A 56,290-nucleotide genomic window follows, 5' to 3' on the forward strand; every position below is an offset into this window, starting at 1 on the left:
GTTTTAGGACATGGGTTTCTTACTAGAGAGGGTCAAAAAATGGGGAAAAGTTTAGGAAATGTTCTGGACCCTGACCTATTACTTTCTAAATATGGAAATGATCCTGTAAGGTGGTACCTAATCAAAGACATATCACTAGGTAATGATGGAGATTTCCAAGATAAAAGATTTGTTGACATTATCAATAATGACTTAGCTAATACAATTGGCAACTTACTAAATAGGACATCATCTATGTCTAGAAAATGGTTTGATAATAAGGTGCCAAATATTGAAAAGATATCAAGTGAAAATAAATTAGAGAATTTTGCCAAAATTGCAGTTGAAAGCTATCTTCATAAATTTGAAATTTACAAATTAGATTTAGCAGCCAATGAAGTTCTTAGCCTTGCGATTAATACAAATTTATATTTGAATGATAATGAACCATGGATGTTAATAAAAGAAAAACATAATTTAACTACCGTTCAAGAAATTATTTATAACGTGTTAGAAAGTACACGAATTATAGGATTATTATTATTGCCATTATTGCCGGGATTGTCATCAAAAATAGACGAACAACTTGGCTCTATATACAAAAAAGGTATTCCTTGGGAACAACAATTAAGATGGGGATTATTAATTAGTAATTCAAGTCTTCCTAAACCAACACCAATAATAAATAAGCTCGAATATGAATAGAATATATAGATTATTAATAATTTTCGTACCATTTTTTATTTTTGGATGCAAACTTAATGAAATTAAAGAATATAAAGTAATACAAAAAATAGATAATTTAGATATGAATATTTTCTCTAAGAGTGGAGAAAAATTATATTCAATTAGTAGTACAAACTCAATTTATAACAATAATGAATTAAAGTTTGAATTAAAAAAACCAACCATTAACATTTTTAAAGGTGATGAACCCAAATATATTATTAATTCAGATGAATCTACATTATCAGAGAACAATAATCTCCTTAAATTAAAAGGTAATGTGAAATTAAAAACACTTAAGCAAAATGAGGATTTTTTATATGCTGATAATTTTATTTGGAATATTGAAGAGGCTAATTATCTATTAGAGGGGAATATAAGATTTGAAAATAAAAATATCATATTAAATTCAGAAAAAGCCAGGTTGAGTTCAAATAACATAATAGAATTTTTTAATCCCGTAAAATATGTAATTAAGGACGATAATAATGAGAATAGATATGAAATAAATTCAGAAAATGCATATTATAACCTCAAAACAGAATCCGTAAGTTTTAAAGCAAAAGATAAAAGAGTTCGTTCAATAATTTATTTTTAAATATTATTTTTTTGAAAAATATTACTTATTTTTTTCGACCAGTTCTTTAACCATTTTTCATCAGACTTTGTAAAACATTTAGCACTCCAGCCACCTATCAATATAAAAGACTTATTATCTATAGGTACAACCAAAATAGATGGAATTTCGGCACAAAAATTATAAAATTCATCTCTTCCGGGATAAAATTTAGTGTTTGCCAACGATATTAATTTCATATCTTTTACGGATCTAAGACAAGTTTCCCCAGGTTTAAACTCATTACTTGAAGTAATTCCTCTTCTCAGGATATTGACTCCATCATTGTGGATTAATATTGATGCTGCTGCTGTAGAAGTTAATATCGCTTCAGAACCCCATGCAAGTTCATCAATAACTTCATCCGGCATGTTTCTATCAAAGAGAAACTTATTTTCTCCTTTTAAATCAGCTTTCTCGCCAGCTAAAGGTTCGAATTGTTTAAATAAGAAACCTATCAAAATAATAATTAATGAAGCTATTGCAGCTATTACTTGTGCTCTCTCAAGCTCAGGAGTAATTATTTCTATTGAAAAGAAATTTACTATCTGGAAAATAAAAAGTATTGTACCTATTAATATTAAAGATTTCCCATTGAATCCCATATATTAAATACGTTATTTCTATCTAAATTATGCAATTATTATATTGTTTAGTACGTTTAAAAATACTCAAACATATGGTTTTTAATATATAATTAACCAAAACCTTATAAAATGAACCTAAACATTAATAAATATCTTTTTTCTTTCATCATTACTTCTTTAATATTTACTCTTATTCCCTCTACTACGTACGCATTAGAATCTAATACTATATATAAATTTTTTGGTGTTACTCAACAAAAGACCATTATCAATTACGAAAAAAGTCAGCCTTCATCTATTGATAATCCCGTAGTTGATCCAAATTTTAACACTATGAGATCAAAAGATACGGATAGTTCAACCGCTATTTATATTGTTATTGGTTTATTAATAGCTGCAACAATTATTCCGTTAGCAACATGGTGGTATTTCTCTAAATAATAGAGAATTTATGAATGCAAATGATTTAAGCAATAGTGATTATTCCTCTCATATTATTTTTATTACAGGAGGTACAAAGAGTGGCAAAAGTGAATTCGCAGAGTATTTAGCAAAGAAGGTAAAGAAATTATCATATGTAGCCTTATCTGAAAACAATGTTGATGATAAAGAATGGCAAGATAAAATTAATTTACACCGAAAAAGAAGACCAAAAGATTGGAAATTAATAGAAACGACAGATCTACTAAATACATTAAGAATTGAAGAGGGTCCATTATTAATAGATTCGATTGGCGGATTTGTAATGGAAAGTATAGAAAGAGAACACAAAGAATGGTTAACAAAGATGCATTCACTAATAGTTCATTTAAAGAAAAGAAAAAGCATAACATTTATAGTTGGTGAGCAAGTTGGTTGGAGTTTGGTCTCAGAATATAAAATTGGTAATACTTATATTGAAAGAATAGGCGAGCTGCAAAAGAAAATTACAAAATTATCGAATGATAACTGGCTTGCAATAAACGGTAGAGCAATCAAAATAGATGATATAAGTTTAGAAATACCTACTTAAATTGGAAATCGCGCTTTTTGAACCTAGAATCCCCCAGAATACTGGTAATATTGCTAGAACATGTGCTGCATTTAATACCCCTTTAAATCTTATAGAGCCCTTAGGTTTTAAATTAGAAGACAAATATTTAAAAAGAGCAGGATTAGATTATTGGCCTTTAGTTACTTTTAATAAATATCTTAATTTTAATAAATTTTTGGAGTCAAAATTAAAAAAAAGAATAATATCTTTTAGTAAAAAAAATGGGATGTATTTGAAGGACTTTAAATTCCAGGAAGATGATGTTTTATTGTTTGGAAGAGAAGATTCTGGATTGCCAGATTGCATTATTGATAAAAGCGATTTTTTAATATCAATATTTATGCCAAATTTACAAACTGGAAACAATGATCAAAAAGGTGTTAGAAGTCTAAATCTTTCGGTAGCATGCGGAATTGCTATATATGAGGCTCACAAACAAATAAATTTTCAAAATGGTAATTAAGTACAACCAATGCCTTACAATATTTCCATGTCTCGGTAGCTCAGCTGGTTAGAGCGGCGGATTCATAGCCCGCAGGTCGCGTGTTCAAGTCACGCTCGAGACATTTTCAATACTTTTCGATTGAGGAACTTTAGTGAAATTTTTAACTGACTAAAACTAGTACAGAAAATAATGTTTAATTCACTCAGCACAGTCTTAGATGAAAAGAAATCTAAAGCAAAATATCCAGAAGCTAGGGTAATAGTTCTTGATGATAGTTTTAATACTTTTCAACATGTCGCAAATTGTCTTCTGACCATAATTCCAGGTATGAGTGAAAAAATTGCATGGGAACTATGCATCAAAGTTGACAAAACAGGATCAGCGGAAGTATGGAGAGGTAATCTTGAACAGGCAGAGCTATATCATGAACAACTCTTAAGCAAAGGATTAACTATGGCTCCGATTGAGAAAACATAAAATAATTAAGATTGATAGAAGATTTTTGGCTTATAAATGCGAACCGTTCAAGGGTTAAAAGATTTTCAAAAAATAAGCAAAATAAAGATAGATTTTTTGAATATATGTTTATTGATTCTGGAAGAATTATTGGTGTTTTAGGAAAAGAACCACCTCTTATGACAACAAGAGAAGAACTTAAAGTTGATAAAGCTAGAGATGAATGGAAAAAGTTTATCGCTCAAGGTTGGAGGAGAACCAAACCAGTTTGGGAAGACTCTTTATAACAAATATTATTGCTAGGATCTGCTATGTAAATTATAAGATTAAGCCTGTAGTTGACAGGTAAATTAAATGGCTTCAAAAGTAGCAAAGCCATTCGTTGTGTCTTCATTTATTTCACTTACTGCAATTTAGATTTAGAGTTTTTATATTCCAATTTTAAATCAAAAGTATATTTACATATTTATTGTATAAAAATTTTTTTATTGCTATTTTTTTAAAGCGGGCTAAAGATCTTTTCTCCACGAGGATTTAGTCCGCTGAATTTTAAAGATTCAATTTATTTTTTGATACCTCTTTGTTAAGCTGATTAGAAATATTTTCAAAAATACTTATAATTTCTTAATTTCTAATTTTCATTAAAAAGCAACCTCACATGAATCTTATAAGTGTGACACTATTCATTCAAAATATTGTTATTTTGGTTCATGACTCTCTTAAAATACTTAAACTCAATAAATTCATGCATCATTTTAATATTATCAATTAATACCTTTTTATTAACTGCATAATCGTCTCCATTACCTGGAGATTTATTATTTTTAGAGAATGTTTCTTGTTCAAAGGAAGAATTTATAAAATTATTTTTATCAATGCTACCAGAAACAAAAGACTCATTTAATACTCCTCTAGACCTTAATGCTTCTTCGACCAATATCCCTGTGACCTTTGACTGACTAAATTCATTAGCTGTACACAATTTCTCAATTATTTCATGAACTTCTTCACTTGGCAAAAAACCAATTCTTTTCCTCGGGGAGGGCATAATTATAAAAAAAAATTAGTGTCACACTTGCATATTATAAGTGTTGCACTATATTTGATTTAAGTCAACTAATTCTTGTTATGCATATTTTAATATTTCCTGCAGGATTTATTCTCTGGTATTTAGCCTATGAAGCAAAACCTATCTTTAATGATGAAGTCACACTTCATTGGGAAGAAAAAAATACAAATAAAAGAAATAAACTTCTAAATATAATCAATGAAAGCTTTTAAAAGTACTTTCAATAGATTTTGACCATTCCTTATGCTTATAATCTAGATCTGAGATTAACTGTTTTTGATAAGTAAATTTGAGTTGATTTTCGTTGAGAGATTTTTTTGTGATAATCATCTCTTTAGAAAAAAAATCAGGAGTATTAGAGCAACTAATTTTTTTTTTGACTTCCATATAAGTAATTCACCTTTTTTTTTTATATGACTCAAAAGGTTTTAGTCTTTATATTTTTATATTCTTTTTATATTTACTTAATATTTATTCGTAGCATGTTTGTAAAAATTATTAGTTTATTAAATAATAAAGGTTATATTTAAAAAAATATATGCTTTATTATGAATCTTAAGGAGAGAGGGATTACGGTTGGAGATTTACTAATATTATTAATAATAATCATTGCCTCTACAATATTAATTAAATCATTTAATAAGGATAAGAAAACAACACTTAATTATAGTAATCAAGAAAAAGTTTCACATAAGAAAAATTATTATCAAAAATTTATTTGAATAACATACATAAATTATTTATAAAATTATTAATTAGTTCATCTATCTCTTATTTAAATTTCAAGAATTCATAATTATCAAAAAATAAGTTTATGTATTTTAAATTTAATAAAATGATTTAGAACTTTCCCATTTTAAATTATCCTTTAAATCATTGATATCATTTGATATTGAAACCAAATTCACCATTTGTAGAATTTGAGATTTATTTAGTCTTTTAATAGTAATAAGTTTATTAAGCATTTCTAAAACAGATTTATCATTAATGTTCATTTTTTTATAAAAAAAACTATGATCCTTTATCTCATATACCTTATCTTATAATTTTAAAAATACTCTTAAAATTGCATTATATATTTAATACTAAATATAAAAAATTTTTATAAAATCATCAAATAAAAAAGCTCTTACTATTAATTAAAAATAACAAGCTCACTTTCTTATAAATTGGTTTATTGTAAGGAAGAAGAAAAAAAAAAAAATGAAAAACTCTAAGAAAGAATACCTTAATAGAGATGAAGTTAATGAGATGATTGAATCAGCTATTAGGAGACACAATAGAAGATCTACAATAATATCAAGTGTACTTGGCTGGATTCTAATAGGGGGTTACTCATTTGGACTTTTTCAAGCAGTACAAAATGTCTAATTAATCTTTTCTATTAATCTTCACTTGCTAGATGATAAATTTATATAAGTCAATCTATTATTATGAGGGAATATATTGAGGCAAATCTTATAGTAATAAGAAAGTATATAAAAAAAAGAAAAAAATCTACTTCAAAATTAAATAATGCTTCAATAATGGAAGAATTTAAAGAATGGAGCAAAGATCCATTACCTGAAAAAGAATCAATATGGACTTTACCTGACTTAACGAGTAATGAAAGACTTAAAAATTTTTGTCGATCAATTAAAAAGGAAATTAGATGAGTTTTTAACCGCCTAGTTGTATATGATTTACCTTTAGGTAAAAATAACCCGCAAATCCTACAATATTCAATATAATAACGAAAATCCAAGCTCCAATTGGCTGATTTGAATCAAATTTTTTTATCTTAACTTTATCCTTTAGTCTTTCAATATATTTAGCCATAAAAAAAATATTAAAAAGAATAATACTCATTATAAAGACTTGAGTTTACAGGAATCTTAAATTAAATAAAATTTCTTTTAATTCGAATTTTTGTTGTCAAGCCTGTTAATGGGGTATTTAATTAATTCCTTTTTGAGATTTTTTAAAAGTTTATTATGATTCAAAATTGTAAATTTCTTACTAAAGGAATAATGCCATTTCATAGAATTAAAAAAAAACTTGCTAATTCATTATTAATAAAATTATAATATTTAATACGGTCATTCAGACCATAAATATTTTAAATAAGGACAAATTTTTCATGAGCTTAAGAGTTGGCCAAGAAGCACCAGACTTTAGTGCTACAGCAGTATATGATCAAGAGTTTAAGGAGATTACACTTTCAGGTCTAAGAGGTAAATGGGTTGTTTTATTCTTTTACCCACTAGATTTTACATTTGTATGTCCCACTGAAATCACTGCATTTAGTGATAGATATCAAGATTTTTCAGCACTTAATACTGAAATACTTGGGGTATCAGTTGATAGCAAACACTGTCATTTGGCTTGGATACAAACTCCAAGAAATGAAGGTGGAATAGGTGATATTAACTATCCATTAGTTTCTGACCTAAAAAGAGAAATTTGCCAGGCCTACAATGTCCTTAATGATGATGGGGAGGCAGATAGAGGATTATTTCTTATTAATCCTGATGGAGTAGTTATGCATACGACTGTTAATAAGGCTCCTGTAGGCAGAAATGTTGATGAAACACTAAGGATTCTTCAAGGTTATCAATACGTTGCGGCAAACCCTGATGAAGTATGTCCTGCAAACTGGACACCAGGGGAAAAGACAATGTTAGAGGACCCCAAAGGTAGTAAGGAATATTTTTCTGCGCTATAGAAGGATTAGAAACTTTTAAGTAAGTATTGAATAGTAAATAATTATAAAAACATAAAAAATAAATATATTCAAAATGGGGATCATATCCCCTTTTTGAGGTTTGCATATAATCCAATCGCTTAAATTAGTTTTATATGATAAGAAAGACCACGTAAAAAATGAAATTTCTATACATAATAAGAATAAAAGATTTATTAAATTAAAGTTATTTAAACCAAAATATCTATAGATATGAAAATAATCATCAACATTAATATTTTTAATTTGTAAATGCCAAAGATAAAAAGATATCAAAATAAAATTTACCAATATTAATTTTTTTAATAAAAGCCTACATTTCCTAAAAATTAATAAAAAAGAAATTAAAAATATGAAAAAACTAAACTGATAAACATCTGGTTTTGGTAAATTAATTCCTTCAAGAAATAAATTAAATATAAGATCAAAATTTATATATATATATTCAGCTATAAAGTATGAGAGAAATATCAAATTTATTGCTACTAAGAATAATAATCTTTTGCCTTTAATGATATTTTTACTATAAATTTTATTCTTATTAAATTTATAGTATGTATAATTTTTTAAAGAGTTTAAACATACCAAAGATGGGCATATTATGCCGCTCAAATAATAAAGAATTGAATAAAAGGAAATATCACTAATATTAAATAAATACAAATTAAACCATTGTTTTTGTACAAATGGAAGAATTAGCAAGACTAAGATTGTAATTAATAACTCTGATGTATTGTTTTTAATTATCAAGAAAATATTATATTTTTTATTTAATTTAAAACAATTAAATCAAACTTTCAACAATTTAGAAGTTGTTAATTTAAAAACTTTTTTATCTATAGTTTCTTGATTTAAAAGTATATCAACTAATTTATCAAGTAAGAGTCTATTTTTTTTCAATATTTTTATTGAATTATTTAATGAGATTTTAGAAATCTTTATGATTTCATTATCTATTCTAGAACTAGTATATTCAGCCATGAGAGGCTTTCTTCTAAATAATCCATCTCCCAAAAAAATTTCATTATTATCAGAATCCATTGAAATTGGACCAATAATTGAAAAACCATATTTTGTGACCATTTCCCTTACGATATTCGTCGCATAAGATATATCGTTTATAGAGCATTGTGTAATTTCACTTTCACCAAAAACTATTGTTTCTGCAGCTCTTCCAGCTAGAGCAATTTCAATTTTTGAAAATAATAATTTTTTTGAAATCAAGCCACTAGAAACTACATCTTCGTCAGGACATATTTTTGTATATCCGCCTAAAGATCCAGATCTAGGTAAAATTGTAATTTTATCAACTGATTCAATTCCATTTCTCACAGCAGATACAATAGCCCTGCCTACTTCGTTATAAGCAATAATTTTCTTCATGTTTGGAGAAGTTATTAATGAACTTCTTAGGCCAATAGTAATTTTATCAAGAGCATTTTCTATATGAAGATCACTAATCAATTTAGATTCATCTCTTGCACAGTGAATAGCACTCTCATTCATCAAATTTGCAAGATCAGCCCCTGAAAATCCAACTGTTCTAGAAGCCCAATATCCTAAATCAACTCCGCTTGAAAGTGGTTTTGAAAGTGAATGTACTGAAAGAATTTTTTTTCTTCCATCTAAATCTGGAAGCATTACTTCTATCTTTCTATCAAATCTTCCTGGTCTTAATAATGCTGCGTCCAAAATATCTGGTCTATTTGTTGCTGCTAAAACAATAATCCCTGAATTATCAGCAAAACCATCTAATTCAGTTAGAAGCTGATTAAGGGTTTGTTCTCTTTCATCATTTCCACCTCCGATCCCAGAACCTCTTTGCCTACCAATAGAATCAATTTCATCAATAAATATTATACAAGGAGATTTTTCCTTAGCCTTAGTGAATAGATCCCGTACTCGACTTGCACCAACACCAACAAAAAGTTCTACAAACTCTGATGCCGATATTGACAGGAAAGGGACTCCCGATTCACCGGCAATTGCTTTAGCCAATAATGTTTTACCTGTCCCTGGAGGGCCAATTAAAAGAACTCCTTTAGGAACTTTTGCTCCTAGATTTTCAAATTTCTTTGGTTCTTTTAAAAAAGTTATTACCTCTTTTAATTCCTCAGCAGCCTCAGGGACACCAGCTACATCGTCAAATCTTGTTTCTACATCATCAATAGTTACAAATTTAGATTTATTTTTGGTAAAACCAAAGGCTCTGGAAGCCAATTTTGATGTACTCCTCATGATTAAGACTATTGCTAATATAAAAATCAGGAAAAGACTTATTGAAGTGAACGAATTAGCAGCCGAAGCTTCTTTTCTACTATTGTTAATGGTGAGATCGATTTTATTTTCAGTAGCTTTTTCAAGTATTAATTGATCATTATAAAGGATAGGTATTTTAAATTTATCGCCATTTTTGTACAGAACATCTATTTCTCTCTTTCTAGGATAGAAAAATATTGATTCTATTTTTCCCGTCTCCATATCATCTACAAGATCCGAATAACTTGATTTAGAATTTGAATATGAGAATTTTGATCTAAACACTAATCTTTATAAGTGATTAATAAAGCATATATGCTTATTTATAAAATTGATGTATATAAACAAAATATACTCAAAAGTTTTGGAGATAACCAGTTAAAGGTTATATTATTATATGGTAATAAAGAAACAGAATGGCTGTACCAAAGAAGAAAAAATCAAAAAGCAAAAGGAACCAAAGGCACGCTGTCTGGAAAGGGAAAGCAGCATTAGCTGCTCAAAAAGCTATATCTTTAGGTAAATCAGTTCTAACGGGTAAAGCTCAAGGATTTGTTTACCCTATTGATGAAGAAGAGGAAGAAGAGTAGTCTTTAAGATCCTAATTTAAATGCTTCTAGAATAACAGCATAAATTGCACCAATTCTTAATTTATCAACTACTGTCCATATATAGTAAAAATTTGAACTAGAGGAAGGCTTAATTCTTACAATAATTTCAATAAAGAAAATAATTATTGGGACCATAATTAATTCATTTTTACCTTCAGTTATAAATTTTGTAAGGAAATTGGCAAACAAAAAATAACCGGTCAAAACAGAAATTAGACCAATAGATTTAGTCCTCCAGGTATCACTTAAAAACCCAAAAAATAGATTATTTAACTGGTAGGTAATCCTTGAAAATTTAGTTTTCTGCATTACTAAAAGATACTAAATAATCACTTAGAAAGCTGTAGTCAACATATGTTTTTTTAAGTTTAGGGCCTTTAATTACATTTGCCACATTATTCTCATCACCAAGACTGTCTAAAATACAATCTAATTTAATATTTTCCTCAAGAACACTTGGAATATTTGAAGGAACAAAAATTGTCGGCAAGTTAGCCGCTAAGGAAGATTTCAATCCTGGGTTTGAGTCCTCGAAAACAATTGAGTTATTTTTGCTTATACCACTCAATTGAATTGCTTTTAAATAAGGGAAAGGATTTGGTTTCTTAAATTCAACATCTTCACTTGAAATAATAAACTCAAAAGGATTAAAGCCATTAAACAGATATTCAACAAGTAGATCAACTTGATTTCTTGAACTTGATGTAACAATAAATTGTCTTACTTTTTTTCTATGTAATTCATTAATTAATCTAAAAACACCAGTTTTTAGACTAACGCGATTTGTTTTTATAATTTCCAGATAATGAAACTGCTTTTTTTTATGAATTTTGAGAATTAAATCTTGCGATAAATTATAATTTTTTGTTTTAGAGTAATACTCTATTCTATTTTTCCCCCCATTTATTTTCAAAAGATTAATGTACTTATTAGTATCCCAATTCCAATCAATATTAAATTCCTTAAAGGCATTATTAAAAGCTGGCAAATGAGCCTCTAATTCTGTATTTGCAATAGTTCCGTCTAAATCCCAATAAACACCCTCGAGATAAGTCACTAAAAAGAATTTTCTTTACCTACGATAAAAAACTAGAGCAATTATTGCTGGTCCAGCCAGCGCAACTACAGCTAAAGGAATAAGTGTTGCCATGATTAATGAATATGTTTTGTGATACTATTTTTACAAATAAATAGATGAACTGTACTGATACGTTACAAGATTGAATTAAATTATGAAATCATGGACATGTATAGAAAATTGCGGAGCTTGTTGTAAATTCAACTTAGACGAAAGAAGCAGTCTGGCCGATAAACTTAACGAAGAAGATTTCGCTTTAATAAAATCAATGACAGCCAAGGATGGTTGGTGCAAGAATCTCGACAGAGAAAACAAAAAATGCTTAATTTACGAAACCAGACCTCATTTTTGTCGAGTAAATGATTTTTCTACAACTTTTAAAGGATATTTGAAATCTGGAGATAAATTTCTAATAGATTGCTGCAAACAACATATTTCATCAAATTATGGATATAGAAGTAATGAGATGAAAAAATTTAAAATGGCAGTGTCTAAAAAATGAACAGTAAACTAGAACAAAAGGAAAATAAAGTAGAAAAGAGTTTTTTATCTATATTTTTTACAACTTTTACAACAATTTTTATTGCTGAACTTGGAGATAAAACCCAGATTGCTACTCTAATGCTTTCAGCTGAATCGGGAAAGCCAACTATTGTCTTCCTTGGAAGTTCTTTAGCTTTAATAAGTTCTAGTATAGTAGGGGTTTTAATTGGAAAATGGTTATCAAATAAAATATCTCCAAGCAAATTTGCTTTATTTACTGGAGTTTTAATGATAATAATAAGTTTATTTTTAGCTTATGATACTTTTAAGAATTATCTATAAATGGTATTAAGTTTATTGCTATCAACATTTATTACGGTATTCATAGCTGAATTGGGAGACAAAACTCAATTAGCCACTTTAACTATAAGCGGCACTTCAAATAAACCATTAGCAGTATTTTTAGGATCTTCTTCTGCACTTGTTTTTGCAAGCTTACTAGGAGCGTTGACAGGTGGTTCTATTTCAAGTTTTTTACCCGAAGTAGCTCTGAAATCAATAGCCTCAATATCATTTTTTGTTATTGGCATAAGGCTTTTTATAAATTCATTGGATATCAATAAAGAAGAAAAAGAAGATAAAGAAAAAAATTAGTTTTTAAGCTTGGTTAAAAGGTGTAATAATGTAGTATAAACAACTTTATTAATTCATAATTTTTACAAATAACATGTTCTCTACATCTTCCATAATAGATAATTTAAATCAGTCAGAAGGCTTAGAATATAAAAAATTATGCAGATCATTAAAAATAACAAAGAAATCTGATAAAGATAAATTAATTATCGCTTTATCAGCCCTTGAAAAACTTGAAATAATAAATAAAAATGCAGAAAATCAATATACTTGCAAAACAGATAGCAAACATATTGTTGCCAAAATAAGATGTAGTAGCAAAGGTTATTGTTTTGCAGTGAGAGAAAATAACAAAGAAGATATATATATTAAAGAAAATCTACTTAATTATGCATGGAATGGAGATAAAGTTTTAGTAAGGATAATAAAAGAGGGTTTCAGAAGAAGATCTCCAGAAGGGATAGTTGATTGTATTCTTGAAAGATCAAATCAGATACTTCTTTCTAAAGTTGAAACTATAAACGATGAAGTATACGCAATTCCTATCGATGATAGGATTCTTTCTAAAATAAGACTTCCAAAAGAGGATAAGAGATACACCTATAAACAAGAAGATAAGAATGTAGTTAAAGTAAAAATAGATAGCTTTCCAATAGGTCAAGATCAAGGATTAGGCCATGTAATACAAGAACTTAAACTAAAAAATAATGAAGAATTAGATATAGATTTTGTGCTGTCTAAAAGCAATCTTCTTGATATAGGCGATGAAAATCTAATTGAATACAAGAAGATAGAAAAAAGGGAGAGGATAGATTTATCAGATAAAAACTCTTATATGTTTAAAAGTTGGGAATCTGAAAATTCCCCAATGCTCCCATTGATTCAAATAGAGCAAGAAAAAGATAGTAGTACAAAATTATGGATACATACAAGTAATCTTGCAGAAATAGTAGAGTTAAGCAATAAGAAATACTTAGAAATATTCTTTAATGGCTGTGAATCATTACCCTTGTTGAATAATTGGCGAAACTACCTCAATGAAGATATTAAAAATGCTTCTGAGTTTAAATTAGGTGTAAAGAAAGAAGCAATAAGTCTCTGCATGCATCTGGATAGCGATAATAAAGTAACTAAATGGTCATTTCATCTTACTTTAGTAAAATGTTCACTTATTGTTGGAACTGATCATACTGAAGCTCTTCTATCTAGAAAAAGTAAAGCAAGAATAACCTCACGATTATTGAAGCCCATAAAGGAACACATCCATGATTTGGATAAAATACTGGAAATTTCAACTTCATTCAGAAAAAAGCATCTCTCGGACGGTAACGTCGAAATCCCTGCGCCAATTAATAAAATAGAGTCATTAAATGAATTTTTTATTCACAACCCAGTTGAATATTCAAAAGGTTATTTTGAGCCTTTAAATAAAGAAGATTGCCAGACATACCTTTCCCCAATACTATATGAGGCAAGTTTAATATGGTTCAAACACTCAAATCAATATGGATTAAAGAGTGCTGGATACATTTCAAGGAATTTAGATTACATAAATGCAAATGATATAGTTAAATATTCAGAATTTGTTGGCAATGAGATAGAGCTAAATGAAGAGGGTAATTTACCTTTTAGCCAAATAATCAAATTATGCGACGATGATAATAAAAAAAGAATCTTACATAAACTTCTAATTAATGAATTTAAGGAAAATGAAGTAAATTTGATTTCTAAAAATTTAGATGAAGATCAATCAGAAAAACGATTTATTTCTCCCTGGACATTGCCAGGATATGACTTCACAAACCTTATGAATCAGTACTGTATTTTTAATATGATAATAAATGGTAAGAAATCAAAGAAAAACAACATCAAAGAAATAAATATAATGGAAAGTAATTCATGGGAGTTAGTAAATTGGGATATTTTTAATTCAGGAATTTCAAAAAATATAGATACATTATTCAATAAATTTGTAATAGATAAACTTAATGAATATAAGAACAAAATCAAACAATATAAATCTAATTTAATAAGTTTAAAGAAAGTAAGAAAGGCAGAAAAATTATTGGGCAATACATATAATGGTTTTATATTATCAGTCCAAAGTTACGGTTTTTTTGTTGAGATATCAGAACTAAATGTGGAAGGTTTGGTCCATGTAAGCACTCTTAACAATGATTGGTACGAATATAGATCAAAACAAAATTTATTGATTGGAAGGAAGTCTAAAAAATCATATAAAGTTGGAGATGAGATAGAAGTAAAAATTATTAAAGTTGATATTCTTAAATATCAAATTGATTTAGAATTAACATAAATAATTATTCAATGATAAATCTTGGAAATATTAGACAACTAAAAAATAAAGATAAATTCATAGTATGATTTTAAGGAAAAAATATTTTTTAATAACTATAATAATTGTAATAATTTTTCAAATATTATTATATACAAACAATAATCAGAGAACTTCCTTTAGATACTTTAAGTGGACCATTCAGGAGACAAGTATAGGAAAGTTGATAAGTATTTCATTCTTTTCAGGATTATTTATAACTACATTACTGAACTGTATAAATTCAAGCAATAATAAGAATAATAATACTTACGAAAATATAGAAGAAAATTATGAACCTTTAAATAATGAAGAATATGAAAAATCAGATATAGAGATGCCGCCTCAAAGGGATATTAGAGAAACACAGCCAACAATATCTGTTAATTACAGAGTAGTCAAAAATATTGATGATAAAAAATTCAAAAATAATGAAAATTCTTCAAATAATTCTTTTCAAAATGATGACTGGGGTAATAATGATGCTGATTGGTAGCAAACTTGATATTTTTCTTTATAAAAAGTTTTTATTTAATTATAATTAGTTAGGAAAGGATTTAATTCAATGGAAGAAAATTTAGGACAAAATAACAAAGTTACGAGTGAAAAATCTACAAATAATAATGATACATCTAACATGGAGGAAAAAAATATCTCAAACTCAGAAAAAATTAATAATCAAGAAAAGGAAATAAATATCGCAGAAAATGTTCCTAACTCAAATAACAATCTTATTTCTAGAGTAAATAACAAAAATGAGAATGAAAAACCAAGTATTCCTAAGCCAAAAAAAGAATTGCCTATAGAGAAAAAACCATTCCAAGAATTTATTAATAGTCATTTAATTCCCTCTTTAAAAGAAGAAATTAATCTAAGAGGATTTGAGATAAATCATATTAATCTCAAAAACACAAATAGACCAATCGCAGGAGATAAATGCTGGGTAATCAATTGTGAAATAAAGGATATTTGCAGCTTTTGGCTATCATTCGAGACGGATGACATTAGTTCATTAAAAAGCATTTCTATATCCAAACCAAATCAAAAACCTAGCATTATTGAATCATTTCTTATTGACGAAAAAAGAATAACCCTTAAATTGATTATTTCCCGTGTATTGCAAAGATTAAATGGTCAAAAATTAATAGGAGTTAATTAAAAAAGAATAACACCAAGTTAACTTTTCCCTCGAAAATACAAATAATAGTAAATAATAGTATTAACAAATGGTATTTAGATGTCTCAATCAACTATTGATTCTAAAAGTAAACAAAAATTAAATAACGGGAAGGTACCAGCAAAGGAAACAATCTTGTCTCCAAGGTTCTATACAACAGACTTTGAGGCAATGGAAAATATGGATTTATCCATAAATGAAGAGGAATTGGAAGCAATATGCGAGGAATTTAGGAAGGACTATAATAGACATCATTTTGTAAGAAATACCGAATTTGAAGGAGCCGCAGATAAATTAGATCCTGATACAAGAGAACTTTTTGTTGATTTTCTTGAAGGAAGTTGTACATCAGAATTTTCAGGTTTTTTACTTTACAAGGAGCTTAGCAAAAGGATTAAAGACAAAAATCCTCTTCTAGCTGAATGCTTTGCCCATATGGCCAGAGATGAAGCTAGACATGCGGGTTTCTTGAATAAATCTATGAGTGATTTTGGATTACAGTTAGATTTAGGTTTTTTAACAGCAAACAAGGATTACACCTATTTCCCACCAAGAAGTATTTTTTACGCTACTTATTTATCTGAAAAAATAGGCTATTGGAGATACATTGCAATTTATAGGCATCTTGAAAAAAATCCAGATAGCAAAATTTTTCCACTGTTTAATTATTTTGAAAATTGGTGCCAGGATGAAAATAGACATGGGGATTTCTTTGATGCACTGATGAAAGCACAGCCACGTACTGTAAAATCTTTAAGTCAAAAAATTACCATTGGCGGCTCTACCTTTACGCATCCACTATTTGACTACTTCCATAGATTTAGATATTTTTTGAATAATCATCCAATAACATCTAAGTTATGGTCTAGATTTTTTCTATTAGCTGTATTTGCAACAATGTATGCAAGGGATTTAGGGATTAAAAAAGATTTCTACAGTTCACTCGGTTTAAATGCCAAAGATTACGACCAGTTTGTTATTAATAAAACAAATGAAACAGCAGCTAGAGTTTTCCCTGTAGTTATGGACGTTTATGATAAATCTTTTTATGGAAGATTAGATAAAATAGTAGAGAATAATAAGGTTCTTTCCGATATCGCAAGCAGTGATGTAAATAAAGTATCCAAAACTCTTAAAAAATTACCTAAATATTTATCAAACGGTTACCAGTTATTAAGACTATACTTATTAAAACCTCTTGATAGCAAAGATTTCCAACCATCGATTAGATAATCTTTTTATACAGAGAAGATTTATAAAGTCATATGCTTTCTTCACAAATCAAATCAAATGAAATCATTTTTGGTGGTTGCAATAAAGATTTATTAGAAGAAATTATTTTCTATGGGATGGGATTTGGAGCTGATTTTGTAGAAATATTTATAGAGAATACAGATAACTCAAGCGTTCTAGCTGAAGAGGATTTCATTACAAGTGTAAGTCCATCATTTGGAAGGGGGGCTGGTATTAGAATCTTCAAAGATAAAAAGGATGGATTTGTAAGTACAAATGATTTAACCAAAGATGGCTTGATGAGGTCGGTATCTCAGGCTATTGAGATGTTAGACATAACAAATAATAAAAAAAGAGAAGTATTTAATGGTCTAGATAAACATAGGGATTATAGTTTATCCAAAAAAAAATGGATTAATGAAGTCCCTTCGATTCATGAGATAAGTGAAAAACTATTAGTCAGCACAAAGTCTCTTAAAAAAAATAATAAAATAATAACTAGAAAAGGAAGTTACTCAAGAAATCTGCAAGAAGTAACTATAGCCTCCAGCGACGGAACTTATGTCTCAGATATTAGGTTGCATCAAACAGTTGGACTCAATGTGATTGCTAGTGATGCCCAATATAGATCTAGTGGAAGTAGAAGATTTGGATCGTCAGGAATGCCTCATGAATTCAGATTATGGGATCACGAAAAAGCAGCTAATGATGTATTTGAAAGCTCAATGAACATGTTGTATGCAGATTATGTCGATGCGGGACAAATGCCTGTTGTATTAGCTAATAAATTTGGTGGTGTTATATTCCACGAGGCCTGCGGTCATTTACTTGAAACTACTCAAATAGAGAGAGGAACAACACCATTTGAGAATAAATTGAATGAAAAAATTGCTCATGAATCTGTAACAGCAATAGATGAAGGAATTTCAGAAGGATCCTTTGGTTCATTATCAGTGGACGATGAAGGTATGGAACCCGAAAAATCAGTTCTTATAAAAGATGGAATTTTAAAAAAATTCATATCCGACAGGGCAGGTGAATTAAGAACTGGCCATAAAAGAACAGGAAGTGGAAGAAGACAAAACTATTCTTTTGCTGCAGCTTCACGAATGAGAAATACCTATATAGCTAAAGGTGAATACTCGAAAGAGGATTTGATCAATAGTATTAGTGATGGTCTTTACTGCAAATCAATGGGTGGTGGCAGTGTAGGTGCTACAGGACAATTTAATTTTGCAGTAGAAGAAGGATATCTTATTAAAAATGGAAAATTAACTAATCCAGTAAAGGGAGCAACTTTGATTGGTGAGGCTAAAGAAGTTATGCCAAAAATATCAATGTGCGGAAATGACCTCGAATTAGCTCCTGGATTCTGTGGATCCATCAGTGGAAGTGTCAACGTAACTGTTGGCCAACCTCATATCAAGGTTGATTCAATCACTGTTGGCGGAAGATAGGATATGAATTCAAAAGAAATAACAACTCAAATTTCTGATGCTGCAGATTCCCTAAATCTTAAAAAATGGGATTATGGTGCAAGCTTTTCTAATGATTATTCTGTGCAAGTAGATAAAGGTGAGGCTAAACAACTTAAGGCATCACAAAAGCAAATTTTAACTATAAGAGTTTGGAACAAATTTAATTTAGTTGGTATTACAACAACTAGTGATATCAGTGAATCTGGTATAAAAAAAGCTCTAAATCAAGCAAATATTGCATCTGATTTTGGCAACAAGAATGAAAGAACAGAATTCTCACCACTAGCCAAGGATCCTATTGAAGTTAAGGACTCAAAAAAAAGAAATCCTGTTGGAATAAAAAAATTACTAACTCTTTTAAGAGAAGCAGAAGTAAAACTATTAGAAAGCCATGAATCCATAAAATCTGTTCCGTATAATGGTCTATCTGAGAGTTTTTATGAGAGAGTTTATGCCAATAGTGATGGTGCATTTCGGAGTTATACCAAAAGTCAAGCAGCACTTTATTTATATGCAAGAGCAGAAGAGAAAAATAAGAAACCTCGTAGTTCAGGTTCTGTAAAACTTGGATATGGAGTTGAAGATATAGATATAGAGTCGTGTATTAAAGACGCTTCTAATAAAACAATTTCTCATTTAAATTATTCCTCTATCAAAACTGATAAATACTTAATATGTTTTTCCCCAGAGTCTTTTTTAACAATCATTAATGCCTTTAGTTCAATGTTTAATGCTAGAAGCATTTTAGATGGAGTTAGCTTATCTAATAAAAATTCTATTGGAGAAAAACTATCTACAGAAGCACTTAATATTTATGATGATGGTCTTCACGAAAAGAATATTTCTTCATCACCATTTGATGGAGAAGGAACTCCTACCAAAAGACTATGTTTAATTAATAAAGGGAGAATTGAAAATTTTATACATTCTGAATCTACTGCAAGAATATTTAAAACAATTCCCACAGGCCACGCTGGACTAGGATCAAAAGTCTCAGTATCTCCTGATTGGATAGTAGTTGAGAAATCAGAGGAAAACTTTGATCTAAAAACATTATTTGATCACACTATTTATGAGGGAGAATTTGTTTATATTGAGGAATTAAATGCAATCCATGCAGGTGTCAGAGCAAGTCAAGGTTCATTCTCTCTTCCATTTGATGGATGGCTCTATAAAAACGGTAAAAAAATCTCAATAGAATCTGCAACTGTAGCGGGGGATATCAAATATCTTTTAAAGAATATAGTAAATATTGAATCAAAGCAGGAAGTAACAACAAGTGGAATTTCTCCACATATATGGGTAGATGAATTATCAATAACTGGTGACGCGTGAGAATTATATTCTGGGGAACACCTGAATATTCAATTGCGAGCCTTGATATTTTTATTAAATCTAAGCACGAGGTAATTGGAGTAGTTAGCCAACCAGATAAGAAAAGATCTAGGGGAAATAAATTAATATCCTCACCTGTTAAGAGCTTTGCCGAGCAAGAATCTATAAAAATTTATACTCCATCAAAAATCAGGGACAATATAAATTTTATAAATGAACTTAAATCACTATCTTGTGATTTATTTATTGTTATAGCTTACGGGAAAATATTACCCAAAGAGATATTGGAAATCCCAAAATTTGGATGTTGGAACGCACATGCTTCACTACTTCCAAGATGGCGTGGTGCAGCCCCAATCCAATGGTCACTAATAAAAGGCGATGAATTTACTGGTGTAGGAATTATGAAAATGAATGAGGGACTAGATACTGGTGACTTATTATTAGAAGAAAAAATTAAAATTGGTAAAAACGATAATTTAAATACTCTATCGGAAAAACTTAGTATTTTATCTGCAAAATTATTTATAAATGCCACATCAATACTCGAAGAAAATATTTATAAAAATACTCATTCTCAATTAACAAATCAAAATTCTCTTGGAAGAGAAATTACATACGCAAGAATGATTGAAAAATCGGACTTTAGAGTTGATTGGGGTAATGAGGCAATTGAAATATCTCAAAAAATAAAAGGATTATACCCTCGAGCAAATACGACTTTTAGAGGTAAGAACCTAAAAATACTTAAAATCAAAGTTTTAAGTAGTGATGAAATTAAAAATGAAAAATCCCTTTTCAAGAGCAATTATTCAAGACCAGGTATTATTATTGCTGTAATAGAAAATCAAGGAATAATAATTTCAACTAAAACTGATCCGATTATTTTGTTAGAAGCAAAACTTGAAGGCAAAAATATTTCTAGCAAAAAGCAATTGATACAACAGTTAAAGCCATCAGTAGGGGAATATCTCTCAGATTAAGTTTTAGAATCTTTTTTAGAGAATCCCCAAATGAAAGCAAAAAGAATCAAAAAATAAAAATAATAGTCTGGAAGAATAGATTCTTTAATTAAAGTATTTAGTAAAAGTTTAATCCCAACTATTAAAATTGCTACGTAACCGGCAGTTTCTAATCTAGAAAATATATCCAGAAGTTTTAGAAAAATCCCCGATGTAAATCTTAAAGCTAATACTCCAATCACTGCTCCAAATATAATTAATATGTATTGATCACTGATCGCTACTGCAGTAGTGATACTATCTATGGAAAAAGCAAAATCAGTAATTGAAAGAAGCGCTACAACCCTTAAGAACCTAAAATTATTTTTATTATTATCTGTTCCATTTTCAGTGTTTTCTATATCTGAATTTAAAAAAACGTTCGAGAAGAATAAGTATATTAAATATAAACCAGCGAAAACTCTAATAAGAATAAACTTTAGAAGAACATTAGATAATATGATCAGAATAATCCTAAATAATAAAGATATTGTTATTCCAATATTTAAGGCTCTTGACCTTAATTCTGAACTATCGAGGGATTTAGTAAGAGAAGCTAATGCGACAGCATTATCTGCCGATAATAATAATTCTAGAGCAATTAATATTGGTAAAAGTGTAAAGATTTCATACCAACTATCTACCTGATCAAGTGTGGGTATAAAAGAATTTATTGCAGCTGAATCCATCAAATATTATTCACAATCAGTATAAAATCTAATATAATAGATCGGATATTTGTAATCAAGATTGATAACTATAAATGAGTTTAAATACTTTAGTTGATTATATTTCGAACTCACAAATTACTTCTGAATTAATAAAAAGAATTTCAAAAAATAATGAATTAAATATTGTTGGTTCAAGTAGATATGCAAAATCAATAATCTTAGATAGCATCGCAAAAAAAGAGGAAAAAAATATATTATTAATTTGTCCTAATGTAGAAATTGCATACAAATGGATTGGTTATTTTGAAAGTATAAATGATAAAGCAGTTTTATATTATCCTCCAACAGAACATCTACCATACGCATCAATTAATAAATCCAAAGAGATTGAATTTAGTCAGCTTACTGTTTTATCGAAATTAATAAAAAAAGAGAAAAATGAACTTAATATTGTTATATCAACTGAAAGATCACTACAACCTCATCTAATAAATAAAAACTTATTAATTGAAAACAAGTTAGATTTGCAAAAAGGGGTTCAAATCGAAATTCAAGAATTAGCAAATAAACTTACTTTGCTTGGTTATACGAAGGATAATATAACTTCAGCAGAGGGATTCTGGAGTAGGAGAGGGGAAATAATAGATATTTATCCTGTCAATAATGAGTTTCCTATAAGATTAGAATTTTTTGATAATGTAATTGAGAAAATAAGAGAATATGATCCCCATACACAGAAAACATTAGAAAGTATCAATAATATTGAAATAATCCAGGCTGGATTTGATTTGCTAATAAAAGATAAGTTAAATAATTTATCTAAGAACAGTATTTTTAATTCAGAAGATATAAATAAAAATAATCTTGATCGTTATTTGGGAATAATTGAAAAAGAACCCTCAAACATACTAGATTTTATCAAAAGGGAAACAATTCTTGTAATTGATGAATTAGAAGATTGTAAAAAATTTGCAAATAATTGGTATCTAGATTCAGAAAGCAATTTTGATAATTGTGCGTATGAATTAAATGAAAACCTTAAAAATAATGACATTAATTTAGAGGCCCAACCTAATCTGCATTTAAAGTTTGACAAAATATTAAATTCACTAGGAAATTTTAATTTAATAAAATTTTATGAATTTGAATCTAAAGCGAATATTGATAATAGGTTTTTATTAAACGACAAAAGATTAAATTCATACTCTAAAAATATAGGCAAATTATCCAATGATATAAATAAAAATATAAAAAATAATGAAAAAGTATGGATATTATCAGCACAGCCATTGAGAACTAGGACTTTACTTTTTGAGCACGATTGTAATACAAACTTCTTAAACAATTCTAATGATATTGATGAAGCATTTAAGTCAATTAATAATTCAACTCCTCTAATTATAAAAAATAAGAACAATTATGAAATCGAGGGTTTTTATCTTCCGATATGGAAAGTTGTGCTGATAACGGATAAAGAATTATTTTCACAACAATCTCTTTTTAATAATGTATTCATTAGAAGAAAAAAAAGAAGTGTCAATTCAAATATAAATGTAAATAAGATTATTCCCGGTGATTTTATAGTTCATAAAAATCATGGAATAGGAAAATTTTTAAAAATAGAAAAAATAAATATAACTGGAGATTCAAGAGATTATTTAGTCATTCAGTATAAGGATGGGAAAATAAGTGTTGCCGCTGATCAACTTGGCAGTGTTAACAGATATAGATCAAGCGGGAAAATAAAGCCGAAAATAAATAAATTAGGAGGGACTGAATGGGAAAGAATAAAAAATAAAAATAAGAAACAAATCAAAAAAGTTGCTGTCGATATTTTGAAACTTTATGCAAAAAGAGAAAAATTAAAGGGGCACATATACCCAGAAGATGGTCCTTGGCAAGATGAATTAGAGGAATCATTCCCTTATCAACCAACACCTGATCAAATTACCGCTGTAAAGGAAATAAAATCTGATATGGAAAGCGACAAGCCAATGGACAGGTTAATTTGTGGAGATGTAGGATTTGGCAAAACAGAAGTCGCTGTTAGGGCTATTTTTAAGGCTATTACATCAGGCAAACAGGTAATATTACTTGCCCCCACAACAATCCTAGCTCAACAACATTGGCGAACAATTAATAATAGATTTTCACCTTACCCAATAAAAGTTTCATTACTCAATAGATTCAAAACCGTTAATGAGAGAAAGGAAATCTATGCAGGGTTGAAAAATAACAAAATTGATTTAGTCGTAGCAACGCACCAAATTTTAGGAAAAGAAATTGAAATTAAAAACTTAGGACTACTTGTCATTGATGAAGAACAAAGATTTGGAGTAAGACAAAAGGAGAAAATAAAAAAATTCAAAACCAACATAGACGTTTTAACTCTCTCGGCAACTCCAATTCCAAGAACTCTTTATATGAGCTTATCTGGACTGAGACAAATGAGCTTACTAAATACTCCTCCTCCATCAAGAAGATCAATAAAAACATATCTATCTGAAATAGATATGGATGTTATAAGAACTGCAATTAATCAAGAACTTGATAGGGGGGGGCAAATATTTTATGTTCTTCCAAGAATTTCTGATATTGATCAAGCTGTTTACAAATTAAAAAATATGTTCCCCAACCTAAAATTTATTATTGCTCATGGGCAAATGAATGAAACAGAGCTTGAAAATGCAATGATTGCTTTTAATAATGGAGAAGTTGATCTAATGATATGCACAACGATAATTGAAAGTGGATTAGACATCCCTAAAGTAAATACAATTATTATTGAAGATTCTCACAAATTTGGACTTTCACAACTTTATCAACTTAGAGGTAGAGTTGGAAGGAGCGGTTTACAAGCACATGCTTGGTTATTTTATCCAAATATAAATAAAATTAATGACGCTGCAAAACAAAGATTAAAAGCGATAAAAGACTTTTCGGAATTAGGAAGTGGATACCAACTTGCAATGAAAGATATGGAAATAAGAGGAGTAGGTAGTTTACTTGGAGAAGAACAAAGTGGAAAGGTTAATGCTATTGGATATGATTTGTATATAGAAATGCTCCATGAGGCTATTTCAGAAATCAGTGGACAAGAAATACCAGAAGTTAGCGACACACAAATTGATCTTCCAATAAATGCATTTATACCTGCAACGTGGATATTAAACAGAGAAGAAAAACTGGAAGCTTACAAATCTGTAACTGAATGTTCTAACAATAATGAATTAACTGAATTAGCAACAGATTGGGTAAATAGGTATGGAACTTTGCCCAAACCTGTTGAGTCTCTAATTCTTTTGATGAGACTAAAGTTAATTGCAAAAAAATGTGGTTTCCACAAAATCAAACTTAAAAAACCAAATATCCTAATAGAAACAAAATTAAAAAAATCTACCTTTAAGATATTTAAAAATTCATTACCTAGTAGTATTCAAAATAAATTTAATTTTGATGAAGTAGAACAATTTTCAATAATTACCATAAGGGGTTTGGGAGTTACTGAAATTCAAAATCAAATTGACCAACTAATGCTTTGGTTTGGGTTATTTTTAAAAGAAATCAATAATTTCGAGAAAAATCTTAGTAAAAAAGAATAAATTATTAAATAATCAGTTAATATCCGCGAATGAGTTTAATTTCGGTTAACTTAGAATAAAATTTTTTATTTATGGGTGAATATATAGACGTTGGAATTCAATCCTCAATATTACCAGTAACCATCCTTTTTTCATCTGTCATTTTTGGTATTTACGCAATATTCGGAACTGAGACAGAAAATGATGATGATGACTCTGATTCCGGCAGCGGGGGCTTAATGCAACCAATCTGAAATTATTTATAGCTTATTTTCCTTGTTCTTCTTCTAGAAATCTTAAATATCCTATATAAAGATCCTACTAATAATATTAAACTAATCAAATAAGAAACAATAATAAAAAATATAAGAAAAACCTCATATAAATTTGAAAATAGATCAATAATTAATAAAAAAGATTTGTTCAAAGTTGTAGGTAAATTTTTTAAAATCAAGTTTTTATTAGGTATTAAATAATTAATATAAACTAAAAAAATGCTCAAAATAAACATCAAAGCTGATTCAAAAAATAATTTTCTCTTGGATTTTCTTCTTAAACTTAATTTTTTTTTAAAAATATATTTATTTGAATTCATATTCAAATTAGGTATTTTTAAATCTGCCATAGATAACGACTCAAAGAATAAATTATTAGTTTTCCAGAAAAGAAATTAACCTATACTATCGTGTTTGTATTTATGATGCTAATAGGTCTTTATCGTTGATTTATTAATTCCTTATTCTCTTTATCTTCAACAGGATTATAAAAATAAATAAAAGTAGAGGAGACTAAAATTAAAGAAAAAATTGCTAATAAAGGAGGAATAATGAAATTGAAAAATTTAAGTTTATTATTCAAACTAAATCTTACTTTATTGGTAATATTTTTTGTTAAGACAGTTTTTTTAAATCTAACTTTTGTTGATTCATTTAATTGATCAAAACAATTTATGGTGTCTGACAATAATGAATTGCCAATCTTTAAAATTAATGGCTCTACATTTGGTTTTGAGCTCTTGAGAACAATATTATGTATGTGAATATTGTCAGGCTTTATATCAATTAATTTAGACTCATATATTGGGATTTGGTTTTTGATTAAAAGATTTGAATAAATATAGAAAGCATCCATAATAGGTTCTAAATGTTCAATTTTGCCTTCAATAAGTGGTTTATCTAGAATGGTTAATTTCCATTGCGAAATTATTGATATTTGATCATTTGTTTCATTATTTGAATAATCTGGCAATCCAAATATTTCGAGACTCACCGAAGATTGATGAAAAGATAATTTATTTTGTAGCATGTTAATAATCGAATAGAAAATTCTTCAACTTTTGATAACCCTGGTTTGAGATACAAAGGGATAAGGTAAGCAAAGACTTAATAATAATTTCATCATTTTTAGTTTGATTTAAAAGCTTTTTAACTCTCATACTGTCTGTATTAAATCTCTCTTTTATCAACTCAATAAATCTCACATTAAAGTCATTCCAAATAACTGGATTCATTTCAAGATCTTCTTTTGATTTAAGTATTTCTCGGATATAGGGATATAAATATTTAGACATTTCAGCAGTGATTTTAATTAAGGCCTCAAATTCATCTAGATTAATATTGTTATTCACAAAGGATTTTCTCAATGGATTATTATTCCTTAATTTCCAAATAGTAACTTTATTTGGCAAAACATCATTTAAGTCAAGTCTATTTGATAGAGCGTAAAGAGATTGTATCCCATTTAAATCGATAGTCTCAAGAATTAATAATAATAAATCAAGCTTCTCTATAGATTGCCTTGAAACCTGATTTCCTTTAAATAAAACTGTGATTGCTCTTGATTAAAATTTAAAACAATTATAACAGAAGTATCATTCCATTTTTTTAAATAAAAATGAATATAACTTGTCAAGTTCTTCAATAGTTAGCATTCCATAACTCCATAACAAGATAGGTAGTGAAGTGTTATTTTTTTTAGATAATTTTATACCAAGTTCAATTGATGACTCATCTAAACCTATCTCTTTGAATAAATAAATTATCATCTCTTTTGATATATTGTTATTCATTTATTTTGTTTAATTCTTGAGTAAATGAGAGATTTAGTCATTTGATTAAGTACTAATTTTCTTATAAAAAGAAAATTATTTAAAAGTACAAATGAAAATCTTCTTATTGGAAATAGGAGAGGGTTCCTATTTGCAAAAAGAACGATCAAAGAGTCGGTTACTAAAATTGTAAAAATAATATCTAAAATCCTACTTGAAAAGTACTTGAATTTAAATAAGATCAAATCCATCTTAGTAATAGCTATATTTTTATTAAAAATATCAAAAATAGTATTAACATCTCGCCAACAACTATTAAGGCCTTGACCGCCTACAGGATGAAACGTATGGAATGAATCACCTACAAGAACAATTTTTTTTAAATTTAAAACTGGTAAATTCAAGGATAATGAGACAGGAAATATATTAAAACCTCCAATTATTTGATCTAACTTAAATTCAGAAGGCAAGATAGTTGATAAATTATCCATCAAAAAATTTTTATCAGAATTTAACCTTTCAATAGACTTTAATGTACTAGAAGTCCAAATTACTTGATATAAGTTTTTTTCTAAAGGTAATAAAGCAAGTGGGCCTTCTTTTCTGAAAATTTCGTAAGCACGCTTTTCACAATTACCTCTAAGTATTACCTTAAACGTTAAACAAGACTGATTATAGGATTTTTTTATATCTACAAAATTTATCAATTTTTTATCAAGTGAGTTTGCTCCAGTGGATAAGAATTGATAATCAAATAATATTTTTTTACTCAACAATTTTTGTGGAGTCATAAAAAAAATATTTTCATAATTATCAATCTCTTGAAAAAATACATCCATAAGATCTGAATGTTTAACTACCCACCCAATATTTCCAAGAGAACTTATATCGTCATCTAAATCAGAAATTGTTAAGTTGGTGAATGTTGAAGTTACACTGTCTGTTATTGAAAGAGTATCAAAGCCGAATAAGTATGGTTCTAATTTTTCCCAAAGTCGAAATTTAGATAAAATTTTTCTTGTTGAGTGAGTAATTGCATAAGTTTTATCTTTATCAATTAGTCTATCCTTTGTTAATAAATCAGTTAAAAAAATATCACAATCAAATTTTGAAAGTGCAATTGATAGTAATAAACCTGTTGGACCAGAACCAACAATTTTAAAATTAAATTTTTTTTTCATCGGATGATATAGTTATCAACTATCTATTCAAGTAAATATAGCAAATTTCCTCGAATGCTGGTCTTAATAAATAAGGGTACTCACCAACCCATAAATTAATTTCTGGCAACCAAGCATCAGTCAAATAAAAGTCTCTGTCAAAATTACGATAATTAGATGTTAATAAACATCTAATACTCGAACCCACTCTAATTTGACTGTGCTTATTTTCCATGGGGAAACTTAACTTTTCTAAATAACCATCTTCATCTTCTAATTCAAGGACTAACCAAGTCCTTTTATTTTCAATTACTTCTAATCTACCTTGCCTATTAGATTGTTCTCTTGAACTTTCAATCTTTTCTGTTTTATAGATATCTGATACATAGCCATCAAATATAGAAAAAAATTTGTATTTTCTTAGTTGCAAATTCTTTCTACTTGATTCAAGAATTGGGCCCCAGATGATATACAAAAAGAAAGCTACACATAGCAATAACCAGAAATTATTTGTTTGATCTCCAGTTGAACTAATAATTAATGAAATGAATCCTCCAATGGAGGAAACTATTACTCTCTGAAGTATTTTTCTTGGATTACCCAGGGTGTATTTAAATTGACTTCCAGTACCAACTGCGGGAATAAGTTTTGAAATTTTATTAGAATTTATTGGAATTAGCATATTAAAAAATTAATTTTTCAAGTCCGTAAACTAAAGATTCATATTTACCTATTTTTTTAACCACTCGTAAAACACCAGGCATATAAGCCTTCCTATCAATTGTGTCATGCTTAATTGTGTAAGTTTCACCTGGTGATCCCATGATTACTAACTGATGGGCTAATAATCCTGGTAATCGTACAGAATGTATATTGATTCCTGAATCTCTGACCCCACCTCGCACACCTGTTAGTGACTCAAACTCTTTTACTAAATTCTGATTAAATTTCTTCGGGTACTCTTCAATCATCTCTGCAGTTTTTATACAAGTTCCACTAGGAGAATCAGCCTTTTGATTATGATGCATCTCAATTAATTCAATATTGTCATAAAACTTTGCTGCTACAGATGCTGCCTGCTGAAGAAGAACCATGCCTACTGAAAAATTAGGAATTATTGCACAACCAACAGATGCCTTCTGAGCAAAAACAGATAAATCTTTTATTTGCGAAGGGGTAAGACCTGTTGTTCCTACAACTGGTGATATACCATATGCGATAGCTGATCTTGTGTTCTCATATACAGAATCAGGATGAGTAAAATCAACCAGAACAGGTTTGATATTTTCATTTCTGTAATTCTGACTAACTGAACATAAAGTTCCTTCAAAGTCATTTGAAACAAAAACATCACATTTTTTTACTTTCAATAATTCTGAAATATTTGAACCCTTGTTCTTTTCGTTTATGTCAATTGCGGCAACAAGTTCACAATCTGTAGAATTTAATATAGTATTCACAACTTCGCTACCCATTCTGCCTAAAGCTCCGGAAACAAGTACTGGAATAGGTTTTTGAGAATTTTCAATCATTTTTATAAAAAATCTTTTTTTAAAGGATGTTACACGCTATTTATATTGCACACAATAACGTCTTTTCATTCGTAGTCTGGTAGAAATACTTAAAAGAAAATCAATGTTTACGCAGGTCCGCTCAGCAAACCGCAGAGTATCTCCTGTTGAGGATAACAAACACAAAGTTGTTATAAAAGCAGTTTATGTTGTCCTTGAGCCACAATACCAAAATTCCTTAACGGAAGCTGCAAAGTCAATAAATGAGATGAATGGGCCAATAGGCATTGATCTATGTGGTTATCTTATCGAAGAACTTAGAAATGAAAGTAACTATGAGGATTTTAAAGAAGATATAGCAAATGCAGATATATTTGTTGCTTCTCTAATATTTATAGAAGATCTGGCTCAAAAAGTAGTTGATGCAGTTTCTCCATACAAAGATAAGCTTAAAGCTTCAATTATCTTTCCCTCTATGCCAGAGGTTATGAGATTGAATAAACTAGGTTCTTTTAGTATGGCCCAACTTGGTCAATCTAAAAGTATTATTGGAGATTTAATAAAAAAGAAAAAAGAATCTGATGGAGCAAGCTTCCAAGATTCAATGCTGAAACTATTAAATACATTACCTTCCATACTTAAATATTTACCCGTAGAAAAAGCTCAAGATGCTAGAACATTCATTCTGAGTTTTCAGTACTGGTTAGGTGGTACTACTGAAAATTTAAAAAACTTCTTGTTAATGATTTCTGAAAAGTACGCAGTTTCAGAAAACATAAAAGATCAAATAGAAGAATTCAAAATTCAAGACCCTGAGACATTCCCAGATTTGGGAATTTGGCATCCTCTTGCTCCCTGTATGTTTGAAAGTCTTAAAGAATATCAAAATTGGGAAAATAACAGAAAAGATATAAAACCTAAAGATGATAAAACCCCAACAATAGGTTTAGTGCTTCAAAGGAGTCATATAGTTACCGGAGATGATGCTCATTACGTTGCGGTTATTCAGGAACTGGAATATAGAGGAGCAAGAGTACTTCCTATCTTCTGTGGAGGTTTAGATTTTTCTAAGCCAGTCAATGAATTTTATTATGATTCATTTAATAAGGATATACCTATTGTAGATGGAGTAGTATCTTTGACAGGATTTGCATTGGTTGGAGGTCCAGCAAGACAAGATCATCCTAAAGCTATTGATGCCCTCAAAAAGTTAAACAGGCCTTATATGGTAGCACTTCCATTAGTGTTTCAAACTACTCAAGAATGGGAAGATAGCGACTTAGGATTACACCCAGTTCAGGTAGCTCTTCAAATCGCCATTCCTGAACTAGATGGGGCTATAGAACCCATAATTCTTTCAGGGCGAGACGATGCCACAGGTAAGGCACATACACTCCAAGATCGAGTAGATGTAATTGCTGAAAGAGCCATAAAATGGTCAACTTTAAGAGTAAAAAATAGAAAAGATAAAAAATTAGCTATTACTGTATTTAGTTTTCCTCCAGATAAAGGAAATGTAGGAACGGCAGCATATTTGAATGTTTTCGGTTCAATATACAGAGTACTTCTTGAAATGAAGTCAAAAGGTTATCAAATAGAAGGACTTCCAAGTAATTCAAAAGAATTAATGGAAAAGGTAATTAATAACCCTGAAGCCATGGATGGTTCACCAGAACTAAATATTGCTCATAAAATGTCAGTAAAAGAATATGAAGAGTTCACACCATATTCACAAAGACTTGAAGAAAATTGGGGTAAACCCCCTGGCAACCTAAATAGTGACGGACAAAATCTTCTTATATATGGAAAACATTTTGGAAATGTCTTTATAGGAGTTCAACCTACATTCGGTTATGAAGGTGATCCAATGAGATTACTTTATTCTAGAAGTGCAAGTCCTCACCATGGTTTTGCTGCTTATTACACTTATGTAGAAAAAATCTGGAGTGCTGATGCTGTTCTTCATTTTGGCACTCACGGCTCACTTGAGTTTATGCCTGGGAAACAGATGGGAATGAGTGATACATGCTATCCAGATTCTCTAATAGGATCATTGCCTAATTTGTATTACTATGCTGCGAATAATCCCTCTGAGGCAACAATTGCGAAGAGAAGGGGATATGCCTCAACTATTAGCTATCTGACCCCTCCTGCAGAAAATGCTGGACTATATAAGGGACTTAAAGAACTAAGCGAACTCGTCGCTTCATATCAACAATTAAGAGAAAATAGTAGGGGTATTCAAATTGTAAATGCAATAGTTGAGACTTCTAAACAATGTAATCTTGACAAAGATGTCGAACTTCCTTCAAAACACGTAGAAGAACTTTCCATAGATGAAAGAGATTTATTTGTTGGGAATGTCTATAAACAGTTAATGGAAATTGAAAGTAGATTATTACCATGTGGTCTCCATACGATTGGAGAAGCTCCAACTGCAGAAGAGGCGGTAGCAACACTTGTAAATATTGCCTCTATAGAAAGAGAACAAGAGGAGTTAAGATCCCTTCCAGGACTACTTGCAGAATCAATAGGTCTGACTATTGAAAAAATTTATGATGGTAATAATAAAGGAGAATTAAAATTTGTAGAGTTAAATGAAAAAATAATTAAAACAGCAAGAGAGTCGATTTTTGCAATGGTCAACTCTCTAAAAATTGTTGATGGCAGGGTTTATTTAGAAAAATCACTCCTTTCCAAACTTTTTGACTTCCTCAAAGTGTTTGGCTTAAATTTACCTACTCCTTGGCTAAGAATCTGTAGATTAAATGGATTTAACGAAGTTAATCAGAAGGAATTAAATAAATTATTTGATTACCTACTTTTCTGTTTGGAACAGGTCTGTGCAGACCAAGAAATGGATAGCCTCATTAAAGCATTAGATGGGAATTACGTTTTACCTGGACCAGGTGGAGATCCCATAAGAAATCCAGGTGTTTTGCCCAGTGGTAAAAATATCCATGCCCTTGATCCTCAATCGATTCCAACTACAGCAGCAGTAGCTGCTGCAAAATCTGTTGTTGACAAATTAATTGAAAGACAAAAAGAAGAGCAAGGGAGTTGGCCTGAAACAATAGCTTGTGTTTTATGGGGTACTGACAATATCAAAACTTATGGAGAATCATTGGCACAAATCTTATGGTTTGTTGGGGTAAAACCAAAACCAGATTCGGTTGGGAGAATCAACAAATTAGAACTAATACCTTTACAAGAATTAGGTAGGCCAAGAATAGATGTAGTAGTTAACTGTTCTGGAGTATTTAGAGATCTATTTATCAATCAAATGGCATTAATAGATCAGGCAGTCAAATTAGCTGCTGAGGCTGATGAACCTTTAGAATCAAATTTTGTAAGGAAACATTCATTAGAACAAGCAGAAAAAGAAGGTACCTCTATTAGAGAAGCTTCAGCGAGAGTATTCTCTAATGCAAGCGGTAGCTACAGTTCAAACGTTAATTTAGCTGTTGAAAATTCAACATGGGAGGAAGAAAATGAATTACAAGAAATGTATTTATCACGAAAAACATATGCTTTTAATGCAGATAATCCAGGTGAAATGAATCAAAAGAGAGAGGTATTTGAATCTGTAATGAAAACAGCAGATGTTACATTTCAAAACCTTGATTCTTCAGAAATTTCCCTGACAGATGTAAGTCACTATTTCGACTCAGATCCAACAAAATTAATTAAAACTCTAAGAGATGATGGCAAAGAACCAAATAGCTATATAGCTGACACTACAACTTCCAATGCACAAGTTAGAACACTCGGAGAAACTATCAGATTAGACTCAAGGACAAAACTTTTAAATCCCAAATGGTATGAAGGTATGCTCAAGTCAGGTTATGAGGGAGTTAGAGAACTTTCTAACAGACTTAATTACACTCTTGGTTGGAGTGCAACAAGTGGTCAAGTAGATAATTTTGTATATGAAGAAACTAATGAAACATTTATAAATGATGAAGAGATGAGGAAAAGATTAATGGATCTAAACCCGAATAGTTTTAGAAGAATAGTTGGCACTTTACTAGAGGTTAATGGTAGAGGATATTGGGAAACATCAGATGAAAATATAGAACAGTTAAAAGAACTTTACCAAGAGGTAGAAGATAAAATCGAAGGCGTTAAAGAATAATATTTTATTACTTTCTGTTAACCCTATCAGAAACTTTTAGAATTTGATAATTCAGTTTTACATTGTGAACTCTCACAATATCGATATTAAAATGTGAACAAAGACAAGTTATTGCCAATGTTCCAATATCTCTATTTTTAGGATTTATTTCATTTAAAATTTCTCCTATAAATCTTTTCCTTGATGCACCGATTAGGATTGGGAAATTTAATTTTTTGAATACGTCCAAGTTTTTTAAAATTTCAATATTTTGATTTATATCTTTTGAAAAACCAATTCCAGGATCTACAATAATATTATTTTTTGATATTTTTTTTTCTAAAGCATTTTTTATCAGGATCTCAAGAGAGGACTTAACTTCACTTAATACATTATTGTATTTAGAAAGTTCATTCATATTTTGACTATTACCGCGACTGTGAGTAATAACAAATGGGCAATTAAATTTTGAAACCACATCCAAAATTTCCTTATCCCTTCTTCCTCCAGTAATATCATTTATCCAATTAGCGCCATTTAAAAGTGCTTCGTAAGCAACATCAGAATTAAATGTATCAATAGAAATTAAAACATCTGGATATTCAGATTTTATTAATTTTAAATAAGGAATCAACCTTTTTTTTTCTATGCTTGACCCTACTTCTTCGGCTCCAGGCCTAGTACTTTGAGCACCAAGATCAATAATATCAACTCCATTATGCAAAAATTGATTAACTTGATCTAATACCTTTTTTGAAGTATTTAAATCTCCACCATCACTAAATGAGTCAGGAGTTAAATTAATAACCCCCATAATTGAAGTCTTTTTTCTCCAGCCTTTAGGCCATGGATTTTTCTTATTTGTAATTTGCAATTCTTGCAAAACTATTAGGATCTAATGAAGCCCCCCCAACTAAGACTCCATCTATATCACTCATCGACATGATTTCATCAATATTATTTGGTTTAACTGATCCCCCATATTGAATAATCACATCTTCAAAACCTATTAATTTACGAATCAAAGAACAAATCTGATTAGCATCTTTAGCCTCACATGTTTTACCTGTACCAATAGCCCAAATTGGTTCATAGGCAACTATGAGATTTGATGGGTCTGTATTTTCAAGCCCTTGTTCAACCTGTCTAGTAATAACTCTAATTGCTTCTCCTCTTTCTCTTTGTTCTAATGTTTCTCCAACACAAACTATAGGAGTAAGTCCACTAGATTGAGCAAAAACTGCTCTTTTATTAATTTGTTCATCACTTTCACTAAAATATTTCCTAGGTTCACTATGACCAACTATTGCATATGAAACTCCATGCTCTAAAAGCATTTTTGGAGATATTTCAGCTGTAAATGCTCCTTTATCTTCCCAATGAATATTTTGACTGGAAATATTTAAATAATCGAAATCAGAATGATTAGCAACGGTTGAAATAGCTGTAAAAGGTGGAGCAATAACAATTTTGCGATCATCCATTATGTTTTTTATTAAAGGGATGAACTCCTCCAAATATGACTTTGCTTCAGCACAAGTCATGTGCATTTTCCAATTACCAGCAATAACAGATTTTCTCAAAATATTATCTCCAAGAAAATTATATTAATATAGATTGAGCTTAATCTGCTATCTATTCAAAAATTAATTCATTTTTTAGAAATATAACTTTATCTCCCTTTTTTAACTTTCTCCCTCTACGAGTTTCAATTACACCATTAACTATGACAGAACCAGAATTAATAAGAATTTTAGCCTCACCTCCAGAAGATACCAAATTTTTCCATTTTAAGAATTGAACTAATTTCATTGTTTTTTATACCAGAAGATATTGATAAAGTAGGATTAATAATAAAATATATAATATCTTGAGATTAATACCTCCAGTCAGACCATATTCAAATAGGTTTATTAAAGGTTTTCTTTGCATGCTTATTTACGTAGCTTGTTGGCCTTTGCTAGCTTATTTTGCAGGAAACTTAATCCCAGCAATTGGATCTGGTAATCTTTCAAAAGTTTCTAGCATAATAATTAAGTCTTTAGTAGTATTTTTAATTCAAAAAACTGCTCAATTTGGACAAGATGTTTTCATAGCTAAACCTTCATTAGAAATAAGTGAAGTAATGAGAGGAAATTTATTTAGCAAAATTCAAAAAATAGATATGAATTCTGTTAAAAAAATATCCGCAGGAGATATCACATATAGACTTACAGAAGATGTAGATAGAGTAAGCGAAGTAATTTATAAAACAGCTCAGGATACTATTCCTTGTACCTTACAATTATTGGCTGTAATAATATATATGTTTTATTTAGATTGGTCACTTACAATATCAACATTTGTATTGGCACCACTGATTATTCTTTCAGTTAATAGTTTTGGGAAAAGAGTTTTATTTGCTTCTGAAAAGAGTCAAGAGACAACAAGTAACTTAGCAGGTTTAATAGGCGAATCTATGAATGGCATGTCAACAATAAGAGCTTTTGCTGCCGAAAATTGGATTGAGAATAGATTTTATAAAAGGTTAAGTGCGAATAAAAATGCAAAATTTAAAACATTAAAATTACTTGCATATCAACATCCAGTCGTAGGGTTTATAGAAGCATTTGGAATATTAGCAATATTAGGTTTAGGCGCAGCAAGAATTAACCTAGGGCTTCTAACAAGTGAAGAATTTAGTAGTTTTTTTGCTGCAATACTAATGCTTATTGATCCAATAAGTCATGTAAGTACAAATTTTAATGACTATAAACAAGCAGAGGCTTCGATTAAAAGGTTGAAAAAAATAAATTTAGAACCTATTGAAGATGATAAAGAAGATTTAATAAGGGTATCAAATATTGAAGGGGGAATAAGTTTCAAGAAAGTTAATTTTGAGTACAAAAAAAATAATCAAGTTCTTAGAAATATAAATTTAGAAATTAAAAAAGGGGAAGTTACGGCTTTTGTTGGAGCTTCGGGGGCTGGCAAAAGTACAATGATGGCTTTGATATTAAAATTTATAACTCCAAATTATGGAGATGTATTTATTGATAATATAAATCTTAAATTATTAAAAACAAAAGACATAAGAAAAAACATTGCTCTAGTTCAACAACAGCCTTTTTTATTTTCGGGAAAAATTATTGATGTAATAAAAATGGGTAGGAAATTTACTAAAGAAGAAGTTATAGAATCAGCAAAAATAGCTAATGCTCACCTCTTCATTCAAAAGCTACCAGATAAATATGAAACTGAAATAACTGAAAGAGGGTCAAATTTTTCAGGAGGTCAGATCCAAAGGATAGCTATTGCAAGAGCAATTCTTGGAAACCCATCAATTCTCCTTTTAGATGAAGCTACTAGTGCATTAGATGCAGAATCAGAATCAGAAGTTCAAGAAGGACTCAACCGAGCAATGAAAAATAGAACTGTTATCGTAATTGCTCATAGATTAGCCACAACTCAAGAGGCAGATAAGATTGTTGTATTCGATAAAGGTGAAATAATTGAGGTTGGAAAACATATTGATTTACTAAATAAAAAAGGAATTTATAAAGAATTATGTGAAAAACAGTTGATAAAAAAAATATAACTCTATTTTATTTAGTAAATACTTAAACCTATGAGTGAAATCAAAAATGATTCAAAAAACCCAGTTTTAACCTTTGAAGGGAAAAAATATTTAATAAATGAACTTTCTAATGAGATAAAAGAATCTATAAAAGCTTTGCAAATAGCGGAAACACAACTTAAGATGCATGAGGATACTTTGAAATTACTTTCAATAAGTCGAAATGCTTTAGCTAATCAATTAAGAGATAAATTAAAAAATTAATATTAAATTTAATAATTATGGATTTCTTGTAGAGAGTACGTATCTATCTTATTGCTTTGCAAAGCTTTTATCGCTTTAATGGCGGCCTTTGCTCCTGGAATAGTTGTAAAAGTAGGAATATTATATTCTAAAGCAGCACGTCTTAAATATGCATCATCATGAAGAGCCTGAGATCCTATTGGAGTATTAATTATTAATTGAACAAGTCCCGAGCGAATTAGGTCCTCTATATTAGGTCGGCCTTCATGTACTTTTAACACTTTTTCAACTTTAATTCCTAAATCTAACAAATACGCAGAAGTTCCTTTTGTTGCGATTAATTTAAATCCTAATATCAACAATTCCCGAGCAATTTCTTCAAGATTTTTTTTATCTAAATCGTTTGTAGACAGAAAAGCTACTCCCTCAGAGGGAACACCATTTCCTGCTGCCAATTCGGACTTTGCATAAGCAATCCCAAAATCTTTAGCTAAACCCATAACTTCTCCAGTAGATTTCATTTCAGGACCAAGAAGTGTATCAGAGCCAGGAAATCTTTTAAAAGGCAAAACAGCTTCTTTAACTGCTTGATATTTTGGAAAAAATTCTTCAGTAAAGTTAATATCTTCTAATGTATAACCTTGCATTAACTGGGTAGCTAATTTGGCTACTGGCTTACCTATCGCTTTTGAAACGAATGGAACTGTTCTTGAAGCTCTTGGATTGGCTTCAAGAATAAATAGTTTGTTTTCTTCATTATTTAAATTTGTCACTGCAAATTGCAAATTAATTAAACCAACAACATTTAGTCTTTTTGCAATTAATTTTGTCCAGTGCCTAACCGTATCTAAAGTGGAAGCTGAAAGGGAAATAGAGGGTAAACAACAAGCTGAATCTCCAGAATGAATTCCTGCCGGTTCCACATGTTCCATTAGGCCGGCAATAACTACCGAACCAACTGAATCACATAAAGCATCAACATCTATCTCAATAGCATTATTCAAATATTGATCAAGGAGGATTGGATGCTCAGGCGATACCTTAACTGCTTCAGAAATGTATCTTGACAATTCATCTTCATCTTTAACGATTTCCATTGCCCTGCCTCCTAAAACATAAGAGGGTCTCACAACTAAGGGGAATCCAATTTTTTTAGCTACAATTTCTGCCTCATTTTGATTACGAGCTATACCGTTTAAAGGTTGCCTAATACCTAATTCCTCAAGAATTTTTGTAAATTCCTCTCTATCTTCAGCTAAATCTATAGAGATTGGGGAGGTTCCAAGAATTTTTGTTCCAGTTTTGAGCCCTTCATTAGTTTTAAGCCATTTAAATAAAGGTAAAGATAATTTCAGAGGTGTTTGTCCTCCAAATTGAACAATCAAACCATATGGATTTTCAACTTCTATTATGTTAAGTACATCCTCCAAAGTCACAGGTTCAAAATATAAAATATCGCTAGTATCGTAATCTGTTGAGACTGTTTCAGGATTACTATTAACCATTATTGTTTTGCAACCATTTATAGAAGCTTGATATGAAGCATGACAACAACAATAATCAAATTCTATTCCTTGACCAATTCTGTTTGGACCTCCTCCTAGAATCATAATTTTTTTTGATACATTATTTTTTGAAATCTCACTATCAAAATTTTGAGAATTTAAATTTATAAAAGATTCTTCATAAGTTGAATAATGATAAGGAGTTGAGGAGGAGAACTCTGCTGAACAAGTATCAACAGTTTTATAAATTGGTATTATGTTAAGTTCTTTTCTATATTTTCTAATTTCAAAAAAATCATTACAAGTTAACTTCGCTATTTGTTGATCTGAAAAACCTAATTGTTTAGCATGTAGCATCAAATCTCTATCTAGATCATAAAGTTCTTTCCCTTTTAAAAAATAATATTCAAAATTAAAAATATTTCGTAATTTTTCTATAAACCATAAATCTATGTTAGTGACTTCTTGAATATAAGAATTAGTTTTTCCAAGCTCCATAGCTTTTTTGATTATGAGAATTCTTTCAGATGTAGGGATTCTTAAACTATTATTTAAATCATTCTCGTTCTTAAATTCATCTAGTGAATCACATTCCCATCCATAAATATCTACTTCTAAGGACCTTAATGCTTTCTGAAATGATTCTTCAAAAGATCGACCGATTGCCATTGACTCTCCTACCGATTTCATAGCAGTGCTTAAGGCATTTGAAGAACCTTTAAACTTTTCAAAAGCAAACCTAGGAATTTTGGTAACAATGTAATCAATTGAAGGTTCAAAACATGCAGGTGTTTTTTTGGTGATATCATTAATAATCTCATCAAGTGTATAGCCAACAGATAATAAAGCTGCAATTTTTGCTATTGGGAATCCAGTTGCTTTACTTGCCAAAGCAGAGGATCTACTTACACGAGGATTCATTTCTATGACAATTACTTCTCCATTAGTTGGATTTAATGCAAATTGAATATTACTCCCTCCAGTTTCAACTCCTACCTCTCTAATGATTTTTAATGATAAGTCCCTTAACCTCTGATACTCCTTATCTGTTAATGTCTGCGCAGGAGCTACAGTAATTGAGTCTCCAGTGTGCACACCCATTGGGTCTAAATTCTCAATACTGCAAACTATTACCACATTATCTGCTTTATCTCTCATAACCTCTAATTCAAACTCTTTCCAGCCGATAAGTGATTTTTCAATCAATATTTGACTGCTTGGACTTTCCTCTAAACCTGTTTTACATAATTCCGAAAATTCTTCAAGGTTATAAGCAATACCACCTCCTACACCACCCAAAGTAAAAGCTGGCCTTATTATAAGGGGATAAGAATTGATATTTTTTGAAACCTCTATAGCCTCAGTTAGGTTAGAAGCTATACCAGAGGGACATACATTAACATTTATTTTTTCCATCGATTCTTTAAATAATTTTCTATCTTCAGCTTTGTTAATAGCTTCTAAATCAGCCCCAATTAGTTCAACATTATTATTTTTTAAAAAGTCTGATTCTGATAATTTCACCGCAAGATTCAATGCAGTTTGACCTCCCATAGTAGGTAGAATTGCATCAGGTTTTTCTCTTAAGATAATCTGAGAAACGATTTCAGGAGTCAATGGCTCTATATACGTTTTGCTTGCAATTTCAGGATCAGTCATTATTGATGCTGGATTTGAATTTATCAATATAATTTCATAACCAGCTTTTTTTAAAGCTTTGCAAGCTTGAGTACCAGAATAATCAAATTCACAAGCTTGTCCTATAACAATTGGGCCTGAACCTAGAATAAGAATTCGTTTAATATCACCTCTTTGAGGCATAATTTAAAAACATCATTTATTTCATGCTACTTATAAATCATCAGATGTTAATCAAGTTACTTGAAAAGCAACATTTGTTTCTATAGTATTGAAAGAAATAAATTTTTTATGAGCGAACTTCAACGGCTTAAAAGTTTGTTGCCTCCAGAGAATGAAAGTTGGGTATTTATTGAAGCTGCTGCTGCTATAGACCCACCGTTAATTACACTTGAGGAAATTGGTCGTGACGAAGTAGAAATCCAAATTGATTTAGATGAATGGGATAACTTTGCTATTGACCACAGAAATTTATTATTTTGGCATGAGGTAGGTAAAATTCAGAATGACACTATTCCAAGAGATGGTTGGGAGATGGCAGCTCTTGCAATAGGCCTTGGAGGGGCAATTGGTGAATTGTGGGTACAAGATGGATTACTTTTATTATTAGCCCTTGGGTTATCAAGTTTTGCAGGATATAGACTATATATAAAAAATAATTCTGAAAAAAAACTCCAAGATGCTATTTTTGCAGATGAAAGAGCCATAGATCTTGCTTGCAGATTTGGATATAGTGTTCCAAATGCTTATAAAAGTCTTGGAGGAGCATTAAAAGAGTTAATAGATAAAACAAGAAAAAAGAAAAAAAGAAGTTTCTTTGAGGATAGATTAGATGCATTAAGAAAAAGTGCTGAAAAAGCTAGATCAGAATTATCCCAGCAAGAAGGTTCAGAAAAATCAGTCTCAAGTGAAAATGTATATGGACAATAAAAGTTTAGTTCTAATGGCGGCTAAAGCATGTGATGAAAAAAAGGCAAAGGATATTAAACTTATAAAAATAGATAAAGTATCTTTCATAAGCGAATGGATATTAATTGCAGAGGGATTATCTGATGTACAAGTAAGGGCAATAACAAACTCTGTAGAGGGAGAGTTGAGAGATAAGGCCAGAATTGAACCAATAAGAAAAGAAGGAGTTAATGAAGCTAAATGGGCTTTACTTGATTATGGTGATTTAATTGTAAATATTTTTCAACCAGAAATAAGAAAATTTTATGATCTTGAGTCATTCTGGAGTAATGGAGATAATCTTATATTTCCATAATTTTTATTTATGAATGACTCTATATGTCCAGTTCCTAGGGAGCAACAACCAACAAATGAATTTATCGAATTATCAAAATCAACTATTTTTTCTTGGCCAAAAACAAAAAAATCTCTAACTATTGTATTGATTAAATTCTGGCTCGGTGCATTTGCCTTGTTTCTTATTATTTCTTCTGGAAGTATTTATTTCAAAACATCCATTTTAAAATATACTCTATTGAGTTTATTTAGTAGCATATCAGTCCCTCTTTTAATTTCTATAAGGTTATATCTTGGTTGGAATCATGTATTTAAAAGATTGAATTCTGAAAGAGTTGAGTACGAAGAATCAGGTTGGTATGACGGTCAAGTATGGGAAAAACCATTAGTTCTAAAAGAAAAAGAATCACTTATTGCCTCAATAGAAGTTAAACCTATCTTAAAAAATTTAATTCAAACTTTTTCTATATTCTTAATCTTAGCTTTATCAGGAATTTTACTTTTTCAATATAATTTCTAAATGAGTTCAAACTTTAAAAACTTATACACATCAAATAATCCCCCTTTACAAGCTACCTTGATAAGAGGTTCAAAAATTGAGTCAATTCATAAAATTCATGCAGTTGTTAGCGACAAAAAAGGAAGGGTTTTAATGTGCGCGGGAAATCCAGAATATAGTAGTTTCATAAGATCATCCCTTAAACCATTTCAAGCAATACCTTTTATTAGCAGTGGCGCTGCATCAAAAATCAATAATGCTTCAAAATCAATTGCAGTAGCATGTGGCTCGCATAGTGGATCAAAACTCCATTCAAGGGAAGCATTCAAAATTTTATGGGAATATGATATCGACATTAATCATTTGAAATGTCCAAAATCAAGGACAAGTCCATTAGAGCATAATTGTTCAGGTAAACATGCTGCATTTTTAGCAACATGCAAAAAATTGAATTGGCCATTAGATACTTATTTAAAAGGGGATCATCCTCTGCAAATCGAAATATTCAGAATAGTTTCCGAATTGCTTGAAATCCCCATTTCTGAGATAAAAGCAGAACGTGATGATTGTGGCGCACCAACTCTTTATTTAAAACTAATAGAAATGTCAAAACTATATTCACTTCTGAGCAGTTCTGACAATGCTGAATTAGAGCAAATAAGTAGAGCTATGACTACTAATCCAATAATGATAAGTGATAATAATAGATTTGATACAGAAATTATTAAGGCTTCTCATGGACAAGTTATTAGTAAAGGAGGTGCAGAAGGAATACAGTGTCTTTGCAAGGTAAACGAAGGAATTGGAATAGCTTTAAAAGTCGAAGACGGATCAAAAAGAGCCAAACATGCTGTTAGTCTTCACTTACTGAAACAGTTAGAGTGGATATCTGACTTAAGAATTCAAGATATTGAAGATAAGGTTTTTAACTTCTCAGAAGGCGTTCAAATTGAAGTTAAAGGTCAATTAAAGTTCCAAGAATCCTAAAGAAATAAAAAAAATTACCCTTTCAGATGTATGCTATGTATATGTCGCGGGGTAGAGCAGTCTGGTAGCTCGTCGGGCTCATAACCCGAAGGTCGGAAGTTCAAATCTCCCCCCCGCCACCATTTAGAAGCAGCTTCAAAGCTGCTTTTTTAGTATTTGCAGTAGTTACAGCAATTATAAAGTTTATAACTTCTTAACTAAAAATAGTTAATTAAAAATTATTTGAGATCTTTTTGAATAGAGAATTTCAAGTCAACTCTAACTAATAGACCAATAATGATAAACAATATTCCAATGTATGAGTTCAAAGATAGGTCCAAAAATATTAAAGTAATTTTCTAACTAAATTTTAACTCATAAATCACATCTATTAAATAAGCCAATAAAAAAGAATTTTAAAAAATCTGAATTTTGAACATTTTCATCTTGAATTACAAATTTAATTAAGTAAAGTTAAAACTATCTAATTTGGAAAATTATATGCAGGATTTACTTCAGCGTGATTTAGGTTCAAGCTTGTTATCAATAGCTGTAATATTAGGTTGGTTAGGTCTGTTTTTTGTTTTTTTGAGAGTATTAACGATTTCAATAAAGAGAATCCTTGAAGCTGTTTTCAAAAAATCGTAATTATTGAAATAAATCAATAATTCTGAATTAATCGCATAAATCCTTCACCACTAGGTATAATGACCTAAAAAATGTCAATTTTAGATAAGGTTAAGATAGGAAATTCTGTTCAAGTTAACCTAGAACTATCTAAGGATAGACTTACCAAAGAAACTATTGATGCGATAAATGTTTCTTCATTGGGTAAGATAAGTGATTTCAGAATAACTGATGGCAAAGGTATTGGAGTTGTCTTGCAATTGTCTAATGGTAAAGAGCAATGGTTTTTTGAGGATGAAATTGATCTTCTCGACGAAAATGGTAATGTGATTAAAAAAAATAATGATAAAAAAGAAAATAGTAATTTTATATTTGATTTTTTAAGAGGATTAAATTATGAAAATAAAAATAAAGTAAGCGAGTTACTTAATCCAATTAACTTTTTTATCTGGCTGGTTGTATCGTTTAAAGATATTTTTTAATTGGTTAAAAAATTTTCTACAATAAAAATAATTTAAGGATTTATTTAAATATAAAATTTCAGCAATTAAAAATTTAAATGGTACAAAATATTATCGATGTAAGAAATTTATCTAAGTCATTTGATATCGCTTCCAAAGAACCTGGCTTAAAAGGAACAATTAAACATTTTTTTAGAAGACAAACAAAAAGTTTAAAAGTTATAAAAGATATAAGTTTTGAAATTAAAGAAGGAGAAATAGTAGGCTTTCTAGGTGCTAATGGAGCTGGGAAAACAACAATCTTAAAAATGCTTTGTGGCTTAATTTATCCAAGTGAAGGTTCGATTTTGGTTTCAGGCTACTTACCTTTCAGGAGAAAAGAAAATTTCCTAAAGAATATCACGTTAATAATGGGACAAAAGCAACAGCTTATTTGGGATCTTCCGCCAATTGAATCATTCTATTTGAATGCATCAATATACGACTTAGATAAGTTCGAAGCTAAAAAGAGAATAAAAAAACTATCGGAAATGCTTGAAATTGATGAAGAGCTATTCATACCTGTTAGAAAACTTTCACTAGGTCAGCGTATGAAATCAGAATTACTAGCAGCTTTGATACATGAACCAAATATTCTATTTTTAGACGAGCCGACACTCGGATTAGATATTAATGCCCAGAGAAATTTAAGAAAATTCCTTCAAAAATATAATAAGGAAACTAATGCAACGATATGCCTAACTAGCCATTACATGAAGGATATTACATCTCTATGCAAGAGAGTTATATGTGTTCATGAAGGGGCTATATCATATGATGGGAACCTTGATCTGTTATTAAAAAAACTTTCTCCTGTTAAAGAAATATTAATAGTTTGTCGTTCAGAAGAGGATGCAATTAAATTAGAAAATTCCGGTTTTACTGTTAAAAATAAAATAAAGAATGAAATCACTATTGAAATTGAAAACAACTCTATTACCTCTTCACTGAAAACTATCCTAAATAATTTTAATATTGAAGACCTTTTTATAAATGAACCACCCATAGATGAAATTATTGGGAAAATATTAATCAAAAAAAATTATGATATCTAATTTGATTAACCGTAAAATATTCACTTTATTGAAAGTCCAATATTCAAACATGTTGGAATATAGGGTAGAAATTGCATTGTGGGCAATTTCAGGGATTATTCCTTTTTTCATGTTAAATATTTGGACAAACAATAATCTAAATGAATCTATAAACATTAGTGATGCATTACTTTCTAGATATTTCTTATCTGCTTTTTTTGTAAGACAGTTTTCTGTAGTTTGGGTTGTATTTAGTTTTGAAGAGGATTCTCTTATGGGGAAAGTATCTCCGTATTTAATCCAACCTTTAAATCCATTTTTCAGATATTTTGCACAACATCTTGCTGAACAGATAACAAGATTTCCTTTCGCGCTAATAATCGCATTTTTCTTTTTTATTTTTAATCCAGAAAGTATATGGATGCCAAATTTAGGTATTTTACTCTTATCCATAGTATCTACTTTCTTATCCTTCTTGATCCAATTTTTAATTCAGTCAATAGTCGCATGTCTATGTTTCTGGACAGAGAAAGCTTCCTCGATAGAAAGATTGTTATTTATTCCAACTTTATTTCTCTCAGGTCTTTTAGCACCAGTAGTTTCATTTCCCCAATATGTTAGATCTTGGATTTATTTGACTCCTTTTCCATATCTAATTGATTTCCCTGCAAACTTACTGTCAGGTAATGAAACAAATATTATTGGTGGATTAAGTATGCAAATTCTATGGATTTTTTTACTTTTCCCTTTATTTAAGAAAATCTGGTCTGAAGGAACAAAAAAATATACAGCTATGGGGTCATGAATTTAATAAAATATCTTAAAGTTTATAAAAAATTCTTACATACTTCTTTAGCTTCTGAATTGGAGTATAAGACAAATATATTAGTTGATTTAATTACTGCAATTTTAAGTTTAGTAGGGAGTACTTTTCTCTTATCTATTTTCTTTCAAAATAGTGGATATATTGGAGGATGGAAATTTGAACAGGCACTAATAATCCAAGGTATTTATACAATTTTGAATGGAATAACAAATACATGGTTCAATCCAAATCTTACAGAAATAGTTAAATATATAAGAGAAGGAACATTAGACTTCGTACTTATAAAACCTATTGATAGTCAATTTTTTATTTCATTAAAAAAAATAAATCCATCTGGATTTTTAGAAATTATGCTTGGATTTTTCTTGTTGTTCTTTTGCATAAGAATAAATCAAATAGATTTAAGTTTAAGTTTTCTGACCCTAGCCCTGATTACATTAAGCTGCTCGATTTGTATTTTATATAGCTTATGGTTTTTTATATCTACTACTACTATTTGGTTTGTTAAGACTTGGAATGCAATAGAAGTATTAAGATCATTTCTTTATATTGGAAGATTTCCTCTAAATTCATTTTCATTTTCTTTAAGAATATTTTTTAGTATTTTCATTCCTATTGCTTTTATAACTACAATACCTTCTGAAGTTTTCCTAGGACTTTCTCAATTGTGGAAAATATTGCTTGAAGTTATTGTTGCAACAGTATTTCTTATAACTTCAAGAAAGTTCTGGTTATTTGCATTAAAATTCTATTCATCAGCATCTAGCTAACTATTACTTAATAACCTCCCTGCAAAATTCCCAAATTTGTTGTTTGCTTTTCAGATTAGAAAGCCTAGATAATTTCTTAAAATGAGGTTTAGATTTTTCAACAGATAAAATCCTACAGTTGTATTCAATTTTATGATTTCTAGATATGATTCCTAATTTGAGTGCAACATCACAAAGGATAATTATTAGCGCGATAACAGAAACAATTTTAAAAACATTTGATAACGACTTTGAATAATTTTCACTTTCAGTTTTTAATTCAAGTTTCATTATTTAACTATATGCTGAGGACATTTAATTGCCGCAATAGCAACAGCTGTAACTTTAAAATTTTCTGATTTCTCAATTACGTTTTTTACTTCTAATGGTCCAAATTTATTACTTGCATCACTGTAAGAGAGAAGTAAAGATTTATAATTGTCATGGCCTAGATCTCTATATTTACAAAAATTATCTCCTACAAAATTTAACAGAGTTAATAAGGTTAATTCAATCATTAAAGTTTTTAACTAACAAAGTCTTTACGAATAATACAATGCTCAGCATTTTAAACAAGTTTAATAACTCTAAACACTTGAAATCTTGAAATAAGAATTTTCCTGATTAATTAAAATTTTGAAAATTATTTCAAAATTAAAAGGTTCTCATATATATAAATTACTAAAGCACTATCTATAGTGTATTGAATACGTTCTTGTTGCACTACAGGTAGGGGGTTGCAATTTTTAAGAAATTGGTTTAAAAATAAGGTTCCCCATCACCCGGCCTTACGATTGTAAGGCCTTTTTTTATGTTTTTTAAATAAAGTTTAAAAGTATTATTAAATAAAACGAGTAATACAGTAACTCCTTTTACAACGAATAAAGATATTAAATAATTTATTTTTTAATTCATGATCCTGCTTGAGAATTTTTTTTCCAAAATGTAATACTATCCTCCGATAATTTTATAAAAAGCTCTTTATGGATTTAATTAATAAGCTAATACCAACCAAAATACAAACTGTTATAAAAGTTTTCTTAATAAGTATATTCCCATTTAATTTTGACAGGTGAGCTCCGAAAAATCCTCCTGTAAAGGAACCTATTATTAAAACTATCAATAAATTTAATGGAACCGATCCTATTCTTGCCAAAAATACTGCTCCGACAAAGTTCCAAAAAATCCCAACAGTAAAAAATGTCATACTTATGGCTCGAAGAAAATCCATTTCAAAAGTTTTTATTAATAGTATTGTTACAAGCAATCCAGTTCCTGAAGAAATAGAACCATTTAATATGCCTATAAAAAAAATAAAAATTAAAAATCTAATTTTATGAACAAAATTAAGCTCTTTATTACCAGATGATAAGCCTAAATCTGGTTTAAGGAATGAGTAAAAAGCCAATAATATGGATATTATTCCTAAAATTAAGTACAAATACTTTTCTGATATATATTCAACTAAAGAAGCCCCAAAAATTACTCCTGGTAATCCAAAAATTAAAATTTGACAAGCAACACTTATATCATTACCTAAAGATTTGTAATTTCTTAAGGAACCCCCTATTCCTAGTGCTACTGTTGCTAATTTATGACTAGCAAGAGCCTGATAATAAGGAACTCCAGATAAAATCAATGCAGGCAATTGTAATAATCCTGCTCCTCCTCCAGAAATCGCTGAAAATGTATTAGAAAAAAACGATATCAAAAAAATATAAATACTTTTAAGTAAAGAATGATCAAAAATTCCTAATAATATTGTTAATAAATAAAGCATTAACTATAAATTGGTCTTTGTATTAATAAGTGAAAATTATTCTTTTCATTAGACACATTCGCTTTAAGAAGTCTTATCTTATCTTTTTCAATCATACTTTAAAAAAAACTGTTATTATCAGAAAAATTATCAAGAATTTTATGCATAGACAAGATGCAATTTACCTTGATCAGTTTTGTTCCAAGATAAGTAATAAAATTTGGAGAGAGTCACTTAACAAACTTACTAATTATAAATGCATTTATTGCGGTAAACCCTCAGAATCACTCGACCACCTTCACCCAATGTCAAAAGGAGGGATTAGCAGTTCAAGTAATTGCGTACCATGTTGTTTGTCATGTAATGGGAAGAAATCAGATTCAGAAGTTCTTAGTTGGTACAGAAAACAAAATTTTTATGATCCTCGAAGAGCTATGGCGATACGAGCATGGTTTAATGATGATTTGAAACTAGCGTCAGTTCTTTTGAACTACTTAAATTAAACAGTGAATGATAAATTGATTGAAATTCGAAAAAATATTTTTGTATATCCTTGAATAGGATCCTTTATTTTAGTAAGCAATCTTTTTATTAAATTATTCCTATTCTTTCTGAATTTATATTATTGTTCTTAAAAATCGAGATATTAGAATAATCATCTTTCCACATTATTGGTGAATCTATAACCTTTCTCTCTGGAGACTTTACTGAAAAAATCAATCCAAATACAAAAAGAATAGTAATCAAAATTATAGTCAATACTAATTTGTCTGAAATATTATTCATTAATCTAATCTATCTTGAAAATTTTTTGTCAGGAGTAGTTTTTTCGTAAACTTCTAGAAAATATGATTTGAAATAATCAACTCCCTCCTTTCCAATTAATCCAAATGACCATCCACAATCATTTACTACTTGCAATGAAATTTGATTTGCCAAGTCACTTTTCTCAATCCATTTTTTCTGAGGATTGTAAGAGAAAGATATAATGTTTTCAGTTTTTACAATAGCTGATTTCATTGCCTCATCTTTAGAAAGACCATTTTGGATGGCATTGCAATATTTCTTAGAGAAATTATTAGAGATCCTATTTTGTAGCAAACTAACACTAGGATCGGATGTATCAAAAGCTAAACCTATTGCAGGTTTTAATTGAAAAATTATAAATAAAAATAAGACAAAAAATAATTTTAACAACAGCTATTAATCAATAGTTTATAAGTAATATAATAGTATCTTAAAATTGTCTTTTCAATTAAATCTGATAATTATTAAAAGCTAATTAAATTTCAATTTATTAATAATTAAAAGTATTGCGATAAGTTCAGTAATAATAGTCAGAGGTTTATTTGACTACTAATATGTACGAATCATTGATGACTTTACTATTTTTTCCTGATTGGACAAATGGATTACCTTCAGATTTCTTAATTCTTCATTTTTTTGTAGGAGCTGTGATTTTCCCATTCAACATGATTCATGCTAAAGCAAGAAAAATTGACAGTCAAAACCCACAGGAAGCCGCTAATGGGTATAAAAATTCTGACAATGCAACATTTTTTGGATACGAGGAAATCAATTAGATTTCCATAAAATTTCTTTAAGGAATTAGTTCATTGATGATAATTTCCCTTAATACAGCTTTAGATCTTAAAAAATTCAGTCCCAGTGAACCTATAGGAATATTCATTATTTTTGTAGGATTAATATTTACTGGTATGATTTTCTATATTATTTATGCTGTAAGTACGAATAAAGAATCCTTAGAAGACAAAAAAATTAGAACAAAAAAGGAGTACTTACAAAAGGAGAAAATAGGAAAATTATTTCCTAAGAAAAAATAGATTTAATTGCTTTATTACTATAAAGATATTTATTTATATTATTAATTATTAAATCAGTAGGATCTAAAAACATAAGTTTTAATTCTCTTAAATCAAACATTTCTAAAAATCTAACTATAACAACAAAATTTTTTTTACGAGGACTTCATATTGTTAATTGCAAAGCTAAATTATTTTCATATCAAGCAAATAATGTTAAAAATGGAAAAATAATTCTAAATCTTGGAGAATTCACCTCAATATCTATTTCTTGCTAGTGGAGTGAATAATGGAGAGGGGTTTTGGATCGTGGGTATAAAAAATTGCGATGAAAATATCCTTGATGATGAAAATCTTTTAGATTGCCATAGAAAGGAATTAATAGGTAATGAATCAGCAAAAGATATTCTTTTAGCTATTAATTTAAACATAAATAATTTATTAAATGAACTAAGAAACAAAAATTATTTAATTGCAAGACCTTCAATGGGGATTCCATTTGATATCCCTTTAGAAATTTTGGAAAATATTTTTGATTTTTGGTTAGATATTTATAAAAATCATCAAGCCTGGGAAGCTTGTTTAGGACTTCTTAAAGTTAGAAAAAGGATTCCCCTAACAAACCTAATTGAAAGCGAAAGTTTAATGGGGAACTCTAAAAAATGGGCTATAAAAATAGAAAATTTACATACTTATGTTCCTTCTTCACTTAAAAATGAAAAATTAAATGACCCCATGTGGGAATAATTTTATCTTTTAATACTAAAAATATTTACTTCGTTGGATATTTAAGTAAAAATAAAATAACTAATAATATAAAAATGAATAAACCATATTCTTTTAGTATCGATCAAATGAACGGGATAGTTGAGGATACATACGCCAAGATAATAAATGAATGTGAAAATTTAAAAAAAAATACTAATTGTCCAAATGAGCAAGTAGTAGCACTTTTAAGTGTAATTGCTTCAAATTACGCTACTACAACAGAAAAAATCGAAAATTAAGATGATAAGTTATTTTACCTGGAGCGAATTTGATAAGAGCGTAGATGAAATAGCTGATAAATGTAGGTTTAAGGAGTTTTCTGGAATATATGGAGTTCCTCGGGGTGGATTATGTATTGCTGTAGCACTAAGTCATAAATTAAAAATTGAATTAATTTCAAAACCAATAAAAAATTCACTAATAGTAGATGATGTTTATGAAACTGGTCGTACATTAACGACCTTCAAAGATATTGAAGGAGCAATGTTTTTTGTATTATTTAGTAAGATTAAACCTACATGGTGGAATACAGTATTTATATCAAAAAAAAGCCAATGGATAGTTTTCCCTTGGGAAAATACTTCAAATTCAAAAAGTGACCGCGAAGAGTACATCAAAAAAAGAGGTTTAAATTGAGAAAGAAATTATATTTGGCAAATCCATATGGATTTTCAAAACAAACTAAAACACTCTTACATGAATTTATTGAAATATTCAATGATTTAAATGTAGAAGTATTTGAACCTTTTGAGAGAGCAAAACCATTAACTCAACAAGAAAGTGAATGGGCATATGACGTTGCAAGAAGTAATTTCCATGATTTAAAAGAATGTGATTGTATTTTTGCGATTGTTAATGGTAATCCACCAGATGAAGGTGTAATGATTGAATTGGGTATCGCAATTGCTCTAAAAAAGGAAATCTTTTTATTCAGAGATGATTTTAGAAATTGTTCCGATAGCGATCAATACCCATTAAATCTAATGTTATTTCTTGGACTGCCTAAAGATGATTGGGAAAAATATTATTTTGAATCATTACAAGATATAAGAAGTAATAAAAAAATATTTGTTGAGTGGGCAAAAAAATAAGCTATAAACCATAATTTCTTGAGTTGGAGTTTGAATTTTAAATTTATCTAATGAGGTGCTAGAATGTTTTTTATTTAGAAAATTTTGACACAGGTAACAGTTGGAGAGAACGAGGGAATTGAGTCAGCCCTTAGAAGATTTAAAAGACAAGTGTCTAAATCTGGAATCTTTGCAGATTTAAAAAGACTTAGGCATCACGAAACCCCTATTGAAAAATACAAAAGAAAGTTACAACAGAGAAGAAAAGCAAGGAGAAGATAATCTCAAAAAACTTATAAAATTTTTGTAAATTTATTATTATTAATTTTTATTGAAGTTTGAAAAATATTTAACTATTTAAGCTTTTTAAGCTTCTTAACAAGATTTATTCCAACTCCTGAGACAGCAAGAAGCTCTTTTTCATCAGCAGCGATTACTGCCTTTGTTGTTTTAAATCCTGCCTCATACAAAGCTTTTGCGCTTTTTGCTCCTACACCTGGAAGTGTAGTCAAAGTTTCAATATTTTTCTTAGAATTTACAGCTTTGGTTTTTGTTTTTGTTTTTGTTTTTGTTTTTGTTTTTGTTTTTGCAGACTTTGCTGCTTTTTTTTCTTTCTTTAAAGGAGTTTCAGGAGTTACTGCACTTTTAAATAAAATTGATTTTAGTTTGCTGAGAAATTTAGAAATCATTGCAATATATAAGTAATAAAATTAGCTCTTCAATTTAATATTATCAAATTCCAGAGGAATTAATAACTAGACAATAACTAATTGAGTAGAAATAATTTATTTACAATTATATAAAGACACACATTTAATATTTATGCAAGCTTACGAGCCATTGAAAGGTATTCAAAATTAATTTCAAAACTAAAAAAATATAAAATGTATATTCAAAATTTTAAGGGTTTTATTAATAGTAAAGTTAAAATCTTATTAAAGAACAGATGCCAAAAAATGAAGCTTATTTTTATAAGTGGACCTTCCGGAAGCGGGAAAACAACTTTATCGAATCAAATAATTAAAAAAAATAAAAATGGTATTGTGTTAAGTACCGACAATTACTATAAGACAGGTTTAATAACTAAATTACTAACAAAATTTGTAGAAGGCTTTTTTGATAGAAGTATCAGTTTTAATAACAAACTATTCAAAAAAGATTTTGATTTTATTTATAAGAATGGAATTTCAATCTGTGATCGTTATTATGATTTCGAAAAGAAAACAATTAAAAATATCTTAAACGAAACAAATAATATTAGTTTTTTAATTGTTGAGGGTATATTTGCTAAAGAATTCTCAAAAACTTTAAATAATAAGGATTATATTTTTTTAGAAATAAAAACTAAAAAAAATGAGTGCATGAAAAGAGTTGTCCAAAGAGATATAAAAGAAAGGGGGAAGGATAAAAAACAAGCTGAGAATGATTTCATAAAATCATGGAACATTTATTACGAAAAATTCAACCCTAATAGCATAAAAAATAATAAAAATAAATTCATTATTAAAAAAAACACTGATGTAGATCACATTCTGAAAAAGTTATTAAATTAAGTCTTTAATTTTTTTCTCTAATATTAAAGCACTAAAAATTGAGCCTTCAATTCTGCCAAATCCATCTCCTTCAAACCAGTCTCCGCAAAATCCAATTCTATATTTTCTACTAAATTGCAAAGATAATGGTATGGCAAGGCCAGAAGGCTGTGAAGCTCGCCATTTCATAATAGATATTTTTTCATCAAAAGTTAATTTATGGACTACAGAATTCTCTTCAAACAGTTCATTGAAATTTGTAATTATTTTTTGTTTAAAAACTTCTTCATCTTTTGCACTTATATAAGAATTAATTAACTCTGCGTTTTTTGAATGTGCTACAATTCCTAATTTATTATTATCTTGAAACTGAAAAATAATTCTTTCAAAACTATATTTTTTTTCTAAATTATTTTTTAAATAAAAATATCTTTGTTTTTTAGAATAATAGTCTTTATAACTATAATTTTCATTTGTATAAATTAAAAAAGTTAATCTGGGAATAAATGTTTGTTCTTCTAAAAAATTTAATAGTAAATCTATTTTTTTATCATTATTAATTGGAATAGCTTTTCTTAATGGAATTTGATTTACGTTTAATATTTTTAAAGACCTCTTATGTAACAACAAGTTAGTTGAACAAATTAGATATCTAGACTTGAATTTGTCGCCATTTTTTGATGTTAGCAACCATTCCTTATCATTAAACTTCATATCAACTATTAAAGTTTCAAAGAAAAAATCAATTTTCTCTTTTAAATTATTTGACTCAATTATCTTTTTCGATAATTCACTCATGGAATCTAAAGGTAGATAATTAACCCCGCGAGAAAATTCAGATTTTTTTATGTTTTCTAAATCAGAATCATCATTTAGAAAAATGATGTCTGAGTCATCTATTTTTATATATTTATTTTCTAATAGTTCATCAATATATCTTTTTAATAGAAGATTATTTTTACTATTAATTATATTAAAATTTGGAGAACCATGGTTTAGTTTCCATCCTTTATATTTTTTGCTTATTCTTGTACTTGATCTCCCTCCAAGTCCACGCCCAATTTCAATTAATCCAACTTTTTTTGTAATATTATTTTTCAGATACTTTGAGGCTAAAACACAAGCAGATATACCTCCACCTATTATTAATAAGTCATATGTAACATCACTTTTCATGGTTTTAATATTGAAAGAAATTATCTTTCATTTTCTAAAAAACTATAAACAGATTCAAGTTTCTCTAATGATGAAAAATCAGATTCAATTACAGGAGTAACATTATTATTTTTATAAAAACTAATTAAATCTCTTGTAAAATCAAAAAAATTATCTAAGGCAAATAAAAACTTTTCTGATATGTATACCTCTTTCCAAGGACGAAATTTAAACCGCGCTATAAATTGTTTAGAAGGAATAAATAAACTTCCAAATAGATTTAATTTTTCCTCTTTTACAATTTTCTTGAGATAATTCAACTCATTCTGAAGAACTTTAATATCAGTACCATATTGAAACCAAATTGAATTTATTAATCCAGTAGAAATTTTTCTCTCGAACCTTTCTCTTTCTGAAGAAATATTATAATATTTTTTCAAGTATGGATTGTAAGC

Annotated in this window: 72 protein-coding genes and 2 tRNA genes (2 of these 74 only partly in view); 47 read left to right on the top strand and 27 right to left on the bottom strand. The window is 29.1% G+C overall.

Annotation, left to right across the window (positions count from 1 at the left end):
- Together JJ844_08470 and lptC are read left to right on the top strand one after the other, a co-directional pair.
- Nucleotides 1–684: the 3' portion of a methionine--tRNA ligase gene (locus JJ844_08470; protein MBO6975711.1), read on the top strand. It extends 852 nt beyond the left edge of the window; 684 of the gene's 1,536 nt are visible here — the last part of the coding sequence; its start codon lies off the left edge, out of view; the stop codon is at nt 682–684.
- Between the two features lie 37 nt (nt 685–721).
- Nucleotides 722–1,303 (top strand): LPS export ABC transporter periplasmic protein LptC, encoded by a 582-nt coding sequence (gene lptC, locus JJ844_08475; GenBank protein MBO6975712.1) that lies wholly within the window; start codon nt 722–724, stop codon nt 1,301–1,303.
- Here the strand turns inward: lptC and JJ844_08480 are convergent.
- Nucleotides 1,300–1,926 carry a cofactor assembly of complex C subunit B gene (locus tag JJ844_08480; GenBank protein ID MBO6975713.1) on the bottom strand — a complete coding sequence of 209 codons (627 nt, stop codon included), beginning with the start codon at nt 1,924–1,926 and terminating at the stop codon, nt 1,300–1,302. The genes lptC and JJ844_08480 overlap by 4 nt on opposite strands.
- A 111-nt stretch (nt 1,927–2,037) precedes the next feature.
- On the opposite strand from JJ844_08480, the gene JJ844_08485 reads away from it, so the two are divergent.
- From JJ844_08485 to JJ844_08510, 6 genes are all read left to right on the top strand, one after another.
- The gene (locus JJ844_08485; protein ID MBO6975714.1) at nt 2,038–2,349 is read left to right on the top strand and encodes a fusion glycoprotein F0; all 312 of its coding nucleotides are present in this window, start codon (nt 2,038–2,040) and stop codon (nt 2,347–2,349) included.
- 10 nt (nt 2,350–2,359) lie between these two features.
- On the top strand, nt 2,360–2,920 hold the full coding sequence (locus JJ844_08490; GenBank protein ID MBO6975715.1) for a bifunctional adenosylcobinamide kinase/adenosylcobinamide-phosphate guanylyltransferase: 561 nt from the start codon (nt 2,360–2,362) through the stop codon (nt 2,918–2,920).
- Nucleotide 2,921: 1 nt separating this feature from the next.
- On the top strand, nt 2,922–3,404 hold the full coding sequence (locus JJ844_08495; protein MBO6975716.1) for a tRNA (cytidine(34)-2'-O)-methyltransferase: 483 nt from the start codon (nt 2,922–2,924) through the stop codon (nt 3,402–3,404).
- 29 nt (nt 3,405–3,433) lie between these two features.
- Nucleotides 3,434–3,507, top strand: a tRNA-Met gene (locus JJ844_08500).
- 68 nt (nt 3,508–3,575) lie between these two features.
- Nucleotides 3,576–3,863, top strand: a complete 288-nt coding sequence (gene clpS, locus JJ844_08505; protein ID MBO6975717.1) for an ATP-dependent Clp protease adapter ClpS — start codon at nt 3,576–3,578, stop codon at nt 3,861–3,863.
- A gap of 11 nt (nt 3,864–3,874) precedes the next feature.
- A complete protein-coding gene (locus tag JJ844_08510; GenBank protein MBO6975718.1) occupies nt 3,875–4,129 on the top strand; it encodes a DUF1651 domain-containing protein in 255 nt (84 codons plus the stop codon).
- 392 nt (nt 4,130–4,521) lie between these two features.
- Here JJ844_08510 and JJ844_08515 read toward each other — a convergent pair whose 3' ends face one another.
- Nucleotides 4,522–4,890 (bottom strand): hypothetical protein, encoded by a 369-nt coding sequence (locus JJ844_08515; protein MBO6975719.1) that lies wholly within the window; start codon nt 4,888–4,890, stop codon nt 4,522–4,524.
- Nucleotides 4,891–4,970: 80 nt separating this feature from the next.
- On the opposite strand from JJ844_08515, the gene JJ844_08520 reads away from it, so the two are divergent.
- Together JJ844_08520 and JJ844_08525 are read left to right on the top strand one after the other, a co-directional pair.
- Complete coding sequence (locus tag JJ844_08520) at nt 4,971–5,123, top strand: hypothetical protein (protein MBO6975720.1); 153 nt, start codon at nt 4,971–4,973, stop codon at nt 5,121–5,123.
- A 336-nt stretch (nt 5,124–5,459) separates the two neighbouring features.
- Nucleotides 5,460–5,633 (top strand): hypothetical protein, encoded by a 174-nt coding sequence (locus JJ844_08525; GenBank protein ID MBO6975721.1) that lies wholly within the window; start codon nt 5,460–5,462, stop codon nt 5,631–5,633.
- A gap of 105 nt (nt 5,634–5,738) precedes the next feature.
- On the opposite strand, the gene JJ844_08530 is transcribed toward JJ844_08525, so the two are convergent.
- Nucleotides 5,739–5,906, bottom strand: a complete 168-nt coding sequence (locus JJ844_08530) for a hypothetical protein (protein ID MBO6975722.1) — start codon at nt 5,904–5,906, stop codon at nt 5,739–5,741.
- A 208-nt stretch (nt 5,907–6,114) separates the two neighbouring features.
- Between JJ844_08530 and JJ844_08535 the strand changes: the two genes are divergently transcribed.
- Nucleotides 6,115–6,282: a hypothetical protein gene (locus JJ844_08535; GenBank protein ID MBO6975723.1), complete on the top strand. Its 168-nt coding sequence runs from the start codon at nt 6,115–6,117 to the stop codon at nt 6,280–6,282.
- Between the two features lie 62 nt (nt 6,283–6,344).
- A complete protein-coding gene (locus JJ844_08540; GenBank protein ID MBO6975724.1) occupies nt 6,345–6,566 on the top strand; it encodes a hypothetical protein in 222 nt (73 codons plus the stop codon).
- A 4-nt stretch (nt 6,567–6,570) separates the two neighbouring features.
- Here the strand turns inward: JJ844_08540 and JJ844_08545 are convergent, their stop codons facing one another.
- A complete protein-coding gene (locus JJ844_08545) occupies nt 6,571–6,729 on the bottom strand; it encodes a hypothetical protein (GenBank protein MBO6975725.1) in 159 nt (52 codons plus the stop codon).
- Between the two features lie 301 nt (nt 6,730–7,030).
- Here JJ844_08545 and JJ844_08550 point away from each other — a divergent pair, with 301 nt between their 5' ends.
- A complete protein-coding gene (locus JJ844_08550) occupies nt 7,031–7,615 on the top strand; it encodes a peroxiredoxin (protein ID MBO6975726.1) in 585 nt (194 codons plus the stop codon).
- Nucleotides 7,616–8,422: 807 nt separating this feature from the next.
- Here the strand turns inward: JJ844_08550 and ftsH are convergent.
- On the bottom strand, nt 8,423–10,177 hold the full coding sequence (ftsH, locus tag JJ844_08555; protein MBO6975727.1) for an ATP-dependent zinc metalloprotease FtsH: 1,755 nt from the start codon (nt 10,175–10,177) through the stop codon (nt 8,423–8,425).
- 131 nt (nt 10,178–10,308) lie between these two features.
- On the opposite strand from ftsH, the gene JJ844_08560 reads away from it, so the two are divergent.
- Nucleotides 10,309–10,482 carry a 50S ribosomal protein L32 gene (locus JJ844_08560; protein ID MBO6975728.1) on the top strand — a complete coding sequence of 58 codons (174 nt, stop codon included), beginning with the start codon at nt 10,309–10,311 and terminating at the stop codon, nt 10,480–10,482.
- 3 nt (nt 10,483–10,485) lie between these two features.
- Here the strand turns inward: JJ844_08560 and JJ844_08565 are convergent, their stop codons facing one another.
- The 3 genes from JJ844_08565 to JJ844_08575 are packed head-to-tail and all read right to left on the bottom strand — an operon-like array spanning nt 10,486 to nt 11,653.
- Nucleotides 10,486–10,812 carry a DUF565 domain-containing protein gene (locus JJ844_08565; protein ID MBO6975729.1) on the bottom strand — a complete coding sequence of 109 codons (327 nt, stop codon included), beginning with the start codon at nt 10,810–10,812 and terminating at the stop codon, nt 10,486–10,488.
- Complete coding sequence (locus JJ844_08570; GenBank protein ID MBO6975730.1) at nt 10,799–11,560, bottom strand: HAD-IA family hydrolase; 762 nt, start codon at nt 11,558–11,560, stop codon at nt 10,799–10,801. Before JJ844_08570 ends, JJ844_08565 begins: the two co-directional genes overlap by 14 nt.
- Nucleotides 11,561–11,575: 15 nt before the next feature.
- Nucleotides 11,576–11,653 (bottom strand): photosystem II reaction center protein Ycf12, encoded by a 78-nt coding sequence (locus JJ844_08575; protein MBO6975731.1) that lies wholly within the window; start codon nt 11,651–11,653, stop codon nt 11,576–11,578.
- 82 nt (nt 11,654–11,735) lie between these two features.
- On the opposite strand from JJ844_08575, the gene JJ844_08580 reads away from it, so the two are divergent.
- From JJ844_08580 to JJ844_08625, 10 genes are all read left to right on the top strand, one after another.
- The gene (locus tag JJ844_08580) at nt 11,736–12,083 is read left to right on the top strand and encodes a YkgJ family cysteine cluster protein (protein MBO6975732.1); all 348 of its coding nucleotides are present in this window, start codon (nt 11,736–11,738) and stop codon (nt 12,081–12,083) included.
- The gene (locus JJ844_08585; GenBank protein ID MBO6975733.1) at nt 12,080–12,406 is read left to right on the top strand and encodes a TMEM165/GDT1 family protein; all 327 of its coding nucleotides are present in this window, start codon (nt 12,080–12,082) and stop codon (nt 12,404–12,406) included. Before JJ844_08580 ends, JJ844_08585 begins: the two co-directional genes overlap by 4 nt.
- The gene (locus JJ844_08590; protein ID MBO6975734.1) at nt 12,407–12,718 is read left to right on the top strand and encodes a TMEM165/GDT1 family protein; all 312 of its coding nucleotides are present in this window, start codon (nt 12,407–12,409) and stop codon (nt 12,716–12,718) included. It begins immediately after the preceding gene.
- 73 nt (nt 12,719–12,791) lie between these two features.
- A complete protein-coding gene (locus JJ844_08595; protein MBO6975735.1) occupies nt 12,792–15,014 on the top strand; it encodes a S1 RNA-binding domain-containing protein in 2,223 nt (740 codons plus the stop codon).
- A 67-nt stretch (nt 15,015–15,081) separates the two neighbouring features.
- The gene (locus tag JJ844_08600) at nt 15,082–15,528 is read left to right on the top strand and encodes a hypothetical protein (protein MBO6975736.1); all 447 of its coding nucleotides are present in this window, start codon (nt 15,082–15,084) and stop codon (nt 15,526–15,528) included.
- A gap of 69 nt (nt 15,529–15,597) precedes the next feature.
- A complete protein-coding gene (locus JJ844_08605) occupies nt 15,598–16,191 on the top strand; it encodes a DUF2996 domain-containing protein (GenBank protein ID MBO6975737.1) in 594 nt (197 codons plus the stop codon).
- Between the two features lie 78 nt (nt 16,192–16,269).
- A complete protein-coding gene (acsF, locus tag JJ844_08610; GenBank protein ID MBO6975738.1) occupies nt 16,270–17,442 on the top strand; it encodes a magnesium-protoporphyrin IX monomethyl ester (oxidative) cyclase in 1,173 nt (390 codons plus the stop codon).
- Between the two features lie 32 nt (nt 17,443–17,474).
- A complete protein-coding gene (locus JJ844_08615; GenBank protein ID MBO6975739.1) occupies nt 17,475–18,899 on the top strand; it encodes a TldD/PmbA family protein in 1,425 nt (474 codons plus the stop codon).
- A 3-nt stretch (nt 18,900–18,902) separates the two neighbouring features.
- Nucleotides 18,903–20,255: a TldD/PmbA family protein gene (locus tag JJ844_08620; protein ID MBO6975740.1), complete on the top strand. Its 1,353-nt coding sequence runs from the start codon at nt 18,903–18,905 to the stop codon at nt 20,253–20,255.
- Nucleotides 20,252–21,238 (top strand): methionyl-tRNA formyltransferase, encoded by a 987-nt coding sequence (locus JJ844_08625; protein ID MBO6975741.1) that lies wholly within the window; start codon nt 20,252–20,254, stop codon nt 21,236–21,238. Before JJ844_08620 ends, JJ844_08625 begins: the two co-directional genes overlap by 4 nt.
- On the opposite strand, the gene JJ844_08630 is transcribed toward JJ844_08625, so the two are convergent.
- A complete protein-coding gene (locus tag JJ844_08630; protein MBO6975742.1) occupies nt 21,235–21,945 on the bottom strand; it encodes a hypothetical protein in 711 nt (236 codons plus the stop codon). The two genes, JJ844_08625 and JJ844_08630, sit on opposite strands and share 4 nt — an antisense overlap.
- A 74-nt stretch (nt 21,946–22,019) precedes the next feature.
- Between JJ844_08630 and mfd the strand changes: the two genes are divergently transcribed.
- Entirely contained in the window at nt 22,020–25,529 is a 3,510-nt protein-coding gene (mfd, locus tag JJ844_08635; protein ID MBO6975743.1) for a transcription-repair coupling factor, read from the top strand.
- Between the two features lie 71 nt (nt 25,530–25,600).
- The gene (locus tag JJ844_08640) at nt 25,601–25,762 is read left to right on the top strand and encodes a hypothetical protein (protein ID MBO6975744.1); all 162 of its coding nucleotides are present in this window, start codon (nt 25,601–25,603) and stop codon (nt 25,760–25,762) included.
- A 460-nt stretch (nt 25,763–26,222) separates the two neighbouring features.
- Here the strand turns inward: JJ844_08640 and JJ844_08645 are convergent, their stop codons facing one another.
- From JJ844_08645 to JJ844_08670, 6 genes are all read right to left on the bottom strand, one after another.
- A complete protein-coding gene (locus JJ844_08645) occupies nt 26,223–26,813 on the bottom strand; it encodes a DUF4335 domain-containing protein (protein ID MBO6975745.1) in 591 nt (196 codons plus the stop codon).
- A 1-nt stretch (nt 26,814) separates the two neighbouring features.
- Nucleotides 26,815–27,297: a DUF3038 domain-containing protein gene (locus JJ844_08650; GenBank protein ID MBO6975746.1), complete on the bottom strand. Its 483-nt coding sequence runs from the start codon at nt 27,295–27,297 to the stop codon at nt 26,815–26,817.
- An 81-nt stretch (nt 27,298–27,378) separates the two neighbouring features.
- A complete protein-coding gene (locus tag JJ844_08655) occupies nt 27,379–27,576 on the bottom strand; it encodes a DUF2949 domain-containing protein (protein ID MBO6975747.1) in 198 nt (65 codons plus the stop codon).
- The gene (locus tag JJ844_08660) at nt 27,573–28,736 is read right to left on the bottom strand and encodes a 2-octaprenyl-6-methoxyphenol 4-monooxygenase (protein ID MBO6975748.1); all 1,164 of its coding nucleotides are present in this window, start codon (nt 28,734–28,736) and stop codon (nt 27,573–27,575) included. The genes JJ844_08655 and JJ844_08660 overlap by 4 nt, the downstream gene beginning before the upstream one ends.
- Nucleotides 28,737–28,755: 19 nt before the next feature.
- Nucleotides 28,756–29,397, bottom strand: coding sequence for a hypothetical protein (locus tag JJ844_08665; GenBank protein ID MBO6975749.1), 642 nt, complete (start codon nt 29,395–29,397; stop codon nt 28,756–28,758).
- A 1-nt stretch (nt 29,398) separates the two neighbouring features.
- Nucleotides 29,399–30,247, bottom strand: coding sequence for a 4-hydroxy-tetrahydrodipicolinate reductase (locus tag JJ844_08670; protein ID MBO6975750.1), 849 nt, complete (start codon nt 30,245–30,247; stop codon nt 29,399–29,401).
- Between the two features lie 103 nt (nt 30,248–30,350).
- Here JJ844_08670 and JJ844_08675 point away from each other — a divergent pair, with 103 nt between their 5' ends.
- A complete protein-coding gene (locus tag JJ844_08675; GenBank protein ID MBO6975751.1) occupies nt 30,351–34,361 on the top strand; it encodes a magnesium chelatase subunit H in 4,011 nt (1,336 codons plus the stop codon).
- 7 nt (nt 34,362–34,368) lie between these two features.
- Here the strand turns inward: JJ844_08675 and folP are convergent, their stop codons facing one another.
- From folP to JJ844_08690, 3 genes are read right to left on the bottom strand one after another with little or no spacing between them, the layout of a single operon-like run.
- Nucleotides 34,369–35,214 (bottom strand): dihydropteroate synthase, encoded by an 846-nt coding sequence (folP, locus tag JJ844_08680; GenBank protein ID MBO6975752.1) that lies wholly within the window; start codon nt 35,212–35,214, stop codon nt 34,369–34,371.
- Nucleotides 35,198–35,923 carry a triose-phosphate isomerase gene (locus tag JJ844_08685; protein MBO6975753.1) on the bottom strand — a complete coding sequence of 242 codons (726 nt, stop codon included), beginning with the start codon at nt 35,921–35,923 and terminating at the stop codon, nt 35,198–35,200. The genes folP and JJ844_08685 overlap by 17 nt, the downstream gene beginning before the upstream one ends.
- Before the next feature lie 52 nt (nt 35,924–35,975).
- Nucleotides 35,976–36,152, bottom strand: coding sequence for an RNA-binding S4 domain-containing protein (locus JJ844_08690; GenBank protein ID MBO6975754.1), 177 nt, complete (start codon nt 36,150–36,152; stop codon nt 35,976–35,978).
- Between the two features lie 58 nt (nt 36,153–36,210).
- On the opposite strand from JJ844_08690, the gene JJ844_08695 reads away from it, so the two are divergent.
- Nucleotides 36,211–37,917 (top strand): ABC transporter ATP-binding protein, encoded by a 1,707-nt coding sequence (locus tag JJ844_08695; GenBank protein ID MBO6975755.1) that lies wholly within the window; start codon nt 36,211–36,213, stop codon nt 37,915–37,917.
- Nucleotides 37,918–37,947: 30 nt separating this feature from the next.
- Nucleotides 37,948–38,160, top strand: a complete 213-nt coding sequence (locus JJ844_08700; GenBank protein MBO6975756.1) for a hypothetical protein — start codon at nt 37,948–37,950, stop codon at nt 38,158–38,160.
- Between the two features lie 8 nt (nt 38,161–38,168).
- On the opposite strand, the gene carB is transcribed toward JJ844_08700, so the two are convergent.
- Nucleotides 38,169–41,465, bottom strand: a complete 3,297-nt coding sequence (gene carB / locus JJ844_08705) for a carbamoyl-phosphate synthase large subunit (GenBank protein MBO6975757.1) — start codon at nt 41,463–41,465, stop codon at nt 38,169–38,171.
- Between the two features lie 108 nt (nt 41,466–41,573).
- Between carB and JJ844_08710 the strand changes: the two genes are divergently transcribed.
- From JJ844_08710 to JJ844_08750, 9 genes are all read left to right on the top strand, one after another.
- Entirely contained in the window at nt 41,574–42,212 is a 639-nt protein-coding gene (locus JJ844_08710) for a DUF3318 domain-containing protein (GenBank protein ID MBO6975758.1), read from the top strand.
- On the top strand, nt 42,202–42,546 hold the full coding sequence (gene rsfS, locus JJ844_08715) for a ribosome silencing factor (GenBank protein MBO6975759.1): 345 nt from the start codon (nt 42,202–42,204) through the stop codon (nt 42,544–42,546). The genes JJ844_08710 and rsfS overlap by 11 nt, the downstream gene beginning before the upstream one ends.
- A gap of 9 nt (nt 42,547–42,555) precedes the next feature.
- Entirely contained in the window at nt 42,556–43,047 is a 492-nt protein-coding gene (locus tag JJ844_08720) for a CGLD27 family protein (GenBank protein ID MBO6975760.1), read from the top strand.
- On the top strand, nt 43,048–44,013 hold the full coding sequence (locus tag JJ844_08725) for an asparaginase (protein MBO6975761.1): 966 nt from the start codon (nt 43,048–43,050) through the stop codon (nt 44,011–44,013). It begins immediately after the preceding gene.
- Between the two features lie 45 nt (nt 44,014–44,058).
- A tRNA-Met gene (locus tag JJ844_08730) sits at nt 44,059–44,135 on the top strand.
- Nucleotides 44,136–44,711: 576 nt separating this feature from the next.
- A complete protein-coding gene (locus tag JJ844_08735) occupies nt 44,712–45,101 on the top strand; it encodes a DUF2862 domain-containing protein (GenBank protein ID MBO6975762.1) in 390 nt (129 codons plus the stop codon).
- A gap of 77 nt (nt 45,102–45,178) precedes the next feature.
- On the top strand, nt 45,179–46,174 hold the full coding sequence (locus JJ844_08740) for an ABC transporter ATP-binding protein (GenBank protein MBO6975763.1): 996 nt from the start codon (nt 45,179–45,181) through the stop codon (nt 46,172–46,174).
- Nucleotides 46,164–46,958 carry an ABC-2 family transporter protein gene (locus JJ844_08745; protein ID MBO6975764.1) on the top strand — a complete coding sequence of 265 codons (795 nt, stop codon included), beginning with the start codon at nt 46,164–46,166 and terminating at the stop codon, nt 46,956–46,958. The genes JJ844_08740 and JJ844_08745 overlap by 11 nt, the downstream gene beginning before the upstream one ends.
- Entirely contained in the window at nt 46,955–47,749 is a 795-nt protein-coding gene (locus tag JJ844_08750) for an ABC-2 family transporter protein (GenBank protein ID MBO6975765.1), read from the top strand. Before JJ844_08745 ends, JJ844_08750 begins: the two co-directional genes overlap by 4 nt.
- A 3-nt stretch (nt 47,750–47,752) precedes the next feature.
- Here JJ844_08750 and JJ844_08755 read toward each other — a convergent pair whose 3' ends face one another.
- The 3 genes from JJ844_08755 to JJ844_08765 all read right to left on the bottom strand — a co-directional run bounded on the left by JJ844_08755 (nt 47,753) and on the right by JJ844_08765 (nt 49,508).
- Nucleotides 47,753–48,019: a hypothetical protein gene (locus tag JJ844_08755; protein ID MBO6975766.1), complete on the bottom strand. Its 267-nt coding sequence runs from the start codon at nt 48,017–48,019 to the stop codon at nt 47,753–47,755.
- Nucleotides 48,019–48,246 carry a hypothetical protein gene (locus JJ844_08760; GenBank protein MBO6975767.1) on the bottom strand — a complete coding sequence of 76 codons (228 nt, stop codon included), beginning with the start codon at nt 48,244–48,246 and terminating at the stop codon, nt 48,019–48,021. Before JJ844_08760 ends, JJ844_08755 begins: the two co-directional genes overlap by 1 nt.
- 449 nt (nt 48,247–48,695) lie before the next feature.
- On the bottom strand, nt 48,696–49,508 hold the full coding sequence (locus tag JJ844_08765; GenBank protein ID MBO6975768.1) for a sulfite exporter TauE/SafE family protein: 813 nt from the start codon (nt 49,506–49,508) through the stop codon (nt 48,696–48,698).
- A gap of 140 nt (nt 49,509–49,648) precedes the next feature.
- On the opposite strand from JJ844_08765, the gene JJ844_08770 reads away from it, so the two are divergent.
- Entirely contained in the window at nt 49,649–49,990 is a 342-nt protein-coding gene (locus JJ844_08770; GenBank protein ID MBO6975769.1) for an HNH endonuclease, read from the top strand.
- 88 nt (nt 49,991–50,078) lie between these two features.
- Here the strand turns inward: JJ844_08770 and JJ844_08775 are convergent, their stop codons facing one another.
- Together JJ844_08775 and JJ844_08780 are read right to left on the bottom strand one after the other, a co-directional pair.
- Nucleotides 50,079–50,273, bottom strand: coding sequence for a hypothetical protein (locus tag JJ844_08775; GenBank protein MBO6975770.1), 195 nt, complete (start codon nt 50,271–50,273; stop codon nt 50,079–50,081).
- A gap of 9 nt (nt 50,274–50,282) precedes the next feature.
- A complete protein-coding gene (locus tag JJ844_08780) occupies nt 50,283–50,684 on the bottom strand; it encodes a hypothetical protein (GenBank protein ID MBO6975771.1) in 402 nt (133 codons plus the stop codon).
- Between the two features lie 164 nt (nt 50,685–50,848).
- Here JJ844_08780 and JJ844_08785 point away from each other — a divergent pair, with 164 nt between their 5' ends.
- From JJ844_08785 to JJ844_08815, 7 genes are all read left to right on the top strand, one after another.
- Complete coding sequence (locus tag JJ844_08785; protein ID MBO6975772.1) at nt 50,849–51,070, top strand: hypothetical protein; 222 nt, start codon at nt 50,849–50,851, stop codon at nt 51,068–51,070.
- Between the two features lie 36 nt (nt 51,071–51,106).
- Nucleotides 51,107–51,331 (top strand): hypothetical protein, encoded by a 225-nt coding sequence (locus tag JJ844_08790; protein MBO6975773.1) that lies wholly within the window; start codon nt 51,107–51,109, stop codon nt 51,329–51,331.
- A 222-nt stretch (nt 51,332–51,553) separates the two neighbouring features.
- The gene (locus tag JJ844_08795; GenBank protein MBO6975774.1) at nt 51,554–52,057 is read left to right on the top strand and encodes a josephin; all 504 of its coding nucleotides are present in this window, start codon (nt 51,554–51,556) and stop codon (nt 52,055–52,057) included.
- Nucleotides 52,058–52,131: 74 nt separating this feature from the next.
- The gene (locus tag JJ844_08800; GenBank protein ID MBO6975775.1) at nt 52,132–52,317 is read left to right on the top strand and encodes a hypothetical protein; all 186 of its coding nucleotides are present in this window, start codon (nt 52,132–52,134) and stop codon (nt 52,315–52,317) included.
- Nucleotide 52,318: 1 nt separating this feature from the next.
- A complete protein-coding gene (locus JJ844_08805) occupies nt 52,319–52,714 on the top strand; it encodes a phosphoribosyltransferase (protein ID MBO6975776.1) in 396 nt (131 codons plus the stop codon).
- A complete protein-coding gene (locus JJ844_08810; GenBank protein MBO6975777.1) occupies nt 52,711–53,169 on the top strand; it encodes a nucleoside 2-deoxyribosyltransferase in 459 nt (152 codons plus the stop codon). The genes JJ844_08805 and JJ844_08810 overlap by 4 nt, the downstream gene beginning before the upstream one ends.
- A gap of 84 nt (nt 53,170–53,253) precedes the next feature.
- Nucleotides 53,254–53,430, top strand: a complete 177-nt coding sequence (locus JJ844_08815; protein MBO6975778.1) for a 30S ribosomal protein S21 — start codon at nt 53,254–53,256, stop codon at nt 53,428–53,430.
- Nucleotides 53,431–53,501: 71 nt separating this feature from the next.
- Here the strand turns inward: JJ844_08815 and JJ844_08820 are convergent, their stop codons facing one another.
- Nucleotides 53,502–53,837, bottom strand: coding sequence for a helix-hairpin-helix domain-containing protein (locus JJ844_08820; GenBank protein MBO6975779.1), 336 nt, complete (start codon nt 53,835–53,837; stop codon nt 53,502–53,504).
- Nucleotides 53,838–54,104: 267 nt separating this feature from the next.
- Between JJ844_08820 and JJ844_08825 the strand changes: the two genes are divergently transcribed.
- On the top strand, nt 54,105–54,701 hold the full coding sequence (locus JJ844_08825; GenBank protein ID MBO6975780.1) for an AAA family ATPase: 597 nt from the start codon (nt 54,105–54,107) through the stop codon (nt 54,699–54,701).
- On the opposite strand, the gene JJ844_08830 is transcribed toward JJ844_08825, so the two are convergent.
- Complete coding sequence (locus JJ844_08830) at nt 54,693–55,856, bottom strand: NAD(P)-binding protein (GenBank protein ID MBO6975781.1); 1,164 nt, start codon at nt 55,854–55,856, stop codon at nt 54,693–54,695. The two genes, JJ844_08825 and JJ844_08830, sit on opposite strands and share 9 nt — an antisense overlap.
- Nucleotides 55,857–55,876: 20 nt before the next feature.
- Nucleotides 55,877–56,290, bottom strand: partial view of a hypothetical protein gene (locus tag JJ844_08835; GenBank protein MBO6975782.1) — the 3' portion only. 390 nt of this gene lie beyond the right edge of the window; only the last 414 of its 804 coding nucleotides appear in the window; the start codon falls outside the window, past its right edge; its stop codon occupies nt 55,877–55,879.

The sequence above is a fragment of the Prochlorococcus marinus CUG1435 genome (genome assembly GCA_017644375.1).
Lineage (GTDB): Bacteria > Cyanobacteriota > Cyanobacteriia > PCC-6307 > Cyanobiaceae > Prochlorococcus_A > Prochlorococcus_A marinus_AH.

Excerpts from the sequence above, each read along its gene's own strand:
- JJ844_08620 (MBO6975740.1), top strand. The coding sequence starts at position 18,903 with ATGAATTCAAAAGAAATAACAACTCAAATTTCTGATGCTGCAGATTCC.
- rsfS (MBO6975759.1), top strand. The coding sequence starts at position 42,202 with ATGGACAATAAAAGTTTAGTTCTAATGGCGGCTAAAGCATGTGATGAA.
- JJ844_08590 (MBO6975734.1), top strand. The coding sequence starts at position 12,407 with ATGGTATTAAGTTTATTGCTATCAACATTTATTACGGTATTCATAGCT.
- JJ844_08760 (MBO6975767.1), bottom strand. The coding sequence starts at position 48,246 with ATGATTGAATTAACCTTATTAACTCTGTTAAATTTTGTAGGAGATAAT.
- JJ844_08785 (MBO6975772.1), top strand. The coding sequence starts at position 50,849 with ATGTACGAATCATTGATGACTTTACTATTTTTTCCTGATTGGACAAAT.
- JJ844_08585 (MBO6975733.1), top strand. The coding sequence starts at position 12,080 with ATGAACAGTAAACTAGAACAAAAGGAAAATAAAGTAGAAAAGAGTTTT.
- JJ844_08800 (MBO6975775.1), top strand. The coding sequence starts at position 52,132 with ATGAATAAACCATATTCTTTTAGTATCGATCAAATGAACGGGATAGTT.
- JJ844_08615 (MBO6975739.1), top strand. The coding sequence starts at position 17,475 with ATGCTTTCTTCACAAATCAAATCAAATGAAATCATTTTTGGTGGTTGC.
- JJ844_08655 (MBO6975747.1), bottom strand. The coding sequence starts at position 27,576 with ATGAATAACAATATATCAAAAGAGATGATAATTTATTTATTCAAAGAG.
- JJ844_08645 (MBO6975745.1), bottom strand. The coding sequence starts at position 26,813 with ATGCTACAAAATAAATTATCTTTTCATCAATCTTCGGTGAGTCTCGAA.
- JJ844_08630 (MBO6975742.1), bottom strand. The coding sequence starts at position 21,945 with ATGGATTCAGCTGCAATAAATTCTTTTATACCCACACTTGATCAGGTA.
- carB (MBO6975757.1), bottom strand. The coding sequence starts at position 41,465 with ATGCCTCAAAGAGGTGATATTAAACGAATTCTTATTCTAGGTTCAGGC.
- JJ844_08525 (MBO6975721.1), top strand. The coding sequence starts at position 5,460 with ATGAATCTTAAGGAGAGAGGGATTACGGTTGGAGATTTACTAATATTA.
- JJ844_08725 (MBO6975761.1), top strand. The coding sequence starts at position 43,048 with ATGAGTTCAAACTTTAAAAACTTATACACATCAAATAATCCCCCTTTA.
- JJ844_08745 (MBO6975764.1), top strand. The coding sequence starts at position 46,164 with ATGATATCTAATTTGATTAACCGTAAAATATTCACTTTATTGAAAGTC.
- JJ844_08700 (MBO6975756.1), top strand. The coding sequence starts at position 37,948 with ATGAGTGAAATCAAAAATGATTCAAAAAACCCAGTTTTAACCTTTGAA.
- JJ844_08735 (MBO6975762.1), top strand. The coding sequence starts at position 44,712 with ATGTCAATTTTAGATAAGGTTAAGATAGGAAATTCTGTTCAAGTTAAC.
- JJ844_08595 (MBO6975735.1), top strand. The coding sequence starts at position 12,792 with ATGTTCTCTACATCTTCCATAATAGATAATTTAAATCAGTCAGAAGGC.
- JJ844_08825 (MBO6975780.1), top strand. The coding sequence starts at position 54,105 with ATGAAGCTTATTTTTATAAGTGGACCTTCCGGAAGCGGGAAAACAACT.
- JJ844_08545 (MBO6975725.1), bottom strand. The coding sequence starts at position 6,729 with ATGGCTAAATATATTGAAAGACTAAAGGATAAAGTTAAGATAAAAAAA.
- JJ844_08530 (MBO6975722.1), bottom strand. The coding sequence starts at position 5,906 with ATGAACATTAATGATAAATCTGTTTTAGAAATGCTTAATAAACTTATT.
- JJ844_08770 (MBO6975769.1), top strand. The coding sequence starts at position 49,649 with ATGCATAGACAAGATGCAATTTACCTTGATCAGTTTTGTTCCAAGATA.
- JJ844_08755 (MBO6975766.1), bottom strand. The coding sequence starts at position 48,019 with ATGAAACTTGAATTAAAAACTGAAAGTGAAAATTATTCAAAGTCGTTA.
- JJ844_08675 (MBO6975751.1), top strand. The coding sequence starts at position 30,351 with ATGTTTACGCAGGTCCGCTCAGCAAACCGCAGAGTATCTCCTGTTGAG.
- JJ844_08690 (MBO6975754.1), bottom strand. The coding sequence starts at position 36,152 with ATGAAATTAGTTCAATTCTTAAAATGGAAAAATTTGGTATCTTCTGGA.
- JJ844_08580 (MBO6975732.1), top strand. The coding sequence starts at position 11,736 with ATGAAATCATGGACATGTATAGAAAATTGCGGAGCTTGTTGTAAATTC.
- JJ844_08710 (MBO6975758.1), top strand. The coding sequence starts at position 41,574 with ATGAGCGAACTTCAACGGCTTAAAAGTTTGTTGCCTCCAGAGAATGAA.
- JJ844_08640 (MBO6975744.1), top strand. The coding sequence starts at position 25,601 with ATGGGTGAATATATAGACGTTGGAATTCAATCCTCAATATTACCAGTA.
- JJ844_08670 (MBO6975750.1), bottom strand. The coding sequence starts at position 30,247 with ATGATTGAAAATTCTCAAAAACCTATTCCAGTACTTGTTTCCGGAGCT.
- JJ844_08485 (MBO6975714.1), top strand. The coding sequence starts at position 2,038 with ATGAACCTAAACATTAATAAATATCTTTTTTCTTTCATCATTACTTCT.
- JJ844_08720 (MBO6975760.1), top strand. The coding sequence starts at position 42,556 with ATGAATGACTCTATATGTCCAGTTCCTAGGGAGCAACAACCAACAAAT.
- JJ844_08820 (MBO6975779.1), bottom strand. The coding sequence starts at position 53,837 with ATGATTTCTAAATTTCTCAGCAAACTAAAATCAATTTTATTTAAAAGT.
- JJ844_08665 (MBO6975749.1), bottom strand. The coding sequence starts at position 29,397 with ATGCTAATTCCAATAAATTCTAATAAAATTTCAAAACTTATTCCCGCA.
- JJ844_08490 (MBO6975715.1), top strand. The coding sequence starts at position 2,360 with ATGAATGCAAATGATTTAAGCAATAGTGATTATTCCTCTCATATTATT.
- JJ844_08750 (MBO6975765.1), top strand. The coding sequence starts at position 46,955 with ATGAATTTAATAAAATATCTTAAAGTTTATAAAAAATTCTTACATACT.
- JJ844_08515 (MBO6975719.1), bottom strand. The coding sequence starts at position 4,890 with ATGCCCTCCCCGAGGAAAAGAATTGGTTTTTTGCCAAGTGAAGAAGTT.
- acsF (MBO6975738.1), top strand. The coding sequence starts at position 16,270 with ATGTCTCAATCAACTATTGATTCTAAAAGTAAACAAAAATTAAATAAC.
- JJ844_08560 (MBO6975728.1), top strand. The coding sequence starts at position 10,309 with ATGGCTGTACCAAAGAAGAAAAAATCAAAAAGCAAAAGGAACCAAAGG.
- JJ844_08565 (MBO6975729.1), bottom strand. The coding sequence starts at position 10,812 with ATGCAGAAAACTAAATTTTCAAGGATTACCTACCAGTTAAATAATCTA.
- clpS (MBO6975717.1), top strand. The coding sequence starts at position 3,576 with ATGTTTAATTCACTCAGCACAGTCTTAGATGAAAAGAAATCTAAAGCA.
- JJ844_08535 (MBO6975723.1), top strand. The coding sequence starts at position 6,115 with ATGAAAAACTCTAAGAAAGAATACCTTAATAGAGATGAAGTTAATGAG.
- JJ844_08775 (MBO6975770.1), bottom strand. The coding sequence starts at position 50,273 with ATGAATAATATTTCAGACAAATTAGTATTGACTATAATTTTGATTACT.
- JJ844_08520 (MBO6975720.1), top strand. The coding sequence starts at position 4,971 with ATGCATATTTTAATATTTCCTGCAGGATTTATTCTCTGGTATTTAGCC.
- mfd (MBO6975743.1), top strand. The coding sequence starts at position 22,020 with ATGAGTTTAAATACTTTAGTTGATTATATTTCGAACTCACAAATTACT.
- JJ844_08740 (MBO6975763.1), top strand. The coding sequence starts at position 45,179 with ATGGTACAAAATATTATCGATGTAAGAAATTTATCTAAGTCATTTGAT.
- JJ844_08540 (MBO6975724.1), top strand. The coding sequence starts at position 6,345 with ATGAGGGAATATATTGAGGCAAATCTTATAGTAATAAGAAAGTATATA.
- JJ844_08575 (MBO6975731.1), bottom strand. The coding sequence starts at position 11,653 with ATGGCAACACTTATTCCTTTAGCTGTAGTTGCGCTGGCTGGACCAGCA.
- JJ844_08660 (MBO6975748.1), bottom strand. The coding sequence starts at position 28,736 with ATGAAAAAAAAATTTAATTTTAAAATTGTTGGTTCTGGTCCAACAGGT.
- JJ844_08790 (MBO6975773.1), top strand. The coding sequence starts at position 51,107 with ATGATAATTTCCCTTAATACAGCTTTAGATCTTAAAAAATTCAGTCCC.
- JJ844_08765 (MBO6975768.1), bottom strand. The coding sequence starts at position 49,508 with ATGCTTTATTTATTAACAATATTATTAGGAATTTTTGATCATTCTTTA.
- JJ844_08550 (MBO6975726.1), top strand. The coding sequence starts at position 7,031 with ATGAGCTTAAGAGTTGGCCAAGAAGCACCAGACTTTAGTGCTACAGCA.
- JJ844_08480 (MBO6975713.1), bottom strand. The coding sequence starts at position 1,926 with ATGGGATTCAATGGGAAATCTTTAATATTAATAGGTACAATACTTTTT.
- JJ844_08605 (MBO6975737.1), top strand. The coding sequence starts at position 15,598 with ATGGAAGAAAATTTAGGACAAAATAACAAAGTTACGAGTGAAAAATCT.
- JJ844_08805 (MBO6975776.1), top strand. The coding sequence starts at position 52,319 with ATGATAAGTTATTTTACCTGGAGCGAATTTGATAAGAGCGTAGATGAA.
- JJ844_08830 (MBO6975781.1), bottom strand. The coding sequence starts at position 55,856 with ATGAAAAGTGATGTTACATATGACTTATTAATAATAGGTGGAGGTATA.